Source organism: Acinetobacter sp., from assembly GCF_045628685.1.
In the GTDB taxonomy this organism is placed as follows: Bacteria; Pseudomonadota; Gammaproteobacteria; order Pseudomonadales; family Moraxellaceae; genus Acinetobacter.
On sequence record NZ_JAZQPV010000091.1, the window covers coordinates 1 to 57,671 of the forward strand.

Here is a 57,671-nt window from a genome sequence, read left to right on the forward strand (position 1 = left end):
GGTGTTCCTGCTTCAGCTTGTTTCAAAATACTCATAATTAAGCTGTCTGAATATTTAGATATTTTCATAGAAAATCTCCTTGGATAAAGATTATTCGATTTTCTACTTTTAAACTCAATTATTTGCAGGGAGCATTACCTAAATAAAGAAGAATCTTAGATAAATTTGTGCATATCCAGTGGATATAAATGACTTAAAAGATTGAATGTAAAAGTCTTTAAGCGGGTACTTATTGAGAGTAGATTATTAAGATTTGCGAATGATTGTAGAAGGGAAGATTACTTCACACCATACAAATACACATTTTATTATGATTAAAAGTAAAAACTTAAAAATCCTGATATCAATTCATTAGGGAAATCTCAATGGTATTAAAAAGTATAGAAATGCATTGTTTTATTCTTCTATATTTCTATCATTATTATTGGTGGGTGAAAGCAGTAATTCTTGTTGAATCCAATCGATAAATTTTTGGATCAGCGGAGAGGATTCTTGACTAGAATGTACTAAATAATAAGAACGACTTCCTTCCAGTTTTTTACTCGAGGCAATGACTAATTCTTTGTTGTATAGTTCAGGGTTAATCAGTATTTGTGGTATGAGCGCCATGCCCATAGATTGCTTGGCTGCAACCGCCAACATGGAGAACAATTCATGTCGGTGCCCATCATAAGACTTCGGATGAAATATTTGATGGGTTTTAAACCATTCATGCCAAATGGTCGGGCGGGTGGTTTGTTGTAACAGCGGAAGCTGAATGAGCTGTTCAGGACTTAAATCATAGCTATATTCATTAACCATTTGTGCATCTGGAAAATTTTTTAAAATCAGCTGCGGGGAGCAAACCGCAATCAGGTCTTCTTTCATTAAGTAATGGGTTTGTACGCCGGGCCAATGTGCGATTTGTTGCGGCGTTCCTGCATATATTGCAGCATCAAATATGGTCTCATTAAATAGAAAGGGTTTGGTGCTGGTTTCTAAATGAACGGTAATTTCAGGGTAAATTTCATTAAAACGGTGCAATTTGGGGAGCAGCCAACAGGTTGCAAAAGTAGGAACCACACCTAATTTTAGCGTTCCCCCTAGACCTTTATGCGCCATAATATCTAAAGTACTTTGCTCCAGACCCAATAAATAAGGTTTGATCAGACTGTAATATTGCTGTCCTGCAAGGGTGAGTTCGACGCCATGTCGGGTACGGGTGAATAATTCAAGTTTAAGAAATTCTTCGAGTTGCTGAATTTGCCGCGACACCGCACTTTGGGTAATACACAGTTCCTGTGAGGCATGCGTATAACTGGCATGTTTGGCCGCAGACTCAAAACACAATAAACTTTGTAAAGAGGGGATGTGACGACGCATAGATAAATCCTTTTATCTGAACCAGATATTTTAAAATGGCATATGAAGATGCGAAACCTATTCAACTTTAGTCTAAAAATTGAATAATGTCTGATAAATATAGTCGCCAAATCCATTGTTATCTATCTGCTTAAAATAAGATATGCGTAAATGGTATAGCTGCATGCAAATTTATCGTTTGAAAGAATCATTTTTCCGCCATAGCATCGAGTCAGATAAATAGAACATGATATCGAGCAGAGGAAGCGATGAATCAAATGATCAATATGAAAAATACAGCAAAAGTTCAATTTAACTGGCAAGACCCGTTTTTAATCGAGCAGCAACTCACCGAAGAAGAGCGCATGATTCGCGATGCAGCAGCTGCGTATTGTCAGGACAAGCTGATGCCACGGGTATTGGAGCAGTTCCGCCATGAAAAAACCGATCCGGCTATTTTCCGTGAAATGGGCGAGCTGGGTTTACTTGGCCCAACCATTCCTGAACAGTACGGCGGTGCAGGCTTAAACTATGTCAGCTATGGCCTGGTGGCACGTGAAATTGAATATGTCGATTCAGGCTACCGTTCCATGGCGAGCGTGCAAAGTTCTCTGGTGATGGTGCCGATCAATGAATTTGGTTCTGAAGAACAGAAACAAAAGTATCTACCAAAACTGGCAACGGGTGAATACATCGGTTGCTTCGGCTTGACTGAACCGGATCATGGTTCTGATCCGGGCAGCATGATTAGCCGTGCTAAAAAAGTCGATGGTGGTTACCGTTTAACTGGCGCAAAAATGTGGATTACCAACAGTCCGATTGCCGATGTATTTGTGGTCTGGGCCAAAGAAGTATCCGCTGAGGGTAATGTCGGTGACATTCGCGGATTTATCCTGGAAAAAGGCTGGGAAGGGCTATCTGCTCCTGCGATTCATGGCAAGGTCGGCTTACGTGCCTCGATTACCGGTGAAATTGTGATGGATAGCGTTTTCGTTCCTGAAGAAAATGCCTTCCCGGAAATCCGTGGCTTAAAAGGTCCATTTACCTGTCTGAACAGTGCCCGTTACGGGATTGCCTGGGGTGCCATGGGTGCTGCAGAGTTCTGCTGGCATACCGCACATCAATACACCATGGACCGCAAGCAGTTCGGCCGTCCTTTGGCTGCTAATCAGTTGATTCAAAAGAAACTGGCGGATATGCAGACTGAAATTGCACTAGGCTTACAGATTGCCTTACGTTTTGGCCGCATGAAAGATGAAGGCATTGCTTCGGTTGAAGGCACTTCACTAATCAAGCGCAATAACTGCGGCAAGGCACTGGATATTGCACGTTTGGCACGTGACATGTTGGGTGGAAACGGTATTAGCGATGAGTTTGGTGTGGCGCGTCATCTGGTCAATCTGGAAGTGGTGAATACCTATGAAGGTACCCATGATGTGCATGCCTTGATTCTCGGTCGTGCTCAAACAGGAATTGCCGCATTCGGTAATTAAGTTAGTTCTTCAATTCAGGATGTTTATTCATGGGCATCCTGGGACTTTCTGTCTTAAAAAATCAATAATTAACTTAAATTAAAGGATTCATCGTGAAACATTCTTGTAGATCTGTGCATTTGCATGCTTAAAGTTCAAATGGAACGATAGAAAAACAATAAAGAACCTAAGGCAAATGTAGAGAAATAATAGGACAGCCGATGACTCATTTGGAAAAATGAGGGATATGGAAATGAATAATGATATACAGGCTGGAGCAGGAACGCTCAGCAGAAAATTACCATCCAATATAGGTACAGCGCACCGTATTCATAAAAACACCTGGAAAATTGCATTTGTTTTTGCGTTTATTTCACTGGTAATTGATGGTGTCGACATCATGCTGTTGTCATTCAGCCTAACCAGCTTAAAAGCTGAGTTTGGACTGACTTCATTTCAGGCCGGTATGCTGGGAAGTTCATCACTTGCCGGAATGGCGCTTGGTGGAATTACCGGTGGATGGGCATGTGACAAATTTGGCCGAGTAAAAACCATTGCTTGGTCTGTGGTTTTCTTTTCAATCATGACCTGTATTTTGGGTTTTACTCAAACTTATGAGCAATTCATGATTTTACGTTTTATTGGTGCATTTGGCTTGGGTTCATTATATATGGCCTGTAACACGCTCATGGCAGAATATGTGCCAACAAAGTATCGAACAACCGTTTTAGGCACATTACAGACTGGTCAAACCGTTGGTTATATCGTGGCGACGTTGTTGGCCGGCGCAATTATTCCTGACCATGGCTGGCGTATGCTGTTTTATGTCACGATTGTTCCAGCAGCATTTGCACTTATTTTCATGCGTTTTGTACCTGAACCTGCATCTTGGCAGGAAGCAAAAATAGAGCAATTTAAACGTAAAGAGTTAAAAATTGAACCTACTAGTGAAGCTATCACTGCTAAAGCTCCTTCTGAAAGTGTTTATAAACGTATTTTTGGACATACCCAGCACCGTAAAATGTTTTTGTTATGGATGAGCACAGCTGCCTTTTTGCAGTTTGGCTATTACGGTGTCAATAACTGGATGCCAACCTATTTAGAAACTGAGCTGAATATGAACTTCAAAGCTTTAACAGGCTATATGGTCGGTGCCTATACAGCGATGATTCTGGGGAAAATTATTGCAGGCTATGCTGCTGATAAATTGGGTCGTCGGGCAACTTTTGTTTTTGGTACAGTTGCTACAGCTGCATTTTTGCCGGTGATTATTTTCTACAATACACCAAGCAATATTGCATACCTGTTAATTACCTTCGGCTTTCTGTACGGAATTCCGTATGGAGTAAATGCAACTTATATGGCGGAAACTTTCTCGACCGATGTTCGTGGTACAGCCATTGGCGGTGCGTATAACATGGGGCGTCTAGGCGCTGCAATTGCACCTGCTACCATCGGGATTATTGCGGCAGGCGGTTCATTCACCATGGCATTTATTGTGATGGGTACAGCCTACTTTATTGCTGGTGTGATTCCAGGATTCTTTATCCGTGAACGCCAGTATGATCCACAGCAATCTTCATTAGTGACGGCCACAGATACGGAAGAGAAAACACCGAGTATTGTCGCAGTAACCAACAAAACAATTACCGCTAAATAATAAAAAAAGCCAGCAGAGGACGCTGCTGGCTTTTGGAGTAGAACATGGGTGCATTACAAGGAATTCGGGTGCTGGATTTAAGCCGCGTACTGGCAGGTCCATGGTGCGGGCAGATTTTGGCAGATCTTGGCGCAGAAGTGATTAAAATTGAACGTCCAAAAGTAGGGGATGACACCCGTATGTGGGGACCACCATGGATGCTGGATAATCAGGGTGCTGCAACCCGTGAATCGGGCTATTACCAATGTGCCAACCGCAACAAATATTCAGTTGCTATTGATATTGCAACTGAACAAGGGCAGGAACTGATTCGTGAAATTGCCAAAACGGCTGACGTAGTGATTGAAAACTATAAAGCAGGCTCATTGGAAAAATACGGTTTAGATTATGCATCTTTAAATCACCTTAATCCGAACTTGGTCTATTGCTCGATTACCGGATTCGGTCAAACTGGCCCACGTGCTGAAGAACCGGGTTATGACTTTATTATTCAAGGCATGTCGGGACTGATGAGTATCACCGGTGAAAAGGATGAGTTGCTCGGTGGGGGCGCGCAAAAAGTCGGTGTAGCAGTCGTCGATATTCAAACAGGCTTGTATGCAACAGTTGCCATTCAGGCAGCTTTACTGGCACGCCAACATACTGGTCGTGGGCAATATATTGATTTATCATTGCTAGATGTGCAAGTAGCTGCACTTGCCAATCAAGGTATGAATTATTTAACTACAGGTATATCTCCAAAGCGTATAGGGAATCATCATCCGAATATTGTGCCGTATCAGACTTTTAAGGCTAAAGATAAGGAATTTATTATTGCTTGTGGTAATGATAAACAGTTTAAAGATTTATGTATCGCCATTGGGTTGCCTGAGTTATTAGAAGATCAAAAATTCCAACGTAATCAAGATCGTGTTAAGTATCGTGATAAATTAATTCCATTACTATCTGAGTACTTCTTGGCTAAAAATGCACAAGATTGGGTAGCGGCAATTCATACAGTAAAAGTACCGGTCGGGGTGATTAACTCAATAGAAGATGCATTGAATGAGCCACAAATTCAATCTCGTGACATGGTGGTAAATATCGCACATCCATTGAATGATCATTTTAAAATGATTGGTTCGCCGATTAAACTATCTGATACCCCAGTTGAATATAGGCATGCTGCGCCACAATTAGGTGAACATACTGAACAGGTTTTATCGCAATTTAAAACTGAGGATGAATTAAGAGCTTTAAAAGCGCAGGGTGTTATTGATGGTGCAGTGGCTTAATCTATTTGATTGAAGTTTTACTGGTTCTGTTATGACCGATTTTTTTATAGAATTCGGTCTTTTTTATCTTTGGTAGTTTAATATTAAATTGATAAAAGAGTCGAACAATGGGGAAAATGAAAAAGGAAATTAAGAACGATTTAATCTCGCGTTAAGTATTTGCTTCTTCCTTAACGTGCATAGTCAGATTCACTTTCAAGGGTTATTATAGCGATCTTCATGTCATTGGAATGCACTATGAAAATCGTTGCGGATGAAAATCTGGCCTTTACCGAATATTTCTTTGGAGATTTTGGCGAGATTCAGCAAGCAGCAGGACGGACTTTAACCCATACAGATGTACAGGATGCTGAAGCCTTGCTGGTTCGTTCTGTGACCCAAGTAAATGAACTGCTTATTCAAGATACAAAATTAAAATTTGTCGGCAGTGCCACCATTGGTACAGACCATCTCGATATTCCAGTTTTAGAAAAACACAATATCGCATGGTCAAATGCGGCAGGGTGTAATGCGCAGGCAGTAGCTGAATATGTGATTACCGCACTGCTATATTTACAACCCGATTTAATCGAGAAAAATGAACAATTTACTCTGGGTATTATTGGCCTGGGGAATGTCGGTTCACGTCTGGCCTATATGGCAAAATTGCTCGGCTGGAATGTGGTTGGTCATGATCCTTTTGTGAATCGTGAACAGATCCAGCAAGTTGAATTAGTAGAATTGTTAAAAACAGCAGATGCCATTTCTATTCATGTACCCTTAACCAAAATCGGGGAGCATCCAACTTTTCATTTGATCAATGCGGATGCTTTGACACAAATGAAACCTGAAGCGATCTTGATTAATTCAGCACGTGGGCCGGTAGTTGAGGAAGCGGCACTGATTGCGGATATTCAACAGACCAATCGCCCAGTGGTATTGGATGTATTCGAACATGAACCTGAAATTTCAGAACAACTGTTAAATCTGATTCGTTTGGTAACCCCGCATATTGCGGGCTATAGTCTGGAAGGTAAAGCGCGTGGCACACAAATGATTTACGATGCTTTCTGTAAAACCTTTAATTTTACTGCAGATAAAAAATTTGAAACTCAATTACCGGTCTGTGAGCAATATTTCCAGAATCAGGATTTGAAACAGGTACTGAAACAGTATCTTGCTCAAATTTATAATATTGCACGCGACGATGCCAACCTGCGTGCCTGCTTGAAAGACGGTAAAGTGGATCAAAAAGCTTTTGATTATTTACGTAAAACCTATCCCTTACGCCGTGAATGGGCAGCCCATGGAGGGCCTCAAGCATGAGTCAAACTGTTTCTTATCAGCCGACTTGTGACTTAAAAGCCATCCAAGCTCGCGCCAAAATGTATGGTCAAATCCGTCAGTTTTTTGCTGAACGTGATGTGCTTGAAGTGGAAACACCAATATTGTCTCAAGCCGGTGTAACCGATGTACATTTAGCATCTATTCAAGCCCAACGTCATCTAGGTGGCCGCAAACACACCCATTATTTACAGACTTCACCTGAATTTGCCATGAAGCGATTGCTTGCCAGCGGTAGCGGTCCAATTTACCAAATTTGCAAAGTCTTTCGTGATGATGAACATGGGCGCAAACACAATAGTGAATTCACCATGCTGGAATGGTACCGCCCAAATTTAAGCTTGAAAGAACTGATGTTTGAAGTCACTGACTTGCTCAATGTGACCTTGGCACATCGTTTTGGCGAAGTCCGTCCGACCATTTTAAGTTACAAACATGCCTTTATGGGTCGTCTCGATCTCAATCCATTACAGGCCAGTCTGAAGGAACTGAAAGACTGCTGTAACCGTGTGGGGCTGAATCTGGATTTGGGTGATGACCGCTTGGGTTATATCGACCTGTTATTTTCACATATGGTTGAACCGAGTCTGGGTTTTGATACGCCGGTATTTTTAACCGATTTCCCCCATGAAATGGCATCGCTCGCGAAAGTTAAAGTCGATGAAGAGGGTGAACAGGTTGCAGCACGTTTCGAGCTTTATATTGAAGGCTTGGAATTGGCCAATGCCTATGATGAACTGATTGATGCTGACATTTTGCGCTCACGTTTTGAAGCCGATAATCTTGAGCGTGCAAAGCTCGGCTTGCATGTGATGCCGATTGATGAATATCTGCTTGCAGCTTTACCGCATATGACTGAATGTTCCGGCATTGCTTTAGGAATTGACCGTTTATTGATGGTCGCAACTGAACAGATGAAGCTGGAAAAAGTGATTACTTTCCCGGCGGATATTTCTTAATTGTATTTCTAAAAAAATCTTATAAATCCCTCCCAACCTCCCTTTAAAAAAGGGAGGGGAAAGTTCTTCATTTTTTAAAGATGACGAGCAGTGCTATGTGAGGCGAGGGATTAGAATAAAAAAGCTATACAGCAGCAATAATCTGACGGGCTTTTAATTCTTCAATTGCTTGAATACGCCGTTGAATCAACATTTCCCCAATATCCGGGCCACTAATGTCAGGTGGCAAATCCTGCGCTTTAATGCCACGGACCACTTCCATTGCATCCAAGACATATCGCGATTGTGGATATTCACGATCCTCTAGACCTAAGCGGCCACGTGAATCGCACTCACATGCTTGAACATAGGCTTCAACACGTTCAGGACGACGTAATACATCCAGACGTTGTAATAAACGCCATAAAGTGCCCGGTTTAAGATTCAAAGCTTGATGACATTTTAAATGCTCTTTACATACTGCAAGAGCAAGCTGCTTGGTATTGGTGGGAACTTTGAGTCGATCACACACCTCGGTTACTGGTTTGACCCCACGTTCTTCATGCATGATATGGCGCGGTAGTTCCTCGGCTGGTGTGAGCGCCTTGCCTAAATCATGAACCAGAACAGCAAAGCGTACATCGAGTGAATAGTTGGCTTTACAGGCTTGTTGCAATGACATCATGGTATGAATGCCACAATCAATTTCCGGATGATATTCAGGACGTTGCGGAATACCATATAAGGCATCCAACTCCGGGAAGAGCACTTTTAAAGCACCACAAGCACGCAATACTTCAAAATATTCATCAGCATGATTTTCCATCAAGGCACGTGAAGTTTCTTTCCATACCCGTTCAGGCATCAATGCCTGTAATTCACCCGATTCAGCCAGTTGTTGCATCAATGCTAAAGTTTCAGCGGCCACCGTGAATCCCAATGCTTTATAACGTGCGGCAAAGCGTGCGATGCGTAAAACGCGTAGCGGATCTTCTACAAAAGCATTGGATACATGACGTAATATTCGATCGGTTAAATCTTGCTGACCATTATAAGGGTCGTATACCTTACCATCTTCATCCATCGCCATCGCATTAATGGTCAGGTCACGACGGATCAGATCTTCTTCAAGGCTTACACTCGTATCTGTATAAAATTCAAAGCCATGATAACCATGACCGGATTTTCGTTCGGTACGGGCTAAAGCATATTCTTCTTTTGTTTGGGGATGTAAAAAAACAGGGAAATCTTTGCCCACCGGCTGATAGCCCTGAGCAAGGAGTTGTTCAGGTGTTGCACCAACAACCACATAATCTTTTTCGTGATAGGGGTGACCGAGTAAGTGATCACGTACTGCACCGCCTACTAAATAAACTCGCATGAAAAAACCTCTATTCTTCAAGCAATCATGCTACAGAATAGAGGTTTTCTCAAGTAAAGAACCTTAGCTTTTTGCTAAAGTTAAATACTAGCCTTCTTGTGACTGTTGAATTTCAGCAACTGTCAACGCGGTCATATTCACCACACGACGTGTTGTTGCAGTTGGTGTCAGGATATGCACAGGTTTCGCAGCACCCAACAGAATTGGGCCAATGGTTACATTGTTGCCTGAAGTCGCTTTCAACAGGTTAAATGAAATATTTGCTGCATCTAGGTTTGGCATGATGAGCAGGTTTGCAGAACCTTTGAAACGTGAGTTCGGGAATGCGAAATGACGAATATTTTCATCAAGTGCAGCGTCACCGTGCATTTCACCTTCAACCTCAAGTTCAGGTGCAATTTCACTTAAAATTTCAAATACTTTACGCATTTTTTGTGCGCTTGCATCAGTCTGGTCAGAGCCAAAGCTTGAATGCGATAACAATGCAATACGTGGAATTACACCAAAACGACGTACTTCTTCAGCCGCCAAAATAGTCATTTCCGCCAACTGTTCAGCCGTTGGATTAGTATTTACATAAGTATCGGCAATGAACAAGTTGCGATCCTGAAGCATTAATGCATTCAGAGTAAAGAATGTACTACGACCTTCTTTTAAGCCAATCACATTTTTTACGAAATCTAGGTGAATGTCATAGCTCGAATAAGTACCACAAAGCATACCGTCTGCATGACCGTGTTTCACTAGCATTGCAGCAATCAGGGTAGAGCGGCGACGTGCTTCACGATGTGCGTATTCAGGCGTTACGCCCTTACGCTGCATGATTTGATAGTAATCATCGGCAAAAAATTCGTAATCTGGATTTTTCTCTTGATCCACAATTTCAATGTTGAGACCGTGTTCAAGACGCAAGCCCAATTTCTTGATGTTTGCTTCAATAACCGCAGTACGACCGACCAGAATCGGAAACGCTAAACCTTCATCTACCGCAATTTGTACCGCACGAAGTACACGTAAATCTTCACCTTCCGCATAAGCAATGCGCTTAGGCGCTGTTTTTGCCTGGGCAAAGATCGGTTTCATCATGAATGCAGAGTTGTATACAAACTCAGACAATTTTTGACGATATGCAGAGAAATCTTCGATTGGGCGAGTCGCAACACCAGAATCCATGGCCGCTTTTGCGACAGCAGGGGCAATTTCAAGAATTAAGCGCTGATCAAGCGGACGTGGAATAAGATAGTCACGACCAAATGATGCAGATTTTTCACCATATGATGCTGCATCCGCTTCAACGTGTGCCATACGTGCAATGGCATGTACACAGGCAATTTTCATTTCTTCGTTGATGGTGGTTGCACCAACGTCTAAAGCACCACGGAAGATATACGGGAAACAAAGTGCATTGTTGACTTGGTTCGGATAATCCGAACGACCTGTTGCCATAATCACGTCATCACGAACTTCGTGTGCATGTTCAGGCAGAATTTCTGGATCCGGGTTTGCCAAAGCAAAAATGATTGGATTTTCAGCCATCACTTTAACCATTTCTTTGGTCAAAATGCCTGCCGCTGAAAGTCCCAAGAACATATCCGCACCTGCAATTACATCTGCTAATTGAGTGCCTTCAATATCTTGAACATAACGTTTTTTTGATTCATCCAGATTGTCACGTTTAGTGGTAAGCAGACCACGTGAATCGGCAACGGTAATATTGTGTTTGCTTGCACCTAAGGCGCAAAGTAAATCTAGACAAGACAATGCAGCTGCACCAGCACCTGAAGCAACAATCTTGATCTCTTTAATTTTTTTGCCCGTCAGTTGTAATGCATTGAGCAAAGCTGAACCGACAATGATGGATGTACCATGTTGATCATCATGAAAAACAGGAATATTCATGCGTTCACGAAGTTTTTGCTCGATGTAGAAACATTCTGGTGCCTTGATGTCTTCAAGGTTAATGCCACCAAAAGTAGGTTCTAGTGCAGCTACGATGTCCACAATTTTGTCTGGATCGTTTTCAGCAATTTCGAGGTCAAATACATCGACGCCTGCGAATTTTTTAAACAGTACACCTTTGCCTTCCATGACCGGTTTAGACGCTAAAGGACCGATGTTACCTAAACCTAAAACTGCAGTACCATTACTGACCACTGCAACAAGGTTGCCACGTGCAGTGTAAAGTGCTGCAGTAGATGGGTCGCGTTCAATCTCTAAACATGGTGCTGCGACACCTGGAGAGTAAGCCAGCGCTAAGTCATGTTGGTTGACCAGCTGTTTGCTTGGCGTAACACTGATTTTCCCTGGGGTTGGATATTCGTGGTAGTACAAAGCTTGCTGTTTTAATGATTGATCGTCCATCTGTATCTCTATTGTTGCTTAAGTTGCCCAGCCCGAGCTGGTGGTTTTTTGCTTAGTTTTACTGAATATAACATTTGTTGCGACCTTAGCACAGTCGCGAATATGCCATTTTCAAGTAAACTGATATTTAGGTGGGGCGACTTATATTAAGAAGGTATAAGTCGGTGTTGTTCCAGGAAGATGGTAGCTTCATTTTCGGGTAAAGGTTTTGAAAACAAGAAGCCTTGAGCAATGTCGCATTCCAGATCTTGCAGATACTGAAGTTGTTCCTCTGTTTCAATGCCTTCTGCAACCACCACCATGCCCATGGCTTTGCCCATGGCAATCATGGCGCTGACAATGGCTTCTTGCTTGTCTTGCCCGATTCTGGACACAAAGCTGCGGTCTATTTTTAATATATCAATAGGAAAATCAGCTAAATAAGAGAGTGAAGAGTAACCCGTGCCAAAATCATCCAAGGAGATATTGATCTTACGTTTCTTGATTTCATCCAGCAGATTTTTAACCGTAACCGAGTTCTCAAGCAGGGATGATTCGGTAATTTCAAGCTCTAGGTTAGAGCCCGAAATTTTATAGGTTTGAATGGCATGATCGAGGTCTTCGAGTAACTGTCCACGTTGCAATTGCTGTGCAACAACATTGACCGAAACACATATATTATTAAAGCCTAAGTCATTCCAGTTCCTGATTTGTTTAGCGGTTTGTTGTATCACAATTCTGCCAATATCCGAAATCAAACTGGTTTGTTCGGCGAGGGGAATGAACAGGTTCGGTGGAATAATGCCTTTGCTTGGATGGTTCCAGCGAACCAAAGCCTCAAAACCATAAATATGATGGTCACTAAAATTAATTTTTGGCTGATAGTAAACAATCAGTTCATTGTTGTTAATCGCGAGCCGTAAATCGCGTTCCAGATAAATCCCTTGCTCAAGTAAAGTCGTATTTTGATTGGAATAAAAACGGATGGTATTGCCACCTAGACTTTTCGCTTCGGTTAATGCCTGCTCAGCACAATTATTCAGGTAGTCCAGTTGGCGACCATTTTCAGGATAGAAAGCGATCCCTATAGACAGGGTAATAATATGATCCTGACCGAAGATATTAAAGGGGAGTGAGAATGCTTTGCTCATCCGTTCACAATGCTGCTTAACCGATGGACGAATATGCGAAATTTCATAGACGATGGCAAAGTCATCTCCATTTAAATGAGCAACCAATAATGCTTCAGCATGGGTGAGCCGTAATCTTTGTGCTACTTGGCGTAACAGTTCATCGCCACCACTATTGCTCAAAAATTCATTTAAAGGTCTGAAGCGATCAATATTTAAACGAATTACAGCAAGCTGTTTAATCGAATCCTTTTGAGTGACTAAATATTGATGTAGTTGATAGTTATAATAAAAACGATTCGGAAGGTCGGTCAGTGGATCGTAATTTTCTAGATAGGACAGGCGTTGTTCTTGCAATTTACGTTCAGTTAAATCAGAGACGATACCAATATAGTGGGTGACACGATTTTTTTCATCGCTAATGGCATTGATGCGCATCCAGACTGTAAGTTCCTTACCAGACAGGAATTTTTCATTTAGCTCACCATCAAATTCACCCATTTTATTCAGTTGATTAATGATGTCAGAATGGCTGTTTCTTTGCTCTGCCTTATAATTTACAGCAATATCAAATAAGTTTTTGCCAATAATTTGGTCGTGTGTAAAACCTGTTAATTGCTCATAAAATGGATTGACGTCGATATAGCAAAGTTGCTCATCGAGGATGAATATTCCTTCAGCTGCCTGTTGAAGTACACTTGCTGCAAGTTTCAAGCGTTCCTGATCGGTACGTTCCTGATGAATATCCCGACGAATACCAACCATCCGCAGAGGCTTATGATTGAGAGGGTCGCGTGCAATGACCCGGCCAATATCATGAACCCATTTCCATTTGCCATTGCTATGCTGAATTCGATAAGTAGCTTCATACTGATCGGTTTGACCGCGTAAATTTTGCTTCATCGAGCTTTTGAAGTGGTCGATATCCTCGGGATGAATAATATTTTGCAGCTGATGATGGTGCAGTTTTGAAGGTTTTAAAGTCTTTTGATGCTTAGAGTCGGTAACTAAAATTTCCCGATCTTTAATATTCCAGTCCCACGGTCGAAGTCCTGCAACTCCATGAGCTAACATCAAATTTTGTTGCTGATTTTCCAAATCTGCATTCATTTTAGCAATATCAAAAGTACGCTCTTTGACTTTCTGTTCAAGCAGCTGATTATTTAATTGTAATTGTTGTTCGATATCTTTGGATTTATTAATTTCATTTTGTAATTGCTGGCATAACTCATCGGTCCAGAGCACTTGTTGTTCAGCATTTTTAACCAAGCGATTGTTTTTGGAATATAGCGCTGAAATACGTTTATGAATTCGCATCGTAGAATTTGCGCAGAGTAAAATAACAATTAATATGAAATTAATCGTTAAATGGAACAAAAAATTTGAGGTCTCTGTGACAATAAACTGGGAAGCAAGATAAGGAAAAATTGCAGGCAGAAAGGTCAAACAAAAATAATTTAGACGTTGAGTTAAGAAAGTCAGGGCAAATACCTGGCTCACAATCAGTAATAAAGCTGAGAGGATTAAAGCATTCACTTGGCTGAAATTAGAGTTATATTCCGGTAGATAGTAGTAAATTAGACTAATACCAATTGCAATACAGATTCCTATTGCCAAACATTGAAATTGTAGCCAGCGATGTGCGTGATTGAGAGCGAAATTATACGGCTTAAAATAAAGACTGAGAATGAGTAAACTTAGGCAACTTAAGAGTTCGGTCGTAATAAACCATACATTGAAATAGAAAGATGATTTTGTAAAATAAAATTGATAAATGCCATAAATATATAAGGAAACGATCAGAATACTAATGAGAAAGAATCGACTGAGTCGAATCGTATTGGTAATTTGAGCAGCACTCACATGCTGTTTAATATATTCATCTTGAATATCTGACATAAAAGCAGAAACCTTATTTTTGTTTTGCGATAAATTGCTTTTCTGAATATTAATCGTATTTAAAAAACTATGCTGTATTTTAAATATACATTTGTGTCTTTAAATCAAGATTAATAATGTTATTCAGAAAAATCAATCAAATCAGGCAGTATTTATCCGAAATCAGATGAACTATACAGTTACTTTATAATTTAAAATAGATAAAGCAACAATCGGGGCAGTTTCTGTGCGTAAAACGCGATTGCCAATACACCAATTTATAAATCCGGCATCGTTGGATAATTGTATTTCAGCTTCGCTGAGTCCACCTTCAGGCCCAATTAAAAGTGCAATATCGGGTGTAATATTGGCTAAAACATCAACTTGATCTTTATTGGGTGCAAGCACCAGTTTTGTGTTCGGCAGCTCACTGGCTAACCAGTCTGGCAAAGAGAGCGGTGCTAACACTTCAGGAACTTTATTCATTCCGCATTGCTCACAAGCAGCAATAGCAATGCCTTGCCAGTGATCAATCTTTTTTTGATCCCGATCATACTTAAGGCGCATTTCACAACGTTCTGAGGTGAGGAGCTGGATTTTTGCAACACCCAGTTCAACTGCTTTTTGAATGGCATAATCCATGCGATCACCTTTACTCATGACTTGTCCAAGTAAAGCGGTAAAGGCAGGAGTGCGATCATCAGGGTTGAATATATTTACAGAAACGCTTGCTGATTTTTTCGAAACTTCAACAAGCGTCACTTCGTATTCACCACCTTGTCCATTGAACAAGGTGGCCTTTTCACCGACTTGTGCACGTAATACTTTCACCCAATGATGAAAAACCGTTTCGGTTAATTCAATATTCATATCAACCGCCAAATTAGCTTCAATATAAAAACGCGGCATTTAAGTATTACTCACAAATCAAATAAAAAATTAAGCTAAACCCAGATCATTCACGAGCTGACGTGTTGGATCTGTCGTGTTCATAGTATAGAAATGCAAACTTGGCGCACCCCCTGCAAGCAGACGTTCACACAATTTCACCACAACTTCATGACCAAAAGCCTTGATTGAAGCAGAGTCATCACCATAAGTGGCCAGTTGCTTGCGAATCCAGCGTGGGATTTCAGCACCCGTCCCATCTGCGAAGCGGATCAGGTTGCTTGCATTGGTAATTGGCATAATGCCTGGAGCAACAGGAACATTCACACCTTCTTTTTGAATACGATCTACAAAGTAGAAATACGCATCTGGGTTAAAGAAGAACTGTGTTAAAGCAGCATTGGCACCGGCATTGGCCTTTTCGACAAAGTGTTGAATATCTTTATCAAAGCTGTCCGCTTGTGGGTGCATTTCAGGATAAGCTGCGACTTCAATGGTGAAGTGATCACCTGAATGTTCACGGATGAAACGAACCAGATCCTGTGCATAAGGCAATTCTCCCAAGCCAACCTGACCAGAAGGTAAGTCACCACGCAGCGCAACAATACGGTCAATGCCTTGTGATTTGTACAAATCAAGCAACTCGGCAATACGTGCTTTGTCATCACCAATACAAGAAAGGTGAGGGGCTACAGGTGTGCCTTTGCCATTAAAGTCATTGATTGCAGCGAGTGTGCGTTCACGGGTCGAACCACCAGCACCATAAGTCACTGAAAAGAATTCAGGATTTAACAGTTGTAATTCTTTATGAACAACACGAAGTTTTTCCGCGCCAACATCAGTTTTGGTCGGAAAAAATTCAAACGAAATTGGGACACGTTTGGTCATTTTTCAAATCCTTTTTTATCAATACTGTTTTAATTTTCACCCTCTCCCTGACCCCTCCCAAAGGGAGAGGAGAATTCATTGCTGAATTATGCAGGGTTCAAGCCAAATTTATTCATATGATGAAATTAAACGTCCATCGGAAATAAATTTGGCGATCACCCTCTCTTGCGCTCGTTTTAAAGCACTGCTTAAAACGAGCGCAAGAGAGGGATGGGGTGAGGGTATTAGTATTTATAATTCTCAGATTTGAATGGACCTTCAACTTGTACGCCAAGGTAGTTAGCTTGTTCTTGAGTTAATGTCGTCAATACACCACCGAAACCAGCAACCATTGCAGCAGCAACTTCTTCATCTAGTTTTTTAGGAAGAAGTTCTACACGGATCGCAGCTTGTTTTTGATCTTCAGGGAGATCGGCAAATTTTTCAGCGAACAAGTGCATTTGAGCCAACACCTGGTTAGCAAAAGAACCATCCATTACACGTGATGGATGACCCGTTGCGTTACCAAGATTAACCAAACGACCTTCAGAAAGAAGAATTAGATAGTTGCTTTCATCTTCTGAACGATAAACCTGGTGTACTTGAGGTTTAACTTCAACCCATTTGTAACCACGTAAGTAATTGGTATCAATTTCAGTGTCAAAGTGACCAATATTACAAACCACTGAACCTGCTTTTAATGTATCTAACATTGCAGAGTCACATACGTGGTAGTTACCAGTCGTTGTTACGATCAGGTCAGTGTTTTGAAGAAGATCCACATTGATATCTTCTTTCTTGCCCGTTTGTACGCCGTTTTTGTATGGAGATACGACTTCGTAACCGTCCATGCAGGCTTGCATAGCACAGATTGGATCGATTTCAGTTACACGAACAATCATGCCTTCTTGACGAAGTGATTGAGCAGAACCTTTACCTACGTCACCGTAACCAATTACAAGTGCACGACGACCAGACATCAACATGTCAGTACCGCGTTTGATGGCATCGTTTAGAGAATGGCGGCAACCGTATTTATTGTCATTTTTAGATTTAGTCACTGAATCGTTTACGTTAATTGCAGGAACTTTTAAAGTACCGTCACGTAACATTTCATAAAGACGTTGCACGCCAGTGGTGGTTTCTTCAGTCACACCGTGGATTTTAGCAATCAGTTCAGGATATTTTTCGTGAACAACAGCAGTCAAGTCACCGCCATCGTCTAGAATCATGTTGGCATCCCAAGGTTTGCCATTCACATTGATTTGCTGTTCAAGACACCACATGTATTCTTCTTCAGTTTCGCCTTTCCAAGCGAAAACAGGAATACCGCGAGCAGCAATAGCCGCAGCAGCGTGGTCTTGAGTAGAGAAGATGTTACATGAAGTCCAGCGAACTTCTGCGCCCAGTTCAACCAGAGTTTCAATTAAAACAGCAGTTTGAATGGTCATGTGGATACAGCCGAGAATTTTCGCGCCTGCAAGTGGTTTAGCTGCAGCATAACGCTTACGCAAACCGATAAGTGCCGGCATTTCTGCTTCAGCAAGTTTGATTTCTTTACGACCGTATTCAGCAAGTGAAATATCAGCAACTTTATAATCTGTAAATGAAGCATTAACCGCGTTCATCAGGATCTCCTAGGATAAAAATAGATTGGATCGTTATGTTCGCGGATGCCGTTTTTGATCAAAATCAGTATTTCACCGAAGTTTTGACCTGATCGTCGAGCCTAGCGATTTCACATTTAGTGCCTGTGAAAAAGTCGCAGCATCCCTCGACTAGCCGGCTATTGTACTTGGAAAATGATTTTGTTCCAATCGAGAATTGATTATTATCTGGCTGATAAATGAGTACTTAGATAACTTAATGATGAATAAAGAAATAAATTATGAAATAAAAAATTGGAATGATATTTCAGCTCACTATATTAATGGCAGCTTAATTATAGGAAATGGGGCAAGTATTGCATTACATAACAAGTTTGCATTTAGTTCATTGAAAGAAGTAGCTGAACAAAATGATCTCTTCACTAATGATATTTCCAAGTTATTCACTGAATTTGATACTTGTGATTTTGAGTTGATATTGAGATTAGTTTGGCATGCAAAATTAGTTAATAAACATTTGGGAATAATTGATCATAAAATTGATTCAGCTTATGAAAATATTAAAAATTCTCTGATTGAGGTTGTAAAAGAAGTTCATTGTGAACACGCTGATATTGTCGATAAATTACCTCAGCTGTATCAATTTACAAAACAGTTTAAAACTATAGTTTCTCTTAACTATGATTTAATTCTTTATTGGATTCTCATGTATGGGAATCGTGAAAGAGATGGGCATAAATTTAAAGACTGTTTTCAGGGCGGTGGTATTTTTAGGAATAATTGGAAAGATCTTCGTGACCCTATATATGATCAAAAAGAAGTTACCTTAAGTTTTTATCAACATGGAAATTTATCTATCTTTAGAGACGCAAAAAATTTGGAAATAAAGCTTCAAAGTAGTGAGTTTTCGAATCTTTTGGATATTATAACTACTCAATGGACAGATGATAAAATCCCTTTATTTGTTGCCGAGGGGACTGGTACTAAGAAAGTAGAATCTATAAAAAGTAGTCCATATTTGAGTGCTGTTTTTTATGAAGTTCTACCAGAATTAATTACTGAAAATTCTAATTTAGTAATTAATGGATGGGGCTTGGGAGAACAGGAATCACATTTAGTTCAAAAAATATTTAAGAATAAAGATTTAGGAAAAGTTGCTATTTCAACATATGATAAAAATCAAGATGAATGTCATCGAGTTTATCGACTCATAAAGGATATTGCTCCAGATATTGATGTGGAATTTTTTGATAGTCAGAGTTCAGAGTGTTGGAATAATCCTTAATAGAGTGGATATTTATATTATTATCGGCACAATCATATTTTGGATGAAAATTATGGCCTTAGAAATGCCTGAAGAATTAGCCAATCTAGAAGCAAATGGTGGGATTTTTGCGGTGTGGATGCTGCTGCAGCATTTAGGGATCGATGCTGATATTCAGCAACTTGTAGATGTATGTGGATATAATTCGGAAAATGGCACGACCACTATTGGTCTGGCTGTTGGATTAAAAAAATTTGGTTTTAATGTTCAGTTTTATACCGATCATGATCCTGATCTTCAGGAGAGTGAAAAAATCAGTTATCAAGAAGCTGAGCAACTAGGTTTGCCTATTCTGCCCGCGTTAAACTATGAGCAAATCCAGCAGGCATTTGATCAAAATAAATTTGTGATTGTCTATTACGACACATTAGAAGAGGTAGGGAATCACTCACTGGTTTATGATGTCAATGCGGATGAAATCTGTTTTTTTGACAGTTTTGATGCGATGCCTGCTTTGGTTTTTGAGCAGCAACGTCAAGTAGACGGAATTTGTCGACAAGTGATTGTGGTTGAAGAAAATGGTTGTACCGAGAGTTAAGATTTAAAAACTGTATAAAACAAAAGCCCATTATTTGATGGGCTTTTTAATTCAATTATTCTTCAGCAGATTGAGCTTTATCATGCCAGTAATCGGCTTTTTCATCATCCACATCTACACCCAAACCATGTTCATAAATGCAGGCTAAATCACGCATGGCTTGAACTTCACCCAGTTCAGCGGCTTGCTTGACCAGTTCAACAGACTTGGTCACATCCTTTTCCACCACATCGCCACGACGGTAAAAATTCGATAACTCTAAAAGCGCAGCAGGGTGTTTATGTTTCGCTGCTTGTTCTAACCAGCGGTAAGCATGTTCAAAATAGGTTTTTGCTTCCTCCGGATCTTCTTCCAGCATGTCTTTTGCATAAAATGCATAACCTTCACCCAGCCAGTACATGGCTTCAACATGACCCAGTTGAGCGGCTTTGAGTGCCCATTCTTCAGCAAGGGCAACATGCTCATCATTTTCACTTTGCATATAAATTTCAGCAAGCTCAAATTGTGCATCACGGTTGCCTGCCATTGCACGGTTAAAAAGTTCGGTAGAAATAGGGAGATCAGACATTAAAAAATCCAAAGATAGATTTGAGTGAAGCTAAATATTTAAACTAAGAAAACCAATCTGAAAACTGGCTGTTCAATTATAGCGTGCTTTTTTAGATTAAGTTAATCACGCAACTTAAGGCCATGATAACAAGATATATAAGTCATAAGAGTGATTGTTGGTTTTGCTTCTTAGAGAGCCTAAATACAGACCAATAAACGCAGACCAATAACACAGACCAGTAAACAAAGGCAGAGTAGGTGAATCGGATCAGCATGGAAGTTGTTTATAGAAGATTTGGATCTAATTTACTTTTATAAAATTCATAAAAAACAGCGACAGAAGTCGCTGTTTTTAGCTCAGAAGAACTTAAGCCTCTTGTTGAATACCGGCAACCAACCAGTCCTGGTTAGAACCTGCGGGCTTGGTGAAATGCCAAACTTCTGCAAAAGGTTGCGGTAAGCTGTTTAAATCTTCGCTTACAGTACCCGTAAAACGAATGCTTATCACATACTGACCATTTTCAGTTGAAGAATCTGTAACCATCGCATTGAGATTAGAGAATTCAGCAACGTCTTGGTCTTGGTTCCCCATAATATCGTTATACATAGACTGATAAAGATCAGGTGTTAAATAACGTTGAATTTCAGCAACATTACTAGCTGTATTCATCGACTGAATATGGTTAAAACGCTGACGAGCAATACGCAAGAATGCTGCAGGTTCAGTACCATCTGGTAATTGATTGCCATTGCTGGTTGAAGCATTACCAAATGGCGCTTGAATTGCTGCACCTGCAGAACTACCTACTGACTGACCAAAAATATTGCTGTTGTCATTCGACGTACGTGGTGCTGCATTTTGTTGACCAAACGGTGCATTATTGCCTGCATTGTTTGGTGCATAAGGATTGTTAGCGGCTAGTTTTTTTTTTGCTCCGAATTTACGGAACAAGAAGAATGCGACTGCGGCTGCTAGAAGCATCCAGATCCAGCCTGGAAGTCCGCCTTTTTCTTCCTCCTGCTGTTGTGCTGCAGTAGCATCAGCACTGCTTGCAGCAGGTTTGTCATCTGCCATTGCATTCGCTGCAACTGCACCAATTGCAGCACCTGCAACACCAGCAGCTACCATTTTACCTACACCAGAACCCGATTTTTGAGCAGGTGCGGTAGTCGGTTGTGGGGCAGGATTAGCTTGACGCGGTTGTTGGTAAGACTGGGTTGGAGCAGCAGAACGACTCATGCCATGGCTTTTACCACCACCTGCACGTTTCGCTTCAGCCATTGGTGCAACCACCAAAGCCGCCATTAAAAGACCTGCCATCAAACCACGCTGTCGAACTTCCATCGAATTTTTCCTAAATAAAAAAATAAATTATAACGCTATAGTTATGCAGTCATTTGTACTGAATTTCAATATCAAAATGGTGTTTTTTTTACATAATTTTTCATATGTTTAAGCTTAAGCCAACTCTTCACTTAAGCTCATGGCTTCGCTTAATGCTTCATGTAAACGTGCCACGGAAATGATCTGCACATTCGGAATTGGTTTTTGCGGCGCATTGCCTCTGGGTAGAATAATGTACTTAAAACCATGCTTAACCGCTTCTTTTAATCGTTCCTGACCATTCGGCACAGGGCGAATTTCACCCGATAGCCCAACTTCGCCAAACACAGCCAGTTGTTGAGGCAATGCTTTACCACGCAAGCTTGAAGCACAGGCCAGTAAAACTGCCAAATCAGACCCTGTTTCGGTGATTTTTAAACCACCGACTACATTGACATAAACATCTTGCCCTGCAGTTTGTACCCCGCCATGACGATGCATTACCGCAAGCAACATGTTCAGTCGGTTCTGGTCCAAACCTAAGGCCACACGACGTGGTTGGCCATGTGCATCGTCTACCAATGCTTGCACTTCAACCAAGAGTGGACGGGTACCTTCACGACTAATCATCACAATCGAACCGGGAATGGCTTCATCATAACGACTTAGGAAAATAGCGGATGGATTGGAAACTTCCCGCAAGCCTTTCTCGGTCATGCCAAACACGCCCAATTCATTGACTGCACCAAAACGGTTTTTTACCGCACGAATCATGCGATAACGTGAGTCAGATTGGCCTTCAAAATACAAAACACAATCGACCATATGTTCCAGAACACGCGGACCCGCCAAAGCACCTTCTTTGGTCACATGCCCCACAAGAAATAATGAGGTGCCACTGTTTTTGGCAAAGCGGGTCAGTAATGCGGCAGATTCACGAATTTGGGACACACCGCCTGGTGCAGATTGCAAGGTTTCGGTATATAACGTTTGAATGGAATCAAGAATGGCAACGGCAGGACGTACTTGTGCCAGGACTTCACAAATACGTTCCACACAGGTTTCCGCCATGACTTGAAGGTGCTCTGTCGGCAACTCCAGACGGTGGGCACGTAAAGCAACCTGTGAAAGTGATTCCTCACCCGTGACATAAAGCGCAGAACTTTGTGCAGATGCCATATGCGTGGCGGTTTGTAAAAGAATCGTGGATTTACCAATTCCTGGGTCACCGCCAATCAGCACTACAGAACCCGTTACCAGACCGCCGCCCAGAACCCGGTCAAATTCACTAATGCCAGTTTCTAAGCGTGATTCATGTGAAACAGAAACTTTATTTAAGGTGGTGATATTCGCGACTTGACCAGCATAGCCGCCACTTATTTTCGGCTGTGCGCGATGAGTCACGGGAGGTGCAATGCTGACTTCGGTCAGACTGTTCCACTCACCACATTCGCTACATTGACCTGCCCATTTTAGATGGTCAGCACCACATTGTTCACATCGATAAACACTTTTCGCTTTGGCCATATTTTTATTTGAAATATACAAAATTAAAAACTGGCTACAGCATACAGCGGTAGATCCAAATAAAAAAGCCACCTATAAGGTGGCTTGTGGGTCATCATAAAAAACTTGAATTAATACAGTTCACCTGATTGACGCTTGGCTATAAAATCTTTTGATTCTTTCACAATTACGCTAGAAAGGAATAGGAGTGCAATTAAGTTTGGAACTGCCATTAAGCCATTGAATGTATCGGCGAATAACCAGACCAGATCCAGGGTGGCGATACAGCCAATGAAGACTGAAGCAATATAAATAATACGATATGCCAGTACGTACTTTTCTCCAAAAATATAAGTACAGCATTTTTCCCCGTAATAACACCAACCCAAAATAGTGGAATAGGCAAAGAAAATAATACCCAATGTGACCACCCAGCCGCCTACACCCGGCAATAATTGATCAAAGGTATGCGTCGTTAGTACAGCACCCGTTTCATTGCCAAAACTATTGTCTGCCATAATGAAACCCATCACCAAGACAATACCGGTAATACTACAAACGATGATGGTGTCAATAAATGTTCCGGTCATGGAAACTAGACCCTGACGTACGGGATGATCAGTTTTTGCTGCCGCCGCTGCGATGGGTGCAGAACCCATGCCTGCTTCGTTTGAGAAGACACCACGTGCGACACCGTAACGAATCACTGCACCAATTGCACCGCCTGCGACTGCTTCACCGGTAAATGCATCTTTAAAGATTAATTGCAGGGCAGGCATTACCAGGTCTAGGTTATTGAGAATAATGACCAGACCGCCTGTAACATATCCAACCGCCATAATAGGCACAATCAGGGTCGCTGCTTTGGCAATCGATCTAATACCGCCTAAAATGACCAATGCTGAAAAAACAGTAATCACAATGCCCGTGATCCAGGTTTCAATGCCCATACTGTTTTGTACTGCAAGTGCCACCGTATTGGACTGTACGGAACTGCCAATACCAAAAGAAGCTACAGTACCAAAAAACGCAAAAATCAGTGCAAGCCATTTCCACTTTAAGCCATGTTCGATGTAATACATGGGGCCACCGGACATTAGCCCATTTTCATTTTTAATGCGATATTTGACTGCTAATACACCTTCACCATATTTGGTTGCCATACCAAATAAAGCCGTCATCCACATCCAGAAGACCGCTCCAGGACCGCCCAGAACGCAGGCGGTTGCAACACCAGCGATATTACCGGTACCAATGGTGGCGGAAAGTGCCGTCATCAGGGAGGCAAAGTGTGAAATATCTCCTGCGTGTGATTTGGTGTGATGATGCTTGCCAAAAACCTGTTTAAAGGCCAAAGGCAGCATACGAATTTGCCAGAACATGAGACGGAATGTGAGAAATACACCGGTACCTACAATCAGTACCAACATATATGGACCCCAGACCCATCCGCTCAGCGTTTCCATTATCGATTGTAAGTTTTGCATCATATCTTCTTCTTGTCGTCCTGAGTTTAGTAAATGGCTTATTTAGATTTATCAATGCTTAAGCAAGTGATGTGCCATATCTGGATCTTCCTGATTATTTGCTATAACGTTTCTATTTTTTATTCCTTATGCTTTAAAAGTGTTTTAATTTTTGTTAACTGAAAATTAAATTTTTATCAGCATATTCTTTAGGTTATTTATTTTTTAGCTAAAGTTCCGCACTTTTACAAGTATTTAAAGATAAATTTTTAATGTTTATTTTTAAATCAATTATTCATTTATTTTATATATGAGAAAAATAAATTAACTTTTTTACTTAATGGGAAAATATAGATAGTTCACAGTTTTTTGTTGTTTTCTGCTTTTTTTGGGGTAATTTGTTGCGATAGACGTCGAAGATGAATGAAATAATGTCAAATCAAAATAGAGGTTCGACCAGTGAAGGCGGCGAACTACAACGGAGTTTGTCTAATCGACATTTGCAATTGATTGCAATAGGTGGGGCAATTGGTACAGGATTGTTCATGGGCTCGGGTAAAACCATTAGTCTGGCAGGACCTTCAATTCTAATCATTTATATGATTATTGGTTTTATGGTTTTTTTGGTCATGCGCGCGCTTGGCGAACTGTTACTGTCTAACTTGCAATATAAGTCTTTTATTGATTTTGCAACCGATTTAATCGGTCCATGGGCGGGTTATTTTGTCGGCTGGACCTATTGGCTGTGCTGGATCACTATTGGCATTGCAGACTTGTCCGCGATCATTTATTACCTGCAATTCTTTAACGGAGGGTTGCCATTTACGCCTGGCGAAGGGGTCATGATCAGTATCGCGGCGATTGTATTTATTATGGGTTTGAATCTGGTCACGGTAAAATTATTCGGTGAATTAGAGTTCTGGTTTGCTCTTATTAAGATTATTGCCATTGTGGTGCTGATTGGCGCTGGTTTATGGATGATCTTTACCGGATTTACTTCTACTGCGGGTGAAGTGGCTGCATTTACCAATCTTTGGTCACATGGTGGCATATTTCCAACCGGAGTGACAGGTTTCTTGGCAGGCTTCCAGATTGCAATCTTCGCCTTTGTGGGCGTTGAGCTGGTTGGTACAACTGCGGCTGAAACCAAAGATCCAGAGCGCAACTTGCCTAAAGCGGTCAACTCGATTCCGATTCGTATCATTATTTTCTATGTGCTTGCACTGGTGATTGTGATGTCGGTAACGCCATGGAATAAAATTGATCCGAGCATCAGTCCGTTTGTAAACCTGTTTAGCCAGGCGGGTATTGCTGCCGCAGCGATTATCATGAATCTGGTGGTGTTGTCTTCAGTCATGTCATCCATGAACAGCGGGGTATTCTCGACTAGCCGTATGCTGTTCGGCCTGTCACGTGAAGAACAAGGTCCAAAAGCATTTGGACATTTAAATAAACGTGCAGTTCCTGCGAATGCCTTGTATTTCTCTGCAGTGTGTTTACTTTTGGGTGCTGCATTACAGTACTTTGTACCGAACACTGTTGAAGCCTTTACTTTGGCAACCACGCTTTCAACCATCCTGTTCATTTGTGTATGGCTGATGATTATCTGGAGTTATATTGTTTACTATAAAACCCGTCCAGAACTGCATGCCAAATCAACCTTTAAATTACCGGGTGGATTGTTGACCTGTTGGGTGGTCATCATCTTCTTCATTGGCATGATTTACGTTTTGTCATTAGAAGCAGATACTATGCGTGCCTTAATGGTGAGCCCAATCTGGTTCATTATTTTGATTATTGGTTACTTTGGTTTCTACAAACCGAAACATAAATAAGCCTTTTGTTGATGAAAACGCCAGTCTGAAAACTGGCGTTTTTTTTTAACTAGCGATAATCTCTAGCGTTTAGCACTTTGGTCACGGCAGTGATCGAGTTATACTTCTTCGAAAATATAGGATAGGTGGTCAGATGCGTCTTGTCATTTGCTACATCAGTTTATTGGCAACAGGTTTTGCCTTGGTCGGTTGTGGTCAATCGGGAGCTTTGCAGTTACCGAGTGATCCAGATTATGACAAGCGTGCAAAATATTTGTTATATCCCAATGTCGATTCAAAACAGCAGTCTGAACAGAAAGAAGCAGCTCCGGTACAACAAGAGCTTCCTGCCTCATCTGCTGAAACAGATTAATTTTCAATATTTAAACGCATCATAGAAAGGATACATTCATGAGTTTTACCCGCATTAATGGGGTTCTGCACGCAGAGCAATGTTCGTTGCAACAACTTGCGCAGCAATTTGGCACGCCACTTTATGTTTATTCAAAAGCAGCTTTTGAAAAGCATTATCTCGATATGGATCGTGCATTTAGCTTTATCGATCATCAAATTTGTTTTGCGGTAAAGTCGAACTCTAATATAGCGGTCTTGAATGTACTGGCGAAGCTGGGTGCAGGTTTTGATATTGTCACTGGCGGTGAGCTTGCTCGTGTACTGAAAGCGGGTGGGGATGCAGCTAAAATTGTGTTCTCTGGCTTGGGTAAATCAGAAGCGGACATTAAAAAAGCCTTGGAAGTAGGTATTTCCTGCTTTAACGTTGAATCCTATGCAGAGCTGGATCGCATTCAAAAAGTGGCGGCTGAACTTGGCAAAAAAGCACCCATTTCATTACGTGTAAATCCAGATGTCGATGCCAAAACTCATCCTTATATTTCAACTGGTTTAAAGGAAAATAAATTTGGTATTCCATCGGACAGCGTATTTGAAACTTATCAGTATGCAGCGTCTTTGCCAAATCTGGATGTGGTCGGGATCGACTGTCATATCGGTTCGCAGTTGACCGAAACACAACCTTTTGTCGATGCGCTTGATCGTGTAATCATGATGATTGAAAAACTAAAAGAACTCGGTATCAATCTGAAACACATCGACATCGGTGGTGGTTTGGGTGTGACTTATAAAGATGAAGTACCGCCCACTGTAGTCGAATATGCCAATGCGCTAAAACCGGCGTTAGAAAAGCTCGGTTTAAAAGTCTATATGGAGCCGGGTCGTAGTATCTCTGCCAATGCGGGGGTATTACTGACTAAAGTTGATTTATTGAAACCGACCAATCACCGTAATTTTGCGATTATTGATGCCGCAATGAATGATCTGATTCGTCCAGCATTATACGAAGCATGGATGGATATTCAGGAAGTCACTCCACGTCACGATGTTGAAGCGAAAGAATGGGATGTGGTCGGCGCGATTTGTGAAACCGGCGATTTCCTGGGTAAAGAGCGTAAGCTTGCGCTTCAGGAAAATGATGTGCTTGCGGTATTGGGCGCAGGGGCATACGGTTTTGTAATGAGTTCAAATTACAACAGCCGTGGTCGTGCTGCTGAAGTGATGGTCGATGGTGATCAGGCACATTTGATTCGTGAGCGTGAAAGCATTGAATCATTGTGGGATAAAGAACGTTTATTGCCTTAAGGAGTAATTCAAGATGTTTTTAGAATTTACCAAAATGCATGGTCTGGGCAATGACTTTATGGTGGTTGATCTGATTAGTCAGCGCGCTTACTTGGATACCATGACCATTCAGCGTTTGGCGGATCGTCATTTCGGAATTGGTTTCGACCAGCTGCTCATTGTTGAGCCGCCAGATTTACCCAATGTCGATTTTAAATATCGTATTTTTAATGCGGATGGTTCTGAAGTCGAGCAATGTGGTAATGGAGTTCGCTGTTTTGCACGTTTTGTGCATGAACGTAAATTGACCACAAAAACCAAAATTAAAGTGCAAACCAAAGCGGGTATTGTAGAGCCTGAACTGGGTCAAAATGGTTGGGTTCGTGTGAATATGGGTTATCCAAAATTCTTGCCAAACCAGATTCCATTCCTTGCAGATCAGCCTGAGAACCTATACAGCTTAGCTCTAGCCAATGATGAAAGTATTATCATTGATGTGGTGAACATGGGTAATCCGCATGCGGTGACCATTGTTCCGGATGTGCTTACGGCTGATGTTGCTGGCATAGGACCTCAAATTGAATCGCATGAGCGTTTTCCACAACGTGTCAATGCTGGATTTATGCAAATTATTGATGAAAATCATGCGCGTTTACGTGTGTTTGAACGGGGTGTGGGCGAGACACTGGCATGTGGCACCGGTGCTTGTGCAGCTGCAGTTTCAGGTATGCGCCGTGGCTTGCTTGCCAATGTGGTAGAAATTGAACTTGCCGGTGGTAAGCTGCAAATTGAGTGGCGCGAAGGTGATGTGGTCTGGATGACTGGGCCAACTGCAAATGTCTATGAAGGCCGTATTGATCTAAGTTTTTACCAACAATAGAAACGTAGGGTTTGATCGAAAAAGCACTGTCATGTTGATGGTGCTTTTTTGTCTGTGGAATCATGGATTATGCAAGTTAGAATCAAATAGATACAATGGACGAAAAGGGCGTATCCTGTGATGTGCTTGATTGTTAAATTGAAGCGGTTTAAATATAAATTCTATAATTGTCGTTAAAGGGCACCGATAAATACAGTGAGAAAAAACGTGATTGATCCAGAGATGCAGATACGTTCTCCTGCTGATTTATTGCTGATGTGGTTAAAAGAACGAGAAATTCAAAATCAGTCCAAACATACTTTGCAGGCTTATGAGCGTGATATTTCAGATTTTTTAAATTTTTGTGAAATCAAAAAACTCAATTTAGCGGATGTTGAATCTACCGATTTGCGTGAGTTCTTGGCGCAAAAAGTCGAACAGCAGCAACTAAGCTCTAGCAGTTTGCAACGTCTTTTATCTTCCATCCGTCAATTCATGAAATGGGCCGAGCAAGGACAATATCTGGCTTTTAATCCCGCCGATGATTTTCAGTTAAAACGTTTGCCTAGACCGCTGCCGGGAATGGTAGATATTGAAACCATTAATCAAATTTTAGATCAACCCAAACCTGAAAAACCGGGCGAACAACAAATGTGGTTACGCGATAAAGCCATCTTGGAGCTGCTTTACTCAAGTGGTTTGCGACTGGCTGAAGTCCAAGGCTTGCGCATTAAGGATATCGATTTTAATCGGCAACTGTTACGCATTACCGGTAAAGGCAATAAAACCCGAGTAGTGCCTTTTGGTTCTAAAGCCAAAGATGCCGTAATGCTGTGGCTGCAAGTTTATCCATTATGGAATGGTGACTTTGTGCCTGATGCGAATGTGTTTATTACGCAAAAGGGCAATCCACTGGGTGCGCGACAAATTGAAAACCGGGTTAAGTTACAGGCACAACGTGCAGGGGTAAATGTCGACTTGCATCCGCATTTATTGCGTCACTGTTTTGCCAGTCATATGTTGTCTAATAGCGGAGATTTACGCGCTGTACAAGAAATGTTGGGGCACAGCAATTTAACTACTACACAAATTTATACTCATGTTGATTTTGATCATTTAGCGCAAGTTTATGATCAGGCACATCCGCGTGCACAACATAAAAAATCGTCATAAATATTTAAAACTATCTAGGGCCTGTCTTTAACGGGATTCTATATTTTTTAGAAAAAACAACATCAATTAATGAAAATTAAATAAATCTATGGCGAGTATTACGCAATATCGCTGGCGTTTTAAACTATTGTAGAATAATAAAAAGCCAATTTATGAGGTATAAAAATCAAGTATAAATATGAAATGGGTGGCATGAATAATGCAGAGTAATGAAATTATTTGTTGTTCCACTGGATGTTATACAAATTTTGGAAGTCAAAAATGATAGGGAAAACAATGGTTTCAGAGATTCAGGAAAAATATGATCGATTGAGTAGTGAGCAAAAAGAGATTTTTGCAGGCTATGGTCTGCGTCAGGTGAAGCATTTTGTTGAAATAAGTTTGCCCACTATTGAGCCATCTTTGCCTGAAAACACCCATGTTCAAGGCATCAATGCTGAAGGCAAGGTACAGGCGGTCAATACGGAGACGCAGCAGGGCTATATCTGGATTTCAGATCTGCAATGGCAGCAGCGACCGATCGCTACGGTGGATGTTGACTTAAAACAAGACTTTTTAGAGGTGTGGGGAATATTTAATCTTCAGGAATATGACCTGATTGATTTAAGCCATATTCACCGCGATTTTTTACAACATTATCATGTTTGATTGGTTTTTTTAGTCTGCCTAAATTGAGTATTACTTATTTGACAAAGCACGTGCCTTTGCAAGGGACTACGGTTATCTAAAGCCGGGTGGTTGAAGTGATCTTTAAATTGCATGCCTAAACGTTGCATAACGGCTTGGGGTTTTGTGTTTTGTACTGCAGGAATGCAACCACATAGTTTAGCTTGATCGAATCAAAAGCAAAATTTAAACAAGCAATTGCAGCTTCGGTGGCAAAACCTTGACCCCCAATATTCCTGCTCAAGTCGCCAAGCGATTTCGGTACAGGGCGAAAAGGTAAATTGACTCGGTTGAGCATTTAATCCTGTGAAGCCAATAAAATCTCTATCTTGTTTTTAATTCGACTGCCCCAAGCCCCCAACCTTGAGTTTCGATCATTCTTTGAAACTTATGCGCCAGCGCATAACTTTGCTCCTGAGTTAAGCAACCAGGAAAATATCGCATCACTTCAGGGTTAGAATTCAGCGCATAAAACGGCTTGAGATCACTTTCCAAGGTCTTGAAATGAGGCGTGATGTCTCAAGCTGCATGCTCATCATTTATTACTAAAGATCATCTAGGGGAAGCTGGAAACTCTGTTTAATAATTTGACTGGGTAAATCTGTTTTGACACTGGTAATGCCATTTTTCTTGGTTAAATGTGTGGACTGAAATTTGCGATAACTTTCCAGGTCGGGAACTACCACTTTTAACATAGCATCACATTCACCCAAAATAATATAGCACTCCATCACTTGAGGCAGCTCTTTCATGGCTGCAATAAAGCAGTCAATGGTTTCAGCATCTTGACCCACCAGCCAGATCCGCGAAAACAAAATTAGCTGCAATCCGATTTTTTGGGGATCCACCACGGTGGTGTAATTCTGAATGACCCCGGCTTCTTCGAGCAATTTCACCCGGCGTAAACACGAAGAAGGGGATAGCCCGATTTCGCGGGCAAGATCGTTATTTTGCATGCGCCCATTATGTTGCAATGCTCGAATGATATTTTTATCGGTACGATCCAGCTTAACTGAAATAAAATTGGAAGATAATTTCATAAATTAGAATATAATTTGAAAAACAATCATAATTATAGAATAAATTGAAATCCTATTTTGTAGTATTTATTCGATACTAATTTCCACTTTCAAGCCATGGAAAGGGAAAAGGAAATGTCTGTATTTGCACTGTTTGCCCTAACGGTTATCCCGCTTATTTTTACACCTGGACCAGATATGTTATTTATTCTGTCACAAGTGATGGGAAAAGATGCAAAAGCAGGCATGATGGCAACGGTCGGGGTGTGTCTGGGGTATTTGGTACATTCTGTTTTGGTCGCTTTGGGCATCGCAGCCATTATTGTTTCTTTTCCGGTGTTATTTGAAAGCATTCGCTGGCTCGGGATTGCTTATCTGTTATTTTTGGCTTTTAGTTTAATCAAGTCGGTTTTTAGCAATAAAAAACTGGCAATTGAAAATAAAAGTACATCCAAGCCAGTTCAAAAAGGCTTCTTTACCGCTTTACTGAATCCAAAAGGTATGTTGATTTACTTTGCAATTTTGCCGCAATTCATTAATAAAAGCGGAGATACTGTGACCCAAGGCCTCATCCTGTCGTTTATTTTTATCGGATTGATCTTTGTGGTGTACTGCAGTTTGAGTGTGGTCTTTGCCAAAATTACTCAAAAAAACCAGATCGATGAACGTAAACAAAAATGGATTGATGGCGGTTCGGGCGGTTTACTCATGCTTGCTGCGACCTGGTTAATCATTCATTGAAATGTTTATAAAAAGCATGTCCTAATGACATGCTTTTTATAAGTGGCCTGGATTTGTAAATTAAAACTAATTTATTACCCGTTTAATCTAAAAAATGATCATATTTTCTGCAAACATATAAAGTAAATGCTTCTGCTCTGTCTTAAATGACATTTCACAACTTTGCCTTTTGTACAAGAAGGATAACGTCTCCAAGCCAACAACCAATCTAAAACCAGCATTAAATCAGAACTTTTGATGAGGTTAATCAAATAAAAACATAATAAAAATCAATGCTTAAAAAATAAATAAATATTGAGCGAATTCATCTTAATAAAAACAATTCAAAAAAATATGAACGTCTAGTTCAAGTAATTTTACGCATTTTTACAGCTCTTTCGATAATTGTGACTTGACCGAAATGCCATACGCATTGCAAGATAGGGCACCTAAAAATTTTAAGTGAAGAGTTATTCTAACTTTTCTCAACATTTACTTTTGCTGAAACAGCCGAGGATTACATGAAGGCTCTTGTTGCTGTAAAACGTGTGGTTGATGCCAACGTTAAAGTTCGCGTTAAACCGGACAATAGTGGGGTAGACCTTACTAACGTTAAAATGTCGATCAACCCATTCTGTGAAATCGCAGTGGAAGAAGCGGTTCGTTTAAAAGAAAAAGGAACAGTTTCAGAAATCGTTGTGGTTTCTATCGGTCCTAAAGAAGCGCAAGAACAAATCCGTTCTGCTATGGCTTTGGGTGCTGACCGCGGTATCTTGGTAGAAACTGCTGATGAGATTGGTGCACTTGAAGTTGCTAAAATCTTGAAAGGAATTGTAGAACAAGAAAAGCCAGAACTTATCCTTCTTGGTAAACAAGCAATTGATGACGACTCTAACCAGGTTGGTCAGATGCTTGGTGCTTTACTTGGCGCAGGTCAAGGTACATTTGCTTCTGTAGTGAATGTGGCAGGCGACAAAGTTCAGGTTACTCGTGAAGTTGACGGCGGTTTACAAACTGTTGAATTGAACATTCCTGCAATTATCACCACTGACTTACGTTTGAATGAGCCACGTTATGCTGCTCTTCCAAACATCATGAAAGCGCGTAAAAAACCGCTTGATGTGAAGTCTCCTGCAGATTATGGCGTTTCAGCGACCACTAAACTTAAAACAGTGAAGGTTGAACCACCAGCAGAGCGTAAAGCTGGCGTACAAGTGAAATCTGTTGACGAGCTTGTTGAAAAACTTAAAAACGAAGCGAAAGTGATCTAATACAGAAGGATAATATCATGAGTATTTTAGTTATCGCTGAGCACGACAATAAAGCACTAAACGGTGCAACTTTAAACGTTGTTGCTGCAGCTCAAAAAATCGGTGGTGATATCACTGTATTGGTTGCCGGTTCTGGTGCTCAAGCAGTTGCTGACCAAGCGGCTCAAGTTGCGGGTGTGAGCAAAGTATTACTTGCTGACAACGCGGCTTATGCAAACCAGTTGGCTGAAAACGTAGCAAAACTTGTTGCAGAGTTAGGCAAAGGTTATTCACATATCCTGGCTGCATCTACCTCAAATGGCAAAAACGTATTGCCACGCGCTGCTGCACTTTTAGACGTAAGCATGATCACTGACATCATTGCTGTTGAAAGCCCAACAACTTTTAAACGTCCAATCTATGCAGGTAATGCAATTGCAACGGTTGAATCTGCTGAATCTATCGTTGTTGCGACTGTTCGTGGTACTGCATTTGATCCTGTAGCCGCTACAGGTGGTTCTGCAGTGATTGAAGCTGTAAGTGATGTTCAAGATGCTGGCATCTCTATTTTTATTTCTGAAGAGATTGTTAAATCTGAACGTCCAGAACTTACAGCGGCTCGTATTGTTGTTTCTGGTGGTCGTGGTGTGGGTTCAGGTGAAAACTACCACAAAATCCTTGATCCATTGGCGGACAAGTTGGGCGCTGCTCAAGGTGCTTCACGTGCTGCAGTGGATGCTGGCTTCGTTCCTAACGACATGCAAGTGGGTCAAACAGGTAAGATCGTTGCGCCTGACCTGTACATCGCTGTCGGTATTTCTGGTGCAATCCAGCATTTGGCTGGTATGAAAGATTCTAAAGTGATCGTTGCGATCAACAAAGATGAAGAAGCGCCAATCAATGCTGTTGCTGACTACTGGTTAGTAGGTGACTTGAACACAGTCATTCCTGAATTGGTTTCTAAAATCTAATTTCTGAATCCTGTTTCTAAAGACACTCTTGTGCAAGCAGTAAAAGCAACGCTTTACTACTTTGTTCAGGGGTGTTTTTTATTGTAGAAAATTTATTAAATAATCATGGCTGATGAAACATATTTAAGATTGTATTTAGCGCTAACTGATTTGAACTTTAAACAAGATTTATGGCTTTGCAAAGAGCGTTAAATTACATCATTTCAAGGGGGTTTGGATGATTTGGATGGATAGGTGTGAATGGCTTACTCATCATTAATTTTCTGTGCATAGGAGTGAACGAAATGACGACCTCTATTGAGAAATATTCTAAGGCATCTGGTTGGGTAGATTGGAATTAAAACTTGTGAAAAAATGAACTAATTCACACAAAATGCCGACAATTAAAACAGATTAAAAAATAAACGATAAATTGAAGAAAATTAACAAGATTAAGATGCAGGATAAGAGACAAAAACAACAGAATTTATGCTATAATTTACGGCTGTATTTAGACTTTAACTCAGCTTATTTTGGGTTAATTTTTTGCTAGATTGATTATATAAAACGAGCAGTTCCAAATACTGTTAGTAATAAGGAGTATGCATGAGCCTATCGGAAATCCGACCGATTGCCATTGAGGATGAACTCAAAAGCTCATATCTCGACTATGCCATGAGTGTTATTGTTTCTCGTGCATTACCAGACGTGCGAGATGGCTTGAAACCAGTGCATCGTCGTGTGCTTTTCGCTATGCACGAGTTAGGCAATGACTACAACAAAGCTTATAAAAAATCTGCCCGTGTGGTGGGTGACGTAATCGGTAAATATCACCCGCATGGTGACTCTGCTGTTTACGAAACCATTGTACGTATGGCACAAGAATTTAGCTTGCGTTATCAATTGGTCGATGGTCAGGGTAACTTTGGTTCTGTAGATGGCGATAGTGCTGCGGCAATGCGTTATACCGAAGTACGTATGCGTAAGTTGACTCATGAACTTTTGGCTGATCTGGAAAAAGATACAGTTGAATGGGAAGACAACTACGATGGGTCTGAGCGTATTCCTCAAGTCATGCCGACCCGTGTGCCGAACTTGCTGGTTAACGGTGTTACCGGTATTGCAGTGGGTATGGCGACCAATATGGCGCCGCACAACATGACTGAAGTTGTGAATGCCTGCCTTGCCTATGCCAATGATCCAAACATCAGCATCGAAGGGCTGATGCAGCACATTTCTGGTCCAGATTTTCCTACAGGCGGTATTATTTACGGAAAATCGGGGATTGTGGATGCGTACCGTACCGGTAAAGGCCGTTTGCATATCCGTGGTAAATATCACTTCGAAGAAGATCCGAAGAACGGCCGTATCACCATCGTATTTACTGAAATTCCGTATCAGGTCAATAAAGCAAAAACGATTGAACGTATTGCTGAACTGGTTAAAGAGAAAAAACTTGAAGGGATCTCGGAACTTCGTGACGAGTCTGATAAAGATGGGATGCGTATTGCAATTGACTTGAAGCGTGGCGAAAACGCTGAAGTGATTGTGAATAACCTGTTCCAGAATACCCAGCTTGAAAACTCTTTCAGCATCAACATGGTCTGCCTGGACAACGGCCAGCCGAAATTGATGAACTTAAAAGACATCATTGCTGCGTTTATCCGTCACCGTCAGGAAGTGGTTACACGTCGTACCATGTACGAGTTACGCAAAGCGCGTGAACGTGGTCATATCTTGGAAGGTTTGACGGTTGCTCTAGCAAATATTGATTCCATCATTGAAACCATCAAGACTTCTGCAAATCCTGCTGAAGCGCGTGAGCGTTTGCAAGTCGGTGAGTGGTCTGCAGGTGGTGTGGTTGCATTGCTTGAAAAAGCAGGTTCGGTTTCTGTACGTCCTGAAATTATTGAAGGCGAAGACCTGTCTAAACCGTATGGTTTTGATGGGGGTATTTACCGTCTTTCGCCAACCCAAGTCGGTGCAATTTTAGAATTACGTTTACACCGTTTAACCGGTCTTGAACAAGACAAGTTACATGCTGAATATTCAGAAATTTTAGCTCAAATTGCAGAATACACTGCCATTTTGAATGACTTTAATTTGTTGATGAATGTGATTCGTGAAGAATTAGCGCTTATTATTCAACAATATGGTGATGCGCGTAAAACTGCCATTATTGAATCACGTATCGATTTCTCTCGTGAAGATTTAATTCCTGAAGAGCAAATGGTACTGACTGTTTCTAAAACAGGTTATGCGAAAACTCAACCATTGTCTGACTATGCCGCTCAGCGTCGTGGTGGTCGTGGTAAGTCTGCAACATCAATGAAAACTGATGATTACATTCAGCATCTGATTGTGACATCGAACCATGCGACAGTTTTATGCTTTACCAATGTCGGTAAAGTCTATCGTCTGAAAGTATACGAAGTGCCACAAGCATCTCGTGGTGCAAAAGGTCGCCCAATGGTGAACTTGTTACCACTAGATGCCAATGAGACGATTACAGCGATTCTTCCTGTAATTGATGCACCGAAGAAATTTAAAGATCGTCTGGCCGATTTCCAGGCATTTGTAAAAGCCAATGCTGCGAAACTGCAAGAAAATGAAATCATCAATTCGCATTTTGCTGAACTTGAAGCGGCTTTAGCCGAGCTTGAAGATGGTGCAGATGACTTGTCTGATGCATTGCGTATTCAATTGAAACAATTGGGTCTTGAGCTTTCTACGACTGATCTAGACGATGAAATCATTGCTGACTTTGCGCAGCAAGCTGAAGCAGTTCGTAAAAACTTCTATGTGTTTATGGCGACCGAGTACGGTACGATTAAACGTGTAGAGCTTGAACAGTTCAGTAATGTTCGTTCAAATGGTTTACGTGCGATTGAGCTGAATGGCGATGACACCTTGATTGGTGTGGCGATTACCGATGGCGAACAGCAAATCATGTTGTTCTCTAACGAAGGTAAAGCAATTCGCTTCGCAGAAACCGACGTGCGTTCAATGGGTCGTTCTGCCAAAGGTGTACGCGGTATGCGCGTGACCATCGGTGCAGCAGCGCAGCTTGAAGATGCGGAAACTGATGTAGATTCAGATGATGAAGATACTTCAGATACCAATCTAGTGAGTCGTATTGTTTCATTGGTGGTTGTACCGGAAACTGGCGAAGTGCTTTGTGCATGTGCCAATGGTTACGGTAAACGTACTCCGGTGGGCGAATTCCCAACCAAAAAACGTGGTGGTAAAGGTGTGATTGCAATTAAAACATCTGAACGTAATGGTGAATTGGTCGGTGCGGTATCGATTGATGAAAGCAAAGAACTGATGTTGATTTCTGATGGCGGTACGATGGTTCGTACCCGTGCTTCAGAAGTTGCAACCACAGGTCGTAATGCGCAAGGTGTTCGTCTCATCCGTTTGGGTAATGAAGAAGTCTTGGTTGGTGTTGTTTCTGTAGAAGCCGTTGAAGAAGAAGAATTTGTTGAAGCAGTCGAAGGCGAAGAAGTCCTTGCCTCTGAAGCTTTGATTGATTCTGAAATTTTGGTTGATGATGAAACAATTGCTGATGAAGCTGAAAGTGAATCAGATTTAAGAGATTCGGAAGACTAAGTTTTGACTTGAAAAGAAGGGCGCTTAGGCGCTCTTTTTTTTTGAATTTATAAGCTTTAAGTAAAAAATTAAATCTCTGCTCTTAAATTAAATCTTTAAATTTTTTCAATTAATAAAAATCATATTTGATGAGCTAAATAAGCCTTTTATAATTTGTCTGTGATACGGAAATCATTTCATGCCAAAAATTAAAGAAAATTTAAGTCTAATAATTGTATTTTTAACTACGATTTTTTATTTATGGTTGTCTTTCCATTTCTTTTTTGATGTAAAAGATTTCATTCAATTAGAACTTAATGCGAAGGGTGATTTTTTAGCTGGGGTTTTTGCTCCTTTAGCATTTTTATGGTTAGTATATGGCTATTATCAACAAGGCAAGGAAATAAAACAAAATACTGAAGCTTTAAAGTCACAAGAAAAAGTACTGGAGCAAAATGTTGAACAGCAAAAGAAGTTATTAAAAGCAGCCCATGAAGAACTTGAGTTAGTTAAAGCTAAAGATATGAGGCAAGCTAGAATTGAAACAATACAGTCTCAACCTTTTTTTCATTTCAATAAATATAAAATTATATTATCGAAATCGGCAAATAACTCAGAAAATCTAGAAATGTATCGAGTATCATTTGAGTTCTATAATAGCCGCGCTATATGCAGAAAATTAGATATTTTTCATGATTTTATAGGAGATTATGCGAATTCTATAGATGAAATTGATTTAATAAAAAATGGTGAAGGAAATATTTATCAAGTAACGACTAGCTTGAATCCTGACTTCAAAGTGGATGGTGTTGATGTTTTTTTTAAATTAAGTTTTAGATACTTAGATTCCAATGATAATTCCCAAATACAAAAATTTGGATTTAGCCTGCGGAAGGTTTCTGAAACAGATGATTCATTATATTGGAATCATTCAAACATCTATATTGTCGGTGAAACATATAAAAATTAAATCAGTTTTTAACAGTTTATCTAATTATATTTGTCACGATGTATTTCCATTTTTGAGCAGATGGATGTTTAATAAACACAATGATTTTAAGCTATATAATTGAATAGCATACTAATATGGCTAGTAGAGCTGAGCTTGCAAAAGAATTTGTATTAGCTTGCTAGACTAGGGCTATACGGTATATACCCAAAACTAAGAAAAGAATTTGGATAATTTAAAATCAAAAAAAGGAAGCCGGAGCTTCCTTTTTTGATTTTATAAATTATGCAGCTTGTTTCATTTCAACTTGATAATCTTTTTGCTTTTCAGCATCGAACTGGCCTTCCCATTTACTGATCACAAGAACAGCCAACGAGTTACCAATCACATTCAATACTGTACGTGCCATATCTAGAATACGGTCAATACCGGCAATAAATGCCAAACCTTCAAGTGGAATGCCTACACTGCCCAATGTTGCCAACAGCACTACGAAAGACACGCCTGGAACACCAGCAATCCCTTTAGAAGTAATCATTAAGGTAAGAACCAAAATCACTTGCTGTGTCACACTTAAATCAATACCGTAAAGTTGCGCAATAAAGATCGCTGCAATACTTTGATATAAAGTCGAACCATCCAGGTTAAATGAATAACCAATTGGAATGACGAAACTGGTAATCGACTTAGGTGCACCATACGCTTCCATTTTTTGCATAATTCGAGGTAATACTGTCTCGGAACTTGCAGTTGAATAGGCAAGAATCAGTTCATCTTTTAGAATTTTAATAATTTCCCAAATGCTGAAACCACAGAATTTAGCCACTAAACCTAAAATGACAAAGATGAAGAAGAAAATAGCGCCATAAACCAGAAGAGCCAACTTCAATAATGGAAGCAGAGAACTAAAGCCAAAGTTCGCAACGGTTGCCGCAATCAGACCAAATACACCGAAAGGTGCAAACAGCATGATCATGTGCGTTACTTTGAACATGGTTTCAGAAATAGCATGCAACACATCAATTAATGGTTTCTTGGTTTCTTTAGCTAAAGACCCTAAACCGATACCGAAGATCACTGAGAAGAAAATGATTGGCAACATATGCCCATCAGTCAGTGATCCAAAAATATTGGAAGGAATTAAAGATAAAATGGTATTCACCAGACCATGGGACTGGTTACTGACTTCCTGTGTGGTTTGTTGATATTGGGAAATGTCAGTTTGAGTTAAACTTGACATATCAATACCGGCGCCCGGCTGGAATACATTTGCCGCAACTAGACCAACAATAATTGCAACTGTAGTAATAATCTCAAAATAGACAATGGTTTTGAAACCGAGCTTACCGACATTTTGACCATGACTTGCATTGGCAATACCTAAAATCAGCATTGAAACTACAAGTGGAATCACGATCATTTTTATCAAATTAATAAAGATTGAACCCAAAGGACTCAACAAATTATTAATCAGAGTTTCACGATATTCGGGAGAATAATGTAAAAAAGAGCCTACAAGTACACCTAAAATGAGCGCAATTACGATTTGCCAAGCAAGACTAATCTTAATCTTCTTCATGCTAAGCCCTTAAAATCAGATATTTAGTGAAAAAATGCTGTAATAACGCTGTCGACATCATAAAGACATGTTAATGGGAGCATGGGAATGAATAATATAAATAATATTCATGGATATGAGCAAGGGGCTATTTTGCATTGATTAAGATAACCAATCTAACTTTTTTCTTCATAATTGATTCGAAAGCTTAAAAAAAACTCAGTTTTAGTATGATAATTAATCAAATTATAAAGTTTTATTTAATAACCTTATCAGGTAGGCTATTAAGTGATTGTTTCTTATTTGGCTGGTTTAAACGGAAATATCCCCAAACCATTAACACAGCACCCAGAGTCGCAAGATAAATCATTTTTGAAATCACAATATTTAATGGCACACCCATTTGATTGAGCTGAATAAACATTTGGATGCCCTGAGTAGATGGCAAAACATTTCCTAGCCATTGCATCCATTCGGGCATGGCTGAATGAGGCCATGCTGTTCCTGATAGTAAAAATAGTGGAATGGAAGTAAACACAATTACCTGTCCTGCACGTTCAGGCATATCAAAAAATGAAGCGATTACCATGGCCAGACCAATCACGCAACTGATAAAAATTGGTACGCCAATCAGCATACCTAAGAAATTTCCACCATGCGGATAATCATACAACCAGAAAGTAAAACCAAATAAATAGAAACAGCCCAAACAGCCAATGGTTAAAATAGCACTAATGATTGAAAAATATTCAGTTTTTCTTGGTCGCCAGTTTTGCAGTCGGTAACCTGCAATCAGGATGCTTAAACCCAGAACAATGGTTTGATGAATAATGAGCGGAGCAATGGCAGGAAAAACATAACTGCCATAACCCGACAAGGTGTTGAATAGGGGAATTGAATGAATGGAAAGTGCAGGGGTGAAATGCGAAATATCGCCAAACTTCTGCACCTTTTCAGCAATGGCATATTCAATTGATGCCGCTAAACCCAAACCAATCTCTTTGGTCCTTAAAAGATAGGCTGCACTTAAATATAAGCCAATGCCACCGACTTCGCCACGATAAATACTGTGGGATAAATTTTCAGGTAAAAATAAAATACCGTCGGCTTGCTGGTTTTTGAGCATCATTTCCGCTTCAGCAAAATTGCCTGTGACTGCCTTTATTTTCACGTTCGGGCTTTTCGAAACTTCATTAATAATAGTTGAGGTGAGTATGCTTTGTTCTTCATCGACAATCACAATCGGTAAAAATTCGGCATGTTGGGCTTTGTAAGCGGTGGGGTAAAAGAAGCTATAAAAAAATACTGAAAGGATCAAAGTGGCCAAGAGAGAGCTGTTCGTGACAATATCTTTAAAGGTCTTGAAATAATAATGCAGAAAGTCTTTGATATGATTTTTCATGCCTTAACTCCCTTTGAATACTTTTTAAGGAAGAAATAGGCAGTGCCAAAATAGAACAGGCAATAAATAGCCAGCACCGCAAGCGGTAATAGCGAAATAGAGACAGGGCTGCCAATTACCCATTGTTCAGTTTGTAATTTTGCATAAGGTGTATAAGGAATAATATTGGACCAAAATTGGGTAAATAGCGGAGCATTATTAAGCGGTAAGGTTACCCCGGCAAAACTTAAAGATGAACCACCATACACGGCAATAAAATCAAAAGACTTGTCTAAGTTGCGAGTGGCTAAAATCACAGTGCTAGTGATAAAAGCATAAGCACTATAAAAGAAAAACTGACCCAGTAGAATGATCCATAAATGCCCTGCGACAAACCAGCCACGAATTTCAATTAGCCAGAACATCCACATCCATGTCCATGCAGTAAAAATCAGGACATAGGTTAAATTTTTGGCAAACAAGGCACTAAAGACAGTACGTTGATTGAGCCATTTTGCTGTGGTGTTAAATTTAAATTCTTGCCCAACCGAAAAAGCCACACAACAACACAGCAGTAAATGCAAGATTGCAGGAATCACAAACGGTTCTAAATAGAACTCGTAACTTAAACTGGGATTATATAAAGGCGATATTTTGACATTCGGTGTTGGAATATCGATATAAGGAATGTTATTTTCCAGATAATTGTGTCCTATGAAATCTACGATTGCTTCTACGGTACTGACCAGCATGGCAGAGGAAATACTATTTCCGACACTAAAGTAGCTTTGATTAAACACAATACTGATTTCGGCATCTTCAGCTTGAACCAGTCGTTGTTCAGCTCCTGCTGGAATAGAAATATAGCCCCAAATTTTTGTTTGATTAAGTAGCTTTTCGACTTCATCAGGGCTTTGAGAAATCACTAAAATATCTAAAGTTGAATTATGTCGAATATATTTTTCAATATTTCGACTCAGTCCACTTTGGTCTTGGTCAATAATTGCAATCGGTAAATGTTCAGGCTTACCCTGATAAAACATGCTGCTAAACAATACAATTATAAATAAAGGCGCAAGTGTGACCAAGCACAAGTCCCATTTATGTGTCAGTAAATAACGCAGTTCACGCAGCATGCCAGACCACATTATTTTGGCTCTTTAATTTTAAACAGCACGCTCATGCCCACTTTTAAAGCTGCAATGGGTTTTATGGGTGTTAAATGAAATTTAAAACTACGAATGTCATAACCACCAGTTTGGCGTGTGGTCTTAAGGGTGGCAAATTCACCTTCCACATCTATATTTTTAATTTTAAAAGTCGCCGTTTGATTTAAGGCTGGAATGAAACCTTCAATGGTTTTGCTTTTATAAACTTGCGCATAGAGGTCTTCACGTACATCCAAACTCACCCATAAATCATTATCCTGAATAAGGCTGACTATAGGTACACCCGTTACCACCAATTCAGAAGCTTTACCATAAGTTTTAGACACGATGCCATTAATAGGGGAATGCAATTTGGTTTCCGCTTCTAAGGAATTGGCCTCTTTAACTGCCGCTTTGGCAATTTCCACCTGTGCATCGGCTGAAGATTTTTGTTCTGGTGTACTGCCACGCTTGGCACGTTTATATTGTTGATAAGCAGCTTCAGCCATTTGAGTGGCTGAAGCTGCTGCAGCTTGCATTTCATCCCGACGTTGGCGCGAAATAACCCCTTCTTTAAACAGGGTGGCACCACGTCGATAAGTGGCTTGTGCTAAAGTCTGCTGTGCTTTTAGGCTTTGCCAGGTGGCATACAGGGTTTCAATATTTTCTTGCTGCGAACCACGATCGACCGTAGACTGCAGTGCTAAGGCAGCTTGCAGGGAAGCCAGAGCCTGTTGTCTTTTTGTATCGACTTCAGGGCTGAATAATCTTACTAACTCCTGACCTTTGGTAACTTTATCGCCTTCATGGACATAGACTTCCTCAATGCGACTCGGCACTTTGGTACTAACATAAATGGTTCCAGCTTCAACCCGACCTTGCAATTCAACCTGTTTGGGCTGGTAGCTTTTCCATAAGCCGAAAGCAATTAAGCCTAACAGTAAAATCAAAACGACGATGCCGACCATTTTAGTTACAGCTGACTTTTTCGGATTTGGCGCGGTGTCTTCAGTCGACTGAGCTTGTTCTGAATAACTGAAAAATGCGTTATCTGTATTGGCCTGCTGTTCAGATGTCGCTTGAGTATCCACTTGGGTAGTTGGTGCTGATGTATTTGTAGAGCTGCCTTCTGATGAGGCATTTTCTACATCTTGATCAGGTTTATTTTGATCTTGAGTCATATTTTTCCCCATCGAAAATTAACGGATATAGCTGGTTTGAGCTTGAGTTATATAGCTTTGAAATTGATTGATCGAGCCATGGCTTTGCAATAAAGTCGCCAGAGACATCACATATTTATAAGCATTCAGTGCCATTTCACTTTTTAAGGCGGTTAAAGCGTTTTGCGCATCAACAACTTGAGTGGCGGTACCCATCTCTTCTTTAAAGGACAGGGTTTGAATACGCAAGTTTTCCTGGGCAGCTTTCATATTTTGCTGTAGCAACTGATGACTTTGCTGGGCTGTGGTCACTTCGCTATACGATTTATAAATAATATTTTCAATTTCCTGCTTGCTGCGTTCCGTAAGCAGTTGCGAAGCATAGCGTTGTAATTCTGCCGCTTGAATATTCTTGTTTTTGTCGATCCCTGAAAACAGGTTATAGCGTGCCACCACACCCACAATCCAGTTTTGTTTTTCATCCAGACTGTATTCACCAAAAGCAAATAGAGTGGGTTTTTTTACTGCACTTTGCGCTTTGACATTCGCATTGGCCAGCTGGGTATCCATTTGCATTTTACGAATCAGCGAGGATTGATCCTGATAGGTTTTTAGCAAGCTATTTAAAGATTGATTCTGAAAGGAATTCACAAAAAGAGGAGTACTCAGTTCAGTAATCTGGCTGCTTTGCAAAAGATTGTTCAGTTGAAAAAGACTCGATCTCAGGTTAGCTTCAGCATTTTGATAAATCCGCTGCGCATCGTTTTTTGCCACTTCAAACTGCATGCGCTGACCCTTGCTAATAAAACCCTGACGTTCCAGTTTTAGCGCATTATTATAGTGGGTTTGCATGGCATTAAAATTGAAACGGCTTGACTCAAGTAATTGTTTTTGTAGTTGTGCATTGAAGTAAGCCTGAATCAGTTCAAAGCGTTGTATATCTTGTTGTTGCTGGGTATTCAGCTGGTTGCGCTGTGCGTTAATACTGGCCACTTCTTTGGCGCTAGAAGTCAGTCCACCAGTATAAATCGGCATTAAAACTGAAATTGTAGGACGAATCACCTGATCATCAAGGTTAACAGTCGACTCATCTGGAATTAATCCCACACCTTCTTGAATAGTTTGATTCACACCCTCTCTAAGTGGGTCCGCTAGACTACCAATGTTGGGATTGGAGTTTTGCCATTGATCAATTTGACTATTTACACCATTCGACAGGGTTTGTTCCAAATTATTTTTAAACGAATCGAGTGGAATATCCAGTTCATTATGAAAAGCATACGCCCGTATATTTAAGTCCACACGGGGCAGACCTAAACCTTTTACTGCTTCAGCTTCAAGTTGGGAAGCCTGCTGCAAGGCCTGAGTGGCTTGGGTGCTATATGAATCCGTTAAAACCGATTGTTCTGCTTGTGCATAACTAATGCTTTGAGCCAATGTTGTCGTTGCATAAAGAGGGGTGCTAGACAATAAAGCAATCTTGATTATTGTGCTGATGGTTTGGTTTATATTTTCTTGTGCCCATGTCAAATTCAGTAACATAAATTCGGCTCTCAACATCATTGTTATAAATTATACATCGCTTAAAAATAAGCTGTCTTTATTGTTATTCGCAATCGAGTTTAATATGTAATTGTATATTAAGGCCTATTGAAGATTAAAGCTACAACCTCCTTACCCAATAAGATGATAAAAATACTGTGAGTGAATAAGAGTAAAGTCTTGCACAGCCACCTTATAGAAATAGGAAGTAACCACATGGAACTGAAGTGATGGATAACTGATATTCCAATAGCCAATTTAAAATAACAAAATACCGAATGAAATTCTAAATTAATTTGCCGGGGTGTGCGCCAGACCAAGTTGGTTATTCATGTTTTCTTAGCGGTTCCTATTCATGTCGTTATTGTGATTTCTAGTATGATGACCAGTTTAATTGTTTGTACAGTCAGATATTTAATCACGGGTGGAATCGTTTAAGGAAATCATTAAACCGAAAACAACAATAGTCCTTTATTAGACTTCTTTCATAAATCATTTTTTACTCAGCTCCAGGTTATAGATTCCAGCAATTAAATTGAATCTCAAACCGAGTCTTTTGCCTCTATTTCGATAACGTTCGGCAAGGATCCTGAAGGTTTTTAGGCTGCCAAATACATATTCAATCCCGATTCTTCTTTTATTGATCTCCTGATTATAGCTTTTGAGTTCAGGATCCAGTTTACAGCGTCTTTTAGCTGAGTTTTATGGTGAATTATGGCCTGTACTTTAAAGGTATGGGGCTTTTTCTTGCCGCTATAGCTTTTCTTCTGTTTTTTTAGGCCTTTGTGTTGGAATTTCTATGGCATCTACGATCACCACATTGCAGTCTATGCCTTCACCTTAGCACAGACAGAGCAGAACCTGATCCTCAAGGCTTAACTTGGCCGATCTGCCCTTGGCAGGGACTGCATTTTCAATTGCCCCACCATTAAATAGAAGGTTGACCATGAGATGCCGGTGTATCGCTTGAACTGAGGATCAGAAAGCCTGTTTGAATCGATGTATTTCATCCGCAGATGATGCACGAATGCTAAAAAAACTGGAGTACAAATATCAACCAAAAAGAAGATCATTTTTTGATTTATGAAAGAGATCTATTGAACTTTTGACTTTAAATGTCCGACAGCATTGAAATATTTTCAGGATAATTTACTGCAAGCACAAGCTATCTGTGGTTAAATGCCGTTATTTTATTGTGTTTCACTTTGAAAGGAAAAATCATGCGCGCGTACAATTTCTGTGCTGGCCCTGCTGCATTACCGACTGCCGTTTTAGAAAAAGCCCAAGCTGAAATGCTCGATTGGCATGGCAAAGGTCTTTCGATCATGGAAATGAGTCACCGTAGCAGTGACTATGTAGCTGTGGCAGAAAAAGCAGAAGCAGATTTACGCAAATTGATGAACATCCCGGAGAACTATAAAGTATTGTTCTTGCAGGGTGGGGCTTCACTTCAATTTTCTGCAATTCCTTTAAACCTTTTAGGCAAAAATAATAAAGCAGATTATATCCATACCGGGATCTGGTCTGAAAAAGCGTTAAAAGAAGCGCAACGCTATGGCGATATCAATGTCGTGGAAGCGGGTACCAGTATTAACGGTAAATTAGCTATTACCAATCAAAGCCAGTGGAACTTGTCTGACGATGCGGCTTATGTGCATTATGCAGATAATGAAACCATCGGCGGGATTCAATTTTCCGGCATTCCTGAAGTGAATGCACCTTTGGTATCTGATTTATCTTCAAGCATCCTTTCAGCCCCAATTGATGTATCTAAGTTTGGTTTAATCTATGCAGGCGCACAAAAGAATATTGGTCCTGCTGGCTTAACTTTAGTGATTATTCGTGATGATTTGCTTGATCAGGCGAAACCTGAAATTCCAAGCATTTTGAAATATTCCGCACAAGCGAAGAATGATTCAATGGTGAATACACCATCAACCTATGCTTGGTATTTGTCTGGGCTGGTATTTGAATGGTTACTTGAAAATGGTGGTGTTGAAGCCATTCACCAAGTAAACCTTGAAAAAGCCAAATTGCTTTATGGTTATATCGACGGTAGCGATTTTTATGCCAACCCGATTGCGGAACAAAACCGTTCAATCATGAATGTTCCCTTTACTTTGGAAAATGCGGATCTAGATAAGTTGTTCCTGAAAGAAGCTGAACAAAATCATCTTCTTAACTTGGCAGGTCACCGCTCAGTTGGCGGTATGCGTGCAAGTATTTATAATGCCGTGCCATTAGAAGGGGTACAGGCTCTTGTTAACTTTATGGATGACTTTGCAAAACGTAATGCTTAAACCTTGAAGTGAAAAAAAAGCCCATCACATGATGGGCTTTTTATTGATTAAAAATGATTTTATTTAAACAAGTCTAAATCTAAATAAATAGAATTAAAGAATAAAATGATGCAACATATAGGCAGACATAAACATGCCCAATACAAAAAATAAGCACGAGACGGAGTCTAATTGGAAGCGTTTTCCAAGATGAGGTTCAACTTGTTGTATATTTTCTTCTTGCACGATTTTCATGGAAAGCTCTATTCCGATTTATTTATCGTTAAATTCTATTTCTAATTGCATTTTTATCATAAAAAATTGATTAAATAAAGTACTAAATAAAAATATGTAATTAAAATATTTATTTTATCGAAATAAATATCTCATTTATTCTCGGCTTCTTGTCAATCTAGGCTGAACTGAATAAAAAGCTTAAAAATTAACTATTAGCATATAATCATGAGTATATCTTAAAATATAAAATTTTGAATTTAAACTGTGGGTAAGTGTATTTAAATCTGAATTTAAAAACATTCAATATAATATTGAGTTGTGGATAAATTTAAAATTAATTTTGCAATTGGATAATAAAAATACACATAAAAAAAGCAGCTAAATAAGAGAATTAATCATCGTCATATTGAGCTGCTGTTTATAGCTTACTGTTTTTTAGAATGAATATTGACTTGAATCCACAGGTTGCCTCGAATAAATTGACCAATCTGAAAGTCTTTATGGGCTGCATTTTGGGTGGCAATACGGATTAGAGTGGCTTCTTGGTTTTCATCATGAATTAAGGAAACATCATAAAGTGTGTATTGCTGATTCATAAACGACATTGAGCTTTTACCAACAATATTGCCCTGAAACCAGGCTTCATCTTCCTGCCCCAAATTTTCGCCATACAGATAGGCCACCATTTTTGAAAAATCGACGGTGACCGGTTCTTTATCATCTTCCGATTTTGGTTCCCAAGCATCAATTTGCGCTTGTAAATTGGCAGGGGCAATCCCCTCATTGGCGGCTAAAATATCGTTTAAAGCACGATGGTGCTTGATTGAGGCAGGATCATCGACCACCAATTGTTCATGGTCTGAAACAGCTTCCAGTTCATAAGCCCAAGCATTCAATTGAGCCAAATAAGTCTGATCTTTTTCATAATGTTCATGATTAACGCTATAAAGCGTATCAAAGGCATACACAATAGTATTTGCCCCCAGATTTAAGCGTAAAACTGCCTGTGTATTTGATTTACAGCTAATAATACGTTCAATTTTGGCATCAATCTTGTAGGGACCTTCGAAACTGGGAAATGCAGTCTTCACCGCTTTTGGCTTATTATTTTCAACCGCAATCACCTGATTGATTTGCACCGCAGCTTTCTTTGGTCCTTGAATCAGCCAAGTTGTTTCATCCATGTCACACTCTTGGGGACATAAGCCCATAGGCATAACCGGGGCATTGAGTGCCAAACCCAGCCACTTTGGTACGTCCGTCGTTGGGTTTTCTGTGAGTAGATTCCAGTGTTCAATATGACTGCCAAAGCTTTGATCTTCAATGGTGATAATTTCTGGTCTATTTTGGTTTTTCATATTCACAATTGATGTTGGGTTATATTTATCTATTAAATCGAGGGTTATTTTAAAATTTCAAGTCATCCGGCTAAATTTAACCTTCAAAATATGAGAAATAGACCAAATAGCCGGGTAAAGAGAAACATGAATTATAAATTTTATGTATAGAAACCAAGTTTATCTTCCCCAAATGACAAAGTAGGGAATACGCCCAATAGATTTATCCATCCTCTTGTCATACGAATTTGTTAAACTAGGTCTTAATATTTTCTTGCTATGGATGCTTTGTGCTGCCATTTAAACTTTGGGTCGATGCCGATGCATTACCTAAAATTCTGCGTGAAGTGATTATTCGCGCTTCAGATCGTTATCAGTTAGAAGTTACTTTTGTCGCCAATCAAAATGTCGGCATTACGCCTTCAATTCGAATTAATTCCATTCAAGTGATGAGTGGGGCAGATGCCGCCGATAAAGAAATCATCGAACGCATGAAAGAGCATGATATTGTGATGACACAAGATATTCCACTTGCGGCTCTGGTGATTGAAAAGGGTGGTATTGCGATTCATCCACGGGGTGAGGTGTATACCACGGCAAATGTCAAAGCCCGTCTACATTTACGCGATTTTATGGATTCATTACGCGGAGCAGGGGTCAACACTGGTGGGCCACCGCCACTTTCTGAACGTGATAAACGTGAATTTTCCAGTTCACTCGATCAAACCATCCAGAAACAGAAACGTAAAACTGCACCCTAAGCCGAGCTCCATATGCCTTCTAAAGCCAATATTGTTTCCACCTATGCCTTATTGGTGTTTATTTGGGCTACTACACCATTGGCGATTGTGTGGAGTGTTTCTGATTTGCATTTAATGTGGGCTCTTGTGCTGCGTTTTTTTATTGCCTTGCCACTTGCAGTCGTATTATTGGTCGTTCTAAAAGTCAAATTTCCCACTGATCAAAACGCATGGCATAGCTATCTGGCGGGGTCATTTAGTTTGATGGGCTCGCAGATTTTTACTTATATTGCGACAAGCTATTTAAGCTCAGGCGTTATTGCGCTGATGTTTGGTTTGGCACCGATTATGGCGGGTTTGATTGGACGCTTTGGCTTTCAACAGAGTTTAAGTCGTTTACAGTGGCTGGGCATGTTCATTGCAGTTTCGGGCTTAGCCATTATTTGTTTTGGTGGTGAAAACCAGCATATTAACCCAATCGGTATTGGCTTCATGCTGATCAGTGTATTTACCTATGCTTTATCAATTTTTTGGGTAAAGAAGGTCAATGCGAATGTTGATCCTGTAGCACAGGCGACAGGTTCTATCTTTGTTTCCACTGTGGCTGCAATCTGTATTGTGCCTTTTATCTGGCAATATGCACCAACGCATATTCCAAATGCCAAGTCATTATTTGCCCTGCTTTATGCTGTGGTGATGGCTTCATTAATTGCAATGTTCTGTTATTTCAAATTGGTCCAAAATATTCAAGCCACCACTTTGTCATTAACCACCGTAATGACGCCAATGATTGCCTTGTTTATTGGTGCAGTACTGAATAACGAATCATTGTCTGCAATGATTTTTGTCGGTGCATTTGTTTTATTATTTGGTTTATTTGTCTATTTCTATCGTGACCTTCAGGCGAGTCGTAAGCTCGCCCATAAGATAAAATCTAAGCCTTAAATTGTTTAGTCCTTGGTCTTGCTCACGGTAATGCATTCGCTCAGTTTCACCCGATCTTGTGGATGTAGGGTGATGAAATAAGCGCCGGTACGGAATTTACCGTTGTCTTCAGCTCTGCTATAAACCACTTGTGCGGTTGCCGCAATATGAAAGAAGTTTTCAGGGTGGCTTAAGGTCACGTGAATATAGGTTCCTTCCTGAATCAGATGCTCATTAAAGAAACTGAATCCGGTTTCCGAGAAATTGACATTTTCGGGGATAGGTAACATGGATTGTACAATTGCATCGTACAAAGAACCGGTAATAAGGTTTAATTTTTGATTGAATAAGGATAAGATTCGAGCAATTTGTTGATCTCTTTCAGATAATTGTTCTAATTCGTAGTTTACTGCGTGATCAAATTGATCTAATTCTGCGAGTAGTAGAAAATAGCGCGGCAGCACAAAGTTAGGATCATAAGGGTCATTTAACGCGACATCATCAGAAATAATCTGATAATTAACGCGCAAGGCAGCATCTATACGCGACATAACGCGACGTTCCATGTTGCCGCTTTGATGCTGTGAATTTTCCATAATTATTCCTCGGACTAAATGGTATGTTTAAACCAATCTCGCTGTACATAGGGTTGAGATATACTCGCGCACGGCGTAGTAACCACTTTATTTCTTTTATTGCTCTGGTTTCTATGATCGGTCTCACATTAGGTGTAGCTGTACTCATTACAGTCTTATCTGTGATGAATGGTTTTGACCGAGAACTAAAAAACCGCGTCTTGGGAATGATACCTCAAGCTACTGTTTCTTCAACACAAATTTTAACAAATTGGCCTGAACTTGCAAAAAAAGTTGAACAACATGAGCATGTCAAAGGCGTAGCACCATTTACCCAGTTACAGGGGATGCTTACAGCGCAAGGACAAGTGGCCGGAATCATGGTTACGGGAATCGAACCTTCATATGAAAAGAAAGTTTCGATCATCCAGGATCACATGATTGAAGGCAGTATTGATAGTCTGAAGAAAGGTGAATTTGGCATTGTTTTAGGTAAACAAATGACTGATTCACTGGGCTTAGGCCTAAATGACAATATCACCTTGGTATTGCCTGAAGCAACGCCTTCCCCCGCTGGTGTGGTACCGCGCTTCAAGCGTTTTAAAATCGTCGGGATTTTTAGTATTGGGGCAGAAGTCGATTCAATGATGGGTTATATCGCCTTGAATGATGCTTCGACCTTGTTGCGCTTACCCGATGGTGCTCAAGGTGTCCGTTTAAAGCTGGATGATATTTTCCTTGCGCCTGAAGTTGCTGATGACATTGTCAAAGACTTGCCAAGCAACTTCTATGCATCGAACTGGACTTTTACCCATGGTAATTTGTTCAGTGCGATTCAGATGGAAAAAGCCATGGTCAGCTTGCTTTTGTTCCTGATTGTTTTGGTGGCAGCATTTAATATCGTGTCATCATTGGTAATGGTGGTCACCGACAAGAAATCTGACATTGCGATTCTACGAACCCTTGGCGCTTCACCTGCAACCATCACCCGAATTTTTATGGTACAGGGAACCATTATTGGGGTGATTGGTACCGTGTCTGGTGCTATTCTCGGGATTATTTTTGCCTCAAGTATCAGTAGTGTGATTGGTTGGCTCAATACCACATTTGGTTTGAATTTGTTTGATGCCTATTTCATTAATTATTTGCCGTCTTATTTGCGCTGGCAAGACGTAGTCGTGATTGTGTGTTTATCCTTGCTTTTAAGCTTCCTTGCGACGATTTATCCAGCTTTACGTGCTGCAAAAACTCAACCTGCAGAGGCCTTACGTTATGAGTAATATTGTCCTCGAAGCAAAGAATATCTCGAAAAGTTTTACTGATGGAAAAACCACGGTTGAAGTGATTAAAGACTTGTCTTTACAAGTTAAAGCAGGCGAATTTGTTTCGATTGTAGGTTCGAGTGGCTCGGGTAAAAGTACCTTGTTACATGTGCTGGGTGGTCTCGATTGTCCGACAGAAGGACAAGTCTTTTTAAACGGCAAGCGCTTTGATACCTTGGGTGAAGCTGAGCGTGGTTATTTACGTAATCAGCATTTGGGTTTTGTGTATCAGTTCCATCATCTGTTACCTGAATTCACGGCATTAGAAAATGTCGCAATGCCACTGATGCTGCGTGCAGGCACGACCTACAAACAATCTAAAGAGCAAGCAGAATACTTGCTGAATCGTGTCGGATTATCGCACCGTATGACACATAAACCGGGTGAATTGTCTGGTGGTGAGCGCCAGCGTGTCGCTTTGGCACGTGCTTTGGTGGCGAGACCTGAATTGATGCTAGCCGATGAACCGACCGGGAATCTGGACCGCAAAAATGCTGTGAAAATTTTTGAACTGTTGAGTGAATTACGCAGTGAGTTCAATATGGCGATGCTGATTGTGACGCATGATGAACAATTGGCTCAAGCCGGCGATTCCATTTTGCATATGCAAGATGGGATCTGGATTGATGCTTAGGCACTGATCGCTAAATTGAAAAATTGATTGAAGCTCACTGCGGTGGGCTTTAATATTGTGCAAAATAAAAAATATTATAAGAAATAATGATTCAATTAATATGTTTGGGCTGGGTTATCGGTATTGCGAGCATGGGAAAGACTTTCCCGATCTTACAGTCCTTAATGCTGCCTTGTATTGCTCTTTTCATTCTCTCCTTGCTTTTAAAGCTCACTGTTTTAAAACCAGTTCATTCTTTGTGGTGGAAATTTTTACAGCTTTGTATCGGATTGAGTCTGGGCATTACGCTTGGCTGTAACTATGCCCAGCATCAGCTGGATGACCGTTTACAGTTTCGAGAAAGGCAAACCAACCAAGTGGAAGTGATTGTCTATATTAAAAATATCAATGAATTGAGCGAATCATCTATACAACAAAAAATACAGGTGTTGAACCGACATACCCAAGTTGTGCAATGGCAGACATTTTTAAAAAATAAAATAGGGGCTCATCATCAACCTGCACTTGAACTGGGCCGGTATTATCGCTTGCAGGGAAAAATTTTGCCGGCACATAGCTATGCAACGCAAGGTGTCTTTGCTCAGGAACAATGGTATCTTCAGCAAAATATCATGTCTGGATTTAAGTTGACAGCGGTACACAAATTGTCTGAACAGGACATTTCTGCATTGGGTTATGGCCGGTATGTCAGGCAGCAACATTTTTTTGCGAATCAGATTCAGTTATGGATGGAACAGCAACGCTTAGCGCTACGTAATTTTATTTCTAAACAACCTCTAAAGCATAAAGGCTTACTTTTGGCTTTATTAACAGGCGATAAAAGCTTACTCAAACCCGAGACAGAACAATTCTTTCAGCGCTTTGGCATGAGTCATTTATTGGCAATTTCTGGGCCGCATGTGCTGATTTTTGCCCTATTGCTCTGTTGGGGCTTGCATCAATATATCCGCCGTTATTGGCCAGACATCTATTTAAAATGGCCAAAACAATATTTGTTGATTCTGCCTTTTTGTATTTGCGTAGTGTTGTATTGTGCTTTTGTGGGGTTTGAAATTCCGGCCCTCAGAACCTTGCTTACCTGCCTGTTGATGAGTGCATGTGTACTGTTAAAACAAAAGATCCAACCTTTAAATATTTTGCTGTTAAGTGCTTCTATTTTATTGATATTTGATCCATTTAGTATTTTATCGGCTGCATTCTGGTTGTCTTATGGTGCCTGCTTTGTGCTGTTACGTATTTATCAAACGGTGCAGCAGCAAAGTCAGGTTGAAGAAATCAAAACTAAGGCTCAAACCATTAAAATCCAAGTTAAAATTTTAATCGAATCACAATGGAAAATATTTATCGCACTATTTCCTTTGATGCTGATTTTCTTTAAACAGGTGGCCTGGATTACGCCATTGAGCAATTTGTTTGCTATTCCATGGATTGGTATCGTGATTGTTCCCTTAGATGTAATTGCGGCATTGTGTTATTTCATTTTTGAGCCGTTGGGAAGCCTGGTTTTTCAAATCAATGATTGGTGTCTTTCAGCTTTGCTCATCTTCATGCAAGCTTTGGATTGGCTTTTTTCGCCTTCGCTAGAACCGGTTGCCATGAACTTTTGGGTGTTGCTGAGTTTATGTCTGGGTTTAATTATTTTATTTTTACCGCGTGGCGTGGTACCGAAAACGTGGTCGGTATTATGCTGTATACCTTTAATCATGATCGATTCAAGTCAAAATGAGTTTGAATTGACGGTATTGGATGTGGGGCAAGGGCAAGCGATTTTTATTCGTGATCGGGCACAGACACTGATGATTGATACCGGCGGAAATTATGATGAGAGCAAATTTAGTGTGGGCAAGCAAATCATTTTGCCATTTTTGTCGGTAAAGGGGGTCAGTAAATTGAATCAACTGATTTTGACTCATTTGGATCAGGATCATAAAGGCGCTTATGAGTCGATCAAAGATGATTTGCCTATCAACACAGTATATTCAAATGAACAGCTTAAGGTCGCTCATTCCAGCCAGTTTGATTACTGTCATCAAGGTCAAAAATGGCAGTGGAGTGATCAGGTCGATCTTACAATTTTATCACCCAAAACTGAGTACTTGGCAAATGCCAAAAATGCAAAAAATGAAATGTCCTGCGTGGTTTATGTGCAGGTCAAAAATGCACAGCCCTATCAAAATTTTTTATTAATGGGAGATGCCGGTTGGTCTACAGAATATCAGATTCTTCAGGATTATCCTGACTTAAAAGTTGATGTTCTTGTTTTGGGGCATCATGGGAGTCGGCATAGTTCCGCCTATCATTTTTTAAAGCAATTCAATCCCAAACTGGCAGTGGCATCAGCAGGCTTTAACAATCGATATGGACATCCAAGCGTAGTGGTTGAATCTCGATTAAAAGAATTAAACATTCCGTTACTTACTACAGTAAAACAGGGGAGTATTCGATTTTCCAAACACAAAAACATCATGGTTATTGAATTTGAACGGGATTCACAGCAATGGTTAAAGCCCTAAGCTATTTTGGGCTGACTGGCTCTCGCGCGAACTTCAGTAACCAGTTTGAGTGCTTCATCTGTATTTAGATGATAAAGCCGATCTAGTTCAGGATTGGCTTTAAAGCGTTTATAACTCCAGTGATAATGTTCTGGATAACGACGAATTAAATTTTCGATGGCTTCTAAAATGACGCCGGTACCTTCATTGGCATTGCCTTGATAAATACGCTCATCAATTGCCTCAATGTGCATATCAAAACCTTGATTTTCATTACGCAGTGCATATAAAAATAAAGTTTTGGCTTTAGTTTTTTGAATCAGTTTGGCACTCAGATTACTGGTAGCCAGTGGAATTCCAAAATAAGGAATCATTTCGCCACCCACATTTGGGGTATGGTCTGGCAAAATCACCGTAGTGCCGCCTTGTTTTAAGGCTTTGAAAATTTTTCTTACCCCGGATTCATCGGTAGGTACCAAGTGAGCTTGTTCACGACTCCGGGCTGCACGTACAAATTGATCAGCAGATTCATTTTTGACCGGTTTATACAGAATGGTCATTTGGGTAAATTGAGCCAGGTAAGCATTCATGATTTCCCAAGTGCCAAAATGCGGAACAATCAGTACCAGGCCTTCAGGCGCCTTGAGTGCTTCATGGAGTAGCTGTTTTCCGGTAATTGAATGAATACGCGCAATATTTTTATTGTTATCGGCACCCCAGATACTAAAAAATTCGAAATATGAGGTCAGTTCGTTATGAATCGCCTGTGGAATGATCTTCTCGTGTTGTTCAGCGGTTAATTCTGGCAAAGCAATTTGAAGATTAAGACGAATTGTATCTGAAGTTTTTGACATTTTTAAAAAATTGACGAGCCCAGCTAGCATTCGAGCGAAAAATCTAGAAATTTGAA

The 57,671-nt window shown here is 40.4% G+C and carries 44 protein-coding genes and 2 pseudogenes (1 of these 46 running past the window's edge); 24 read left to right on the forward strand and 22 right to left on the reverse strand.

The genetic code is table 11. The annotated features are described in order from the left end of the window. Positions 1 to 396: 396 nt before the first annotated feature. Complete coding sequence (locus ACKI4H_RS11740; RefSeq protein WP_407305915.1) at positions 397 to 1,362, reverse strand: LysR substrate-binding domain-containing protein; 966 nt, start codon at positions 1,360 to 1,362, stop codon at positions 397 to 399. Positions 1,363 to 1,619: 257 nt separating this feature from the next. Between ACKI4H_RS11740 and ACKI4H_RS11745 the strand changes: the two genes are divergently transcribed. The 5 genes from ACKI4H_RS11745 to epmA all read left to right on the forward strand — a co-directional run bounded on the left by ACKI4H_RS11745 (position 1,620) and on the right by epmA (position 8,029). Further along, on the forward strand, positions 1,620 to 2,834 hold the full coding sequence (locus tag ACKI4H_RS11745; protein ID WP_407306084.1) for an acyl-CoA dehydrogenase: 1,215 nt from the start codon (positions 1,620 to 1,622) through the stop codon (positions 2,832 to 2,834). A gap of 232 nt (positions 2,835 to 3,066) precedes the next feature. Next, on the forward strand, positions 3,067 to 4,473 hold the full coding sequence (locus ACKI4H_RS11750) for an MFS transporter (protein ID WP_407305917.1): 1,407 nt from the start codon (positions 3,067 to 3,069) through the stop codon (positions 4,471 to 4,473). Between the two features lie 44 nt (positions 4,474 to 4,517). Further along, the gene (locus ACKI4H_RS11755; protein WP_407305919.1) at positions 4,518 to 5,747 is read left to right on the forward strand and encodes a CaiB/BaiF CoA transferase family protein; all 1,230 of its coding nucleotides are present in this window, start codon (positions 4,518 to 4,520) and stop codon (positions 5,745 to 5,747) included. A 237-nt stretch (positions 5,748 to 5,984) separates the two neighbouring features. Beyond that, on the forward strand, positions 5,985 to 7,052 hold the full coding sequence (locus ACKI4H_RS11760; RefSeq protein ID WP_407305920.1) for a 4-phosphoerythronate dehydrogenase: 1,068 nt from the start codon (positions 5,985 to 5,987) through the stop codon (positions 7,050 to 7,052). Further along, positions 7,049 to 8,029: an EF-P lysine aminoacylase EpmA gene (gene epmA, locus ACKI4H_RS11765; RefSeq protein WP_407305922.1), complete on the forward strand. Its 981-nt coding sequence runs from the start codon at positions 7,049 to 7,051 to the stop codon at positions 8,027 to 8,029. The genes ACKI4H_RS11760 and epmA overlap by 4 nt, the downstream gene beginning before the upstream one ends. 124 nt (positions 8,030 to 8,153) lie before the next feature. On the opposite strand, the gene ACKI4H_RS11770 is transcribed toward epmA, so the two are convergent. The 6 genes from ACKI4H_RS11770 to ahcY all read right to left on the reverse strand — a co-directional run bounded on the left by ACKI4H_RS11770 (position 8,154) and on the right by ahcY (position 18,120). After that, positions 8,154 to 9,389, reverse strand: coding sequence for a multifunctional CCA addition/repair protein (locus ACKI4H_RS11770; protein WP_407305924.1), 1,236 nt, complete (start codon positions 9,387 to 9,389; stop codon positions 8,154 to 8,156). A gap of 87 nt (positions 9,390 to 9,476) precedes the next feature. Beyond that, positions 9,477 to 11,750 (reverse strand): NADP-dependent malic enzyme, encoded by a 2,274-nt coding sequence (locus ACKI4H_RS11775; protein ID WP_407305926.1) that lies wholly within the window; start codon positions 11,748 to 11,750, stop codon positions 9,477 to 9,479. A 146-nt stretch (positions 11,751 to 11,896) separates the two neighbouring features. Beyond that, positions 11,897 to 14,758 carry an EAL domain-containing protein gene (locus ACKI4H_RS11780; RefSeq protein ID WP_407305928.1) on the reverse strand — a complete coding sequence of 954 codons (2,862 nt, stop codon included), beginning with the start codon at positions 14,756 to 14,758 and terminating at the stop codon, positions 11,897 to 11,899. Positions 14,759 to 14,929: 171 nt separating this feature from the next. Next, positions 14,930 to 15,646, reverse strand: coding sequence for a 16S rRNA (uracil(1498)-N(3))-methyltransferase (locus ACKI4H_RS11785; RefSeq protein WP_407305930.1), 717 nt, complete (start codon positions 15,644 to 15,646; stop codon positions 14,930 to 14,932). 30 nt (positions 15,647 to 15,676) lie between these two features. Beyond that, positions 15,677 to 16,513 carry a methylenetetrahydrofolate reductase [NAD(P)H] gene (gene metF, locus ACKI4H_RS11790; protein ID WP_407305932.1) on the reverse strand — a complete coding sequence of 279 codons (837 nt, stop codon included), beginning with the start codon at positions 16,511 to 16,513 and terminating at the stop codon, positions 15,677 to 15,679. 224 nt (positions 16,514 to 16,737) lie between these two features. Beyond that, the gene (gene ahcY / locus ACKI4H_RS11795; RefSeq protein WP_407305934.1) at positions 16,738 to 18,120 is read right to left on the reverse strand and encodes an adenosylhomocysteinase; all 1,383 of its coding nucleotides are present in this window, start codon (positions 18,118 to 18,120) and stop codon (positions 16,738 to 16,740) included. Positions 18,121 to 18,358: 238 nt separating this feature from the next. Here ahcY and ACKI4H_RS11800 point away from each other — a divergent pair, with 238 nt between their 5' ends. Together ACKI4H_RS11800 and ACKI4H_RS11805 are read left to right on the forward strand one after the other, a co-directional pair. Then, positions 18,359 to 19,384 (forward strand): DUF4917 family protein, encoded by a 1,026-nt coding sequence (locus ACKI4H_RS11800; protein WP_407305936.1) that lies wholly within the window; start codon positions 18,359 to 18,361, stop codon positions 19,382 to 19,384. A 52-nt stretch (positions 19,385 to 19,436) separates the two neighbouring features. Beyond that, positions 19,437 to 19,961 (forward strand): cysteine peptidase family C39 domain-containing protein, encoded by a 525-nt coding sequence (locus ACKI4H_RS11805; protein WP_407305938.1) that lies wholly within the window; start codon positions 19,437 to 19,439, stop codon positions 19,959 to 19,961. Between the two features lie 55 nt (positions 19,962 to 20,016). On the opposite strand, the gene ACKI4H_RS11810 is transcribed toward ACKI4H_RS11805, so the two are convergent. The 4 genes from ACKI4H_RS11810 to ACKI4H_RS11825 all read right to left on the reverse strand — a co-directional run bounded on the left by ACKI4H_RS11810 (position 20,017) and on the right by ACKI4H_RS11825 (position 24,827). Further along, positions 20,017 to 20,529 carry a tetratricopeptide repeat protein gene (locus ACKI4H_RS11810; RefSeq protein WP_407305940.1) on the reverse strand — a complete coding sequence of 171 codons (513 nt, stop codon included), beginning with the start codon at positions 20,527 to 20,529 and terminating at the stop codon, positions 20,017 to 20,019. A gap of 348 nt (positions 20,530 to 20,877) precedes the next feature. Continuing rightward, positions 20,878 to 21,855 carry a Tim44 domain-containing protein gene (locus tag ACKI4H_RS11815; RefSeq protein WP_407305942.1) on the reverse strand — a complete coding sequence of 326 codons (978 nt, stop codon included), beginning with the start codon at positions 21,853 to 21,855 and terminating at the stop codon, positions 20,878 to 20,880. A 114-nt stretch (positions 21,856 to 21,969) separates the two neighbouring features. Further along, positions 21,970 to 23,361: a DNA repair protein RadA gene (radA, locus tag ACKI4H_RS11820; protein ID WP_407305944.1), complete on the reverse strand. Its 1,392-nt coding sequence runs from the start codon at positions 23,359 to 23,361 to the stop codon at positions 21,970 to 21,972. 110 nt (positions 23,362 to 23,471) lie between these two features. Continuing rightward, positions 23,472 to 24,827, reverse strand: coding sequence for an alanine/glycine:cation symporter family protein (locus tag ACKI4H_RS11825; protein WP_407306086.1), 1,356 nt, complete (start codon positions 24,825 to 24,827; stop codon positions 23,472 to 23,474). A gap of 410 nt (positions 24,828 to 25,237) precedes the next feature. Between ACKI4H_RS11825 and ACKI4H_RS11830 the strand changes: the two genes are divergently transcribed. The 6 genes from ACKI4H_RS11830 to ACKI4H_RS11855 all read left to right on the forward strand — a co-directional run bounded on the left by ACKI4H_RS11830 (position 25,238) and on the right by ACKI4H_RS11855 (position 30,935). Then, positions 25,238 to 26,641: an amino acid permease gene (locus tag ACKI4H_RS11830; RefSeq protein WP_407305946.1), complete on the forward strand. Its 1,404-nt coding sequence runs from the start codon at positions 25,238 to 25,240 to the stop codon at positions 26,639 to 26,641. A 133-nt stretch (positions 26,642 to 26,774) separates the two neighbouring features. Next, positions 26,775 to 26,993, forward strand: a complete 219-nt coding sequence (gene lptM, locus ACKI4H_RS11835; protein WP_407305948.1) for an LPS translocon maturation chaperone LptM — start codon at positions 26,775 to 26,777, stop codon at positions 26,991 to 26,993. 38 nt (positions 26,994 to 27,031) lie between these two features. Next, a complete protein-coding gene (gene lysA / locus ACKI4H_RS11840) occupies positions 27,032 to 28,276 on the forward strand; it encodes a diaminopimelate decarboxylase (RefSeq protein WP_407305949.1) in 1,245 nt (414 codons plus the stop codon). Between the two features lie 13 nt (positions 28,277 to 28,289). After that, positions 28,290 to 29,135, forward strand: a complete 846-nt coding sequence (gene dapF, locus ACKI4H_RS11845) for a diaminopimelate epimerase (protein ID WP_407305952.1) — start codon at positions 28,290 to 28,292, stop codon at positions 29,133 to 29,135. A gap of 255 nt (positions 29,136 to 29,390) precedes the next feature. Then, positions 29,391 to 30,287, forward strand: a complete 897-nt coding sequence (xerA, locus tag ACKI4H_RS11850; RefSeq protein ID WP_407306088.1) for a site-specific tyrosine recombinase/integron integrase — start codon at positions 29,391 to 29,393, stop codon at positions 30,285 to 30,287. 276 nt (positions 30,288 to 30,563) lie between these two features. Beyond that, complete coding sequence (locus ACKI4H_RS11855; RefSeq protein ID WP_407306090.1) at positions 30,564 to 30,935, forward strand: hypothetical protein; 372 nt, start codon at positions 30,564 to 30,566, stop codon at positions 30,933 to 30,935. Here ACKI4H_RS11855 and ACKI4H_RS11860 read toward each other — a convergent pair. Both ACKI4H_RS11860 and ACKI4H_RS11865 read right to left on the reverse strand, forming a co-directional pair. Beyond that, positions 30,926 to 31,492 (reverse strand): annotated as a pseudogene (locus tag ACKI4H_RS11860) (GNAT family N-acetyltransferase). The gene ACKI4H_RS11855 and the pseudogene ACKI4H_RS11860 sit on opposite strands and share 10 nt — an antisense overlap. Before the next feature lie 6 nt (positions 31,493 to 31,498). Continuing rightward, positions 31,499 to 31,993, reverse strand: a complete 495-nt coding sequence (locus tag ACKI4H_RS11865; RefSeq protein ID WP_407305955.1) for an Lrp/AsnC family transcriptional regulator — start codon at positions 31,991 to 31,993, stop codon at positions 31,499 to 31,501. A 114-nt stretch (positions 31,994 to 32,107) separates the two neighbouring features. Here ACKI4H_RS11865 and ACKI4H_RS11870 point away from each other — a divergent pair, with 114 nt between their 5' ends. The 5 genes from ACKI4H_RS11870 to ACKI4H_RS11890 all read left to right on the forward strand — a co-directional run bounded on the left by ACKI4H_RS11870 (position 32,108) and on the right by ACKI4H_RS11890 (position 39,453). Beyond that, entirely contained in the window at positions 32,108 to 32,713 is a 606-nt protein-coding gene (locus tag ACKI4H_RS11870) for a LysE family translocator (RefSeq protein ID WP_407305957.1), read from the forward strand. Positions 32,714 to 33,213: 500 nt separating this feature from the next. Continuing rightward, positions 33,214 to 33,963: an electron transfer flavoprotein subunit beta/FixA family protein gene (locus tag ACKI4H_RS11875; RefSeq protein ID WP_131268060.1), complete on the forward strand. Its 750-nt coding sequence runs from the start codon at positions 33,214 to 33,216 to the stop codon at positions 33,961 to 33,963. A gap of 17 nt (positions 33,964 to 33,980) precedes the next feature. Continuing rightward, positions 33,981 to 34,913 (forward strand): FAD-binding protein, encoded by a 933-nt coding sequence (locus ACKI4H_RS11880; protein WP_407305960.1) that lies wholly within the window; start codon positions 33,981 to 33,983, stop codon positions 34,911 to 34,913. Between the two features lie 585 nt (positions 34,914 to 35,498). Next, on the forward strand, positions 35,499 to 38,504 hold the full coding sequence (gyrA, locus tag ACKI4H_RS11885; RefSeq protein ID WP_407305963.1) for a DNA gyrase subunit A: 3,006 nt from the start codon (positions 35,499 to 35,501) through the stop codon (positions 38,502 to 38,504). A 178-nt stretch (positions 38,505 to 38,682) separates the two neighbouring features. After that, positions 38,683 to 39,453 carry a hypothetical protein gene (locus ACKI4H_RS11890; RefSeq protein WP_407305966.1) on the forward strand — a complete coding sequence of 257 codons (771 nt, stop codon included), beginning with the start codon at positions 38,683 to 38,685 and terminating at the stop codon, positions 39,451 to 39,453. A gap of 262 nt (positions 39,454 to 39,715) precedes the next feature. Here the strand turns inward: ACKI4H_RS11890 and gltP are convergent, their stop codons facing one another. The 6 genes and pseudogenes from gltP to ACKI4H_RS11920 all read right to left on the reverse strand — a co-directional run. Then, a complete protein-coding gene (gene gltP / locus ACKI4H_RS11895; RefSeq protein ID WP_407305969.1) occupies positions 39,716 to 41,011 on the reverse strand; it encodes a glutamate/aspartate:proton symporter GltP in 1,296 nt (431 codons plus the stop codon). Positions 41,012 to 41,246: 235 nt separating this feature from the next. Further along, the gene (locus tag ACKI4H_RS11900; RefSeq protein ID WP_407306092.1) at positions 41,247 to 42,380 is read right to left on the reverse strand and encodes an ABC transporter permease; all 1,134 of its coding nucleotides are present in this window, start codon (positions 42,378 to 42,380) and stop codon (positions 41,247 to 41,249) included. Positions 42,381 to 42,388: 8 nt separating this feature from the next. Next, positions 42,389 to 43,519 (reverse strand): ABC transporter permease, encoded by a 1,131-nt coding sequence (locus ACKI4H_RS11905; RefSeq protein ID WP_407305971.1) that lies wholly within the window; start codon positions 43,517 to 43,519, stop codon positions 42,389 to 42,391. Next, on the reverse strand, positions 43,519 to 44,700 hold the full coding sequence (locus ACKI4H_RS11910; RefSeq protein WP_407305973.1) for an HlyD family secretion protein: 1,182 nt from the start codon (positions 44,698 to 44,700) through the stop codon (positions 43,519 to 43,521). Before ACKI4H_RS11910 ends, ACKI4H_RS11905 begins: the two co-directional genes overlap by 1 nt. An 18-nt stretch (positions 44,701 to 44,718) precedes the next feature. Next, positions 44,719 to 46,221 (reverse strand): TolC family protein, encoded by a 1,503-nt coding sequence (locus ACKI4H_RS11915; protein WP_407305976.1) that lies wholly within the window; start codon positions 46,219 to 46,221, stop codon positions 44,719 to 44,721. Positions 46,222 to 46,713: 492 nt separating this feature from the next. Beyond that, a pseudogene (locus ACKI4H_RS11920) lies at positions 46,714 to 47,040 on the reverse strand (transposase family protein); the annotation flags it as partial. Positions 47,041 to 47,441: 401 nt separating this feature from the next. Between ACKI4H_RS11920 and serC the strand changes: the two are divergent. After that, a complete protein-coding gene (gene serC, locus ACKI4H_RS11925; protein ID WP_407305978.1) occupies positions 47,442 to 48,521 on the forward strand; it encodes a 3-phosphoserine/phosphohydroxythreonine transaminase in 1,080 nt (359 codons plus the stop codon). Positions 48,522 to 49,162: 641 nt separating this feature from the next. Here the strand turns inward: serC and ACKI4H_RS11930 are convergent. Then, entirely contained in the window at positions 49,163 to 50,095 is a 933-nt protein-coding gene (locus ACKI4H_RS11930) for a hypothetical protein (protein ID WP_407305981.1), read from the reverse strand. Positions 50,096 to 50,364: 269 nt separating this feature from the next. Between ACKI4H_RS11930 and ACKI4H_RS11935 the strand changes: the two genes are divergently transcribed. Next, on the forward strand, positions 50,365 to 50,835 hold the full coding sequence (locus tag ACKI4H_RS11935) for a YaiI/YqxD family protein (RefSeq protein WP_407305983.1): 471 nt from the start codon (positions 50,365 to 50,367) through the stop codon (positions 50,833 to 50,835). A 12-nt stretch (positions 50,836 to 50,847) separates the two neighbouring features. Beyond that, entirely contained in the window at positions 50,848 to 51,759 is a 912-nt protein-coding gene (locus ACKI4H_RS11940; protein WP_407305986.1) for a DMT family transporter, read from the forward strand. Between the two features lie 5 nt (positions 51,760 to 51,764). On the opposite strand, the gene ACKI4H_RS11945 is transcribed toward ACKI4H_RS11940, so the two are convergent. Beyond that, complete coding sequence (locus ACKI4H_RS11945; RefSeq protein ID WP_407305989.1) at positions 51,765 to 52,334, reverse strand: PilZ domain-containing protein; 570 nt, start codon at positions 52,332 to 52,334, stop codon at positions 51,765 to 51,767. A gap of 23 nt (positions 52,335 to 52,357) precedes the next feature. Here ACKI4H_RS11945 and ACKI4H_RS11950 point away from each other — a divergent pair, with 23 nt between their 5' ends. From ACKI4H_RS11950 to ACKI4H_RS11960, 3 genes are all read left to right on the forward strand, one after another. Beyond that, positions 52,358 to 53,593 (forward strand): lipoprotein-releasing ABC transporter permease subunit, encoded by a 1,236-nt coding sequence (locus ACKI4H_RS11950; protein ID WP_067724881.1) that lies wholly within the window; start codon positions 52,358 to 52,360, stop codon positions 53,591 to 53,593. Then, complete coding sequence (lolD, locus tag ACKI4H_RS11955; protein ID WP_407305992.1) at positions 53,586 to 54,269, forward strand: lipoprotein-releasing ABC transporter ATP-binding protein LolD; 684 nt, start codon at positions 53,586 to 53,588, stop codon at positions 54,267 to 54,269. The genes ACKI4H_RS11950 and lolD overlap by 8 nt, the downstream gene beginning before the upstream one ends. A gap of 86 nt (positions 54,270 to 54,355) precedes the next feature. Then, positions 54,356 to 56,782 carry a DNA internalization-related competence protein ComEC/Rec2 gene (locus tag ACKI4H_RS11960; RefSeq protein WP_407305995.1) on the forward strand — a complete coding sequence of 809 codons (2,427 nt, stop codon included), beginning with the start codon at positions 54,356 to 54,358 and terminating at the stop codon, positions 56,780 to 56,782. On the opposite strand, the gene ACKI4H_RS11965 is transcribed toward ACKI4H_RS11960, so the two are convergent. After that, a protein-coding gene (locus tag ACKI4H_RS11965; RefSeq protein WP_407305997.1) for a lysophospholipid acyltransferase family protein crosses the window boundary here: on the reverse strand, positions 56,779 to 57,671 show its 3' portion. Its footprint extends 64 nt past the window's final position; the window shows 893 of its 957 coding nt (coding positions 65-957); its start codon lies off the right edge, out of view — the gene reads right to left on this strand; the stop codon is at positions 56,779 to 56,781. The genes ACKI4H_RS11960 and ACKI4H_RS11965 overlap by 4 nt on opposite strands.

Bases quoted from the DNA above. Each gene is read 5' to 3' on its own strand.
- ACKI4H_RS11960 (WP_407305995.1), top strand. From the start codon at position 54,356: ATGATTCAATTAATATGTTTGGGCTGGGTTATCGGTATTGCGAGCATG.
- ACKI4H_RS11780 (WP_407305928.1), bottom strand. From the start codon at position 14,758: ATGTCAGATATTCAAGATGAATATATTAAACAGCATGTGAGTGCTGCT.
- ACKI4H_RS11870 (WP_407305957.1), top strand. From the start codon at position 32,108: ATGTCTGTATTTGCACTGTTTGCCCTAACGGTTATCCCGCTTATTTTT.
- lolD (WP_407305992.1), top strand. From the start codon at position 53,586: ATGAGTAATATTGTCCTCGAAGCAAAGAATATCTCGAAAAGTTTTACT.
- ACKI4H_RS11775 (WP_407305926.1), bottom strand. From the start codon at position 11,750: ATGGACGATCAATCATTAAAACAGCAAGCTTTGTACTACCACGAATAT.
- ACKI4H_RS11770 (WP_407305924.1), bottom strand. From the start codon at position 9,389: ATGCGAGTTTATTTAGTAGGCGGTGCAGTACGTGATCACTTACTCGGT.
- ACKI4H_RS11785 (WP_407305930.1), bottom strand. From the start codon at position 15,646: ATGCCGCGTTTTTATATTGAAGCTAATTTGGCGGTTGATATGAATATT.
- lysA (WP_407305949.1), top strand. From the start codon at position 27,032: ATGAGTTTTACCCGCATTAATGGGGTTCTGCACGCAGAGCAATGTTCG.
- ACKI4H_RS11800 (WP_407305936.1), top strand. From the start codon at position 18,359: ATGATGAATAAAGAAATAAATTATGAAATAAAAAATTGGAATGATATT.
- serC (WP_407305978.1), top strand. From the start codon at position 47,442: ATGCGCGCGTACAATTTCTGTGCTGGCCCTGCTGCATTACCGACTGCC.
- gyrA (WP_407305963.1), top strand. From the start codon at position 35,499: ATGAGCCTATCGGAAATCCGACCGATTGCCATTGAGGATGAACTCAAA.
- ACKI4H_RS11825 (WP_407306086.1), bottom strand. From the start codon at position 24,827: ATGCAAAACTTACAATCGATAATGGAAACGCTGAGCGGATGGGTCTGG.
- lptM (WP_407305948.1), top strand. From the start codon at position 26,775: ATGCGTCTTGTCATTTGCTACATCAGTTTATTGGCAACAGGTTTTGCC.
- ACKI4H_RS11815 (WP_407305942.1), bottom strand. From the start codon at position 21,855: ATGGAAGTTCGACAGCGTGGTTTGATGGCAGGTCTTTTAATGGCGGCT.
- ACKI4H_RS11930 (WP_407305981.1), bottom strand. From the start codon at position 50,095: ATGAAAAACCAAAATAGACCAGAAATTATCACCATTGAAGATCAAAGC.
- ACKI4H_RS11940 (WP_407305986.1), top strand. From the start codon at position 50,848: ATGCCTTCTAAAGCCAATATTGTTTCCACCTATGCCTTATTGGTGTTT.
- ACKI4H_RS11875 (WP_131268060.1), top strand. From the start codon at position 33,214: ATGAAGGCTCTTGTTGCTGTAAAACGTGTGGTTGATGCCAACGTTAAA.
- metF (WP_407305932.1), bottom strand. From the start codon at position 16,513: ATGACCAAACGTGTCCCAATTTCGTTTGAATTTTTTCCGACCAAAACT.
- ACKI4H_RS11805 (WP_407305938.1), top strand. From the start codon at position 19,437: ATGGCCTTAGAAATGCCTGAAGAATTAGCCAATCTAGAAGCAAATGGT.
- ACKI4H_RS11905 (WP_407305971.1), bottom strand. From the start codon at position 43,519: ATGTGGTCTGGCATGCTGCGTGAACTGCGTTATTTACTGACACATAAA.
- ahcY (WP_407305934.1), bottom strand. From the start codon at position 18,120: ATGAACGCGGTTAATGCTTCATTTACAGATTATAAAGTTGCTGATATT.
- ACKI4H_RS11950 (WP_067724881.1), top strand. From the start codon at position 52,358: ATGTTTAAACCAATCTCGCTGTACATAGGGTTGAGATATACTCGCGCA.
- ACKI4H_RS11745 (WP_407306084.1), top strand. From the start codon at position 1,620: ATGATCAATATGAAAAATACAGCAAAAGTTCAATTTAACTGGCAAGAC.
- ACKI4H_RS11890 (WP_407305966.1), top strand. From the start codon at position 38,683: ATGCCAAAAATTAAAGAAAATTTAAGTCTAATAATTGTATTTTTAACT.
- ACKI4H_RS11915 (WP_407305976.1), bottom strand. From the start codon at position 46,221: ATGTTACTGAATTTGACATGGGCACAAGAAAATATAAACCAAACCATC.
- dapF (WP_407305952.1), top strand. From the start codon at position 28,290: ATGTTTTTAGAATTTACCAAAATGCATGGTCTGGGCAATGACTTTATG.
- ACKI4H_RS11945 (WP_407305989.1), bottom strand. From the start codon at position 52,334: ATGGAAAATTCACAGCATCAAAGCGGCAACATGGAACGTCGCGTTATG.
- gltP (WP_407305969.1), bottom strand. From the start codon at position 41,011: ATGAAGAAGATTAAGATTAGTCTTGCTTGGCAAATCGTAATTGCGCTC.
- ACKI4H_RS11810 (WP_407305940.1), bottom strand. From the start codon at position 20,529: ATGTCTGATCTCCCTATTTCTACCGAACTTTTTAACCGTGCAATGGCA.
- ACKI4H_RS11880 (WP_407305960.1), top strand. From the start codon at position 33,981: ATGAGTATTTTAGTTATCGCTGAGCACGACAATAAAGCACTAAACGGT.
- ACKI4H_RS11855 (WP_407306090.1), top strand. From the start codon at position 30,564: ATGGTTTCAGAGATTCAGGAAAAATATGATCGATTGAGTAGTGAGCAA.
- ACKI4H_RS11760 (WP_407305920.1), top strand. From the start codon at position 5,985: ATGAAAATCGTTGCGGATGAAAATCTGGCCTTTACCGAATATTTCTTT.
- ACKI4H_RS11910 (WP_407305973.1), bottom strand. From the start codon at position 44,700: ATGACTCAAGATCAAAATAAACCTGATCAAGATGTAGAAAATGCCTCA.
- radA (WP_407305944.1), bottom strand. From the start codon at position 23,361: ATGGCCAAAGCGAAAAGTGTTTATCGATGTGAACAATGTGGTGCTGAC.
- ACKI4H_RS11740 (WP_407305915.1), bottom strand. From the start codon at position 1,362: ATGCGTCGTCACATCCCCTCTTTACAAAGTTTATTGTGTTTTGAGTCT.
- ACKI4H_RS11865 (WP_407305955.1), bottom strand. From the start codon at position 31,993: ATGAAATTATCTTCCAATTTTATTTCAGTTAAGCTGGATCGTACCGAT.
- ACKI4H_RS11755 (WP_407305919.1), top strand. From the start codon at position 4,518: ATGGGTGCATTACAAGGAATTCGGGTGCTGGATTTAAGCCGCGTACTG.
- ACKI4H_RS11830 (WP_407305946.1), top strand. From the start codon at position 25,238: ATGTCAAATCAAAATAGAGGTTCGACCAGTGAAGGCGGCGAACTACAA.
- epmA (WP_407305922.1), top strand. From the start codon at position 7,049: ATGAGTCAAACTGTTTCTTATCAGCCGACTTGTGACTTAAAAGCCATC.
- ACKI4H_RS11750 (WP_407305917.1), top strand. From the start codon at position 3,067: ATGAATAATGATATACAGGCTGGAGCAGGAACGCTCAGCAGAAAATTA.
- xerA (WP_407306088.1), top strand. From the start codon at position 29,391: ATGTGGTTAAAAGAACGAGAAATTCAAAATCAGTCCAAACATACTTTG.